The sequence below is a fragment of the Bradyrhizobium sp. B117 genome (assembly GCF_038969555.1).
GTDB lineage: Bacteria > Pseudomonadota > Alphaproteobacteria > Rhizobiales > Xanthobacteraceae > Bradyrhizobium.
Genome location: NZ_CP152414.1, coordinates 2,716,997 through 2,772,515 on the forward strand (window position 1 = coordinate 2,716,997; position 55,519 = coordinate 2,772,515).

Consider the following 55,519-nt stretch of genomic DNA (forward strand, 5'->3'; position numbering starts at 1 on the left):
ACCCGTCGAGGACCTCCAGGCGTTTCTGAATACGTTACCCGGCCTGCCGTTGACGAAAACGGATGTGGAGCAGAGTCTGCGCGCTATTTGGGAAGAACCACATACAAGTTATCCCAAGGACGAACTCAGAAATGGCTGTGTCGCATTGTGTCAGTCAGACAAGGGAAACGGCACCGAGATGCGCGCGATCATTGGAGCGTTGCAGGAGCGCATCGAGCGCGAGGAAGACAGGCTTAGAAACGGAGCAGGAGCAAAGCTATCAGCGCTGGAGAGAGGAAGAGCGAATAAGGCTGGAACAGCGGTTTCTGTTGGGCGCGGATTGTGCGTGGACCAGAATCGAGAGATCCGAAGCATTCTATTGTCGCCGCAACGGTCGTGCGTTCCGCATCGCGCAGGGCAAAGACAAGCGCTGGACCCTGTGTCGGGTTGAAGAAATTGACGACGAGGGCGAGTTGCTCGGCACTTATCAAGGTCGCGGTGATGCGAACAAGGCACTGAAGAAGATTGCTTACGCTCCCCAGCCGCAAAGGTAAGCCCCCCTGAAGAGAGTTCACCAAAGCGGAGTCGGTCGAGATTTGCTAAAGAAAGTATGAAAAGCTTATCGGTTTCTGCCGACGTTGATCGAGGGCGCGTTCTGCAGTCGGATGAACTGGACGAACTCGAACCGCAACAGGAGATTGACGGCATGGCGAAGGGATAGCAACGCGGCAATCGCGAAGCCAAGAAGCCGAAGAAAGAAAGACTAAGGTGGTAGAAGACTAAGCGCATGAGAACGGACCTGCATCAGCGGCTCGATTTCATTTCGGGCTCGATTTCCAAAGCGCATGAGAGCGGCGCAGCGCGTCCCGGGTGATGTCCCGCCAGGGACGTCGCATCGGCACATAGATGGAAGTAACAGATCGTCGTCGCACATGGCTACCGACCGTAGGCTGGGACCCGTCTGTCAACCACCGGCGCCTATGACTGGGCCTTGGCCGGTGGTAGGGCAACCGCAGGAGATGAGGTCGTTTGGCCCCTGAGAACAAAAACGCCGCCCGCTTAAATAAAGCGCAGGCGGCGGCTTACCAGCCCGGGAGGGAGACTGTAAAATCCCGGTATAGGTTGGTCTCTTCGTGGGGTGTAGAAGTTCATCACGCGAACGAGAGCCAAGCTTAAGGTGGCGCCTGTAGTCCGGCGAGGTCAACCACCTGTTGATCTCTCCTGCGACATCGATGTGCCTGGCCTTTCGCAAGAGCTCTGCGCGGCGAATGCCAACGGGCAACTCCTTGACCTGTAGACTAGGCGGAGATTGATCGCCTCCTGTGCGAGGCGATATTCGAGTGTCGATGATTAGTGTGAGGGCCGTCGAGCCGCCATGTTTGATGCTCCGCTGCGGGTCAAGCGGGAGCGGAACTTGCGTTCACATCACCGTAATTGTTAAGGGCCGCGCGATGGCGGACAGTGCGCCTTTCGGTGCTGGATAGCGAGCACTTGTTTCGGCTCCCGCTAGTGAACTATTCGAGTTTCTGCCGCAGGCCGACTGCCGTCATGCGGTAATCGCTTCCGCGCGCGGGCTGGTGTTCGCCACCTATGTCAGGCTCGTAAGGCCAAACGCCGCCAACTGAGGCGGCCTCTCTGCGCTGGTAGGTTTATGTCGGAGCGCGCAGACCTGGTGAATCCAGCCACTTATTGACGATAACCGAGTTATCGATCCGGTTGGCCATCCGTAGAAGCTCGTCGCGTCGAACGCCATGAGGCATACCCTCAGCCTGCTTGCGCAAGTCAATTGCCTCGTCCTCTAAGCGGTATTGAAATATCGATGATGCTTGAACATGGTGCTCGCTGTTCGGTTAGGCGGGAGCGCAATTGGCGTTCTCAGCACCGATAGAAGCCATGAGCCGGACGGTGATGGGCGTTGTTAACACTTGTGGCAGACCAGGTCTGAGCAATTTTGACCATCCGCTTGCGCGCACTCGGCGACCGGCCGGCGCGCCCCATAAGAGCACGAGTCGGTTAGAACGGCCCGCCAGGCGACGAGAATTTAGTGGTGGCTTGCCTTCAATATGCCGAGGCGTCCGACGCCGGCGGCCTTAAGCGGGCCTCCGCAGGAGGAACCACTGCGCAACGCTTTCGTTGTGTGCTCTCCCAACAGCAAAGGACACGATCATGGACCGCGAACATGTGAAGGGCGCTGCCGACAAGGCAAAAGGCGCCATCAAAGAAGGTGCCGGTAAGCTCACTGGCGACAAGGACATGGAAGCCGAAGGCAAGATCGACAAGGCCAAGGGATCTGCCCACAATGCGGCGGGAGATGTGAAGGATGCAGCGCGGGACGCCGCTGACGCCCTCAAAAAATAAGCAGAAGAGAAGACAAAAACTAGCCGCCTCCGGGCGGCCCTCTCTTTCTGGTGGGCAGACGGCTTCTTGGATCTTTGTTCCGAAATGGCGCGAGGCTTGGAAAGGCCCGTCTCGCCCCGACCCTCAATTTTCGTGTGCGCCGGCCATTCGCTGCTCTTCCTTACTGAGGTTTTCAGCCACCAAGCGTGAGGGAGCGTTTGCATCCCATAGGAACAGCTAGTCAATGCTTGCGTTGGCCGCCACGAACTCTGCTCAGGAATATTCGAATGCGGAGAGAGCGTTGGATTGGTGATCGACGCTTTGGCGTCAATTACTTTGATGGCACGTATCTGCACGCAGATCCTTTCAAACGCCTCGATTGACCTGCAAGGTGTGCCGATATCCGATCCGTCTCTGCTTATGGTCTCAGAGAACAGCCCGTATATGTGAGTGCTAGGCCGCTCTAACGCTGCTGGTACGCCCTAAGCGTACGGTGGCACGTTCACTAGCGTACCTATCAGGCGCAGAAGGGCCTGGTGCTCGGGTCCTTTCGGCTCACTTCGCAAGAAATCGCCGAGTTCAATGTGTGTCAGTCGGCCGCCAGAAGGCGCATTTGGCTGATGAATGATGAAAGCATGTCCATTGGCCGGCTCGCGTCCCAGAAACCAAGCGTCGCCGTTGGTATCACGATATAGCTCACGTCGTTCGCTCATCTGACGCTCCTTGTGGGCTAAACCTTCAAAATTCATCTGGTCAGTTTCCCCGATCGCAGATCGCGGCGGCGGAGAAGTGCCTGCGTATCAGCTAAGCCCGATTCCTCTGCTTACCTCGCGGGCTTCTCCTGGCGCGAGCCCAACAGTCAGGCCGAGCGCTGAAGCTTGCTCCCGGGCGGTGCCCCCCGCGATCGATTAGTTTGGCGGTCCATCCCTCAGGGATGGCATCCAAGACGAGCTGAACGCCTCTTCTTCCGTACCGGCTGCTAACCAAAACCGGCACTCGCCATCGTCAGTAGTGACCTGCAGAAGATGCGCTTCCATGCATGTGAACAGCCAAAGCCATACTTTGTTGCTATCCCCCTACTCGCGCCGCACGTCCTAGGGCGGCTCTGCCTACGTGAGCCACGGTGGCGGCTTCCAGGGATCGAGCCCAGGAAGCACCGTGGCGGCATTAACGAGACGTTCGACAAGGTCCCGCGCCGGCTTCGAGGCGGCATGGCAGAGGTGGCTGGCAACGCGGTCCGAGATCGATTACGAGGCTTGGCGCAGCTAGCGCGACTGGACCGCCTGGAAGAACTGCATGCACAGGCTGGCTCTGCCGTTGCCGACTCAACCGCCGGACGGGAACGCCCGCTGCTCTTGCGGTGAGATGGTCACCATCCGCACTCTGGATGGCCTGCTGAGGCCGCGCTGAGGAACCGGCAAAAGAGGTTTGTGATCGATGGCGAGGCCGTGATCCTGAGTTTGCCGCCCTTGGCTCCGGAATGACGCCTAGTTGGTTCTCCAACCGTACAGGTCGGCCCAGAGCGGTTCGGACTTGTCGAGGAAATCGGTGAAAGCGGCGCTCTCGAGAACTTCAATCTCGCGGGGCTCGTTGTTGTGAAGTTGTGCTGGTAGCTGAGCCGGCCACTGACCACTGCGAAGCGGACAGCGAGCTCGCCGAGAAACGCTTGTTGCCCTGGCGTAAGGCGGGGCCCACGCTGATGCAGCATCAAAGCCGGTCACTTCAGCGAACGTGGGCAGCCGGCCATCCGGCGACACGGGAAGCGGAAGGTGAGCGACATTGAGCATGTCACTCAGAAGGTTAAGGGTGCTTTCTATTTTGGTTTGCCCGCGACGTGGGAGCACGACGAACCTGTTTCTGTTTTTTTAACGAACTGGGCCATCGGGCTTGCGAAGACAGGGGAGGCGAGTTTCGCCAGAATTTGTCTGACGCTCCACGAGACGGCCCGCCTGCGCGAGCTCCTGGTTTATTGGATGGCTCCACCCCTTGAAAGGCGCCCGGGAGCATCTATTTACATCCACACACCATCCAGACGGATGGTGCAGGGATGTTTCACTATGGCCGGAAATACACACGAGCTGCGACCCAAGGCCCCCGACACCGAGAAGATCACGATCAACCTTGGCTATGTCGACCTCGGTCATGTCGATCTCATGGTGCAGGAAGGGTTCTATTCGAACAGGACCGATTTCATCCGGACAGCAATCCGGAACCAGCTCGAGCGACACGTAGAGGTCGTCAGACAATCCACGGCCCGGAAGAACTTGGACCTCGGGCTGCGCAACTACACACGCGAGGATCTCGAAGCGGCGCGGCGCGCCGGCGAAATGCTGCAGATCAATGTTTTGGGCTTAGCCACCATCGCCCAGGACGTCACTCCCGAGTTGGCGCGCGCCACGATCGCGTCGGTTTCGGTGCTGGGGGCCCTACACGCCACTCCCGCGGTCAAGGCCGCTCTCGCCGACAGAACGAGGTGAACGATGCTGAATCAAGACATAGTCCGCGAAGCAACCCGCCTCACGCGTACCGGCCAACTGGTCGAGGCCACCGCGCTGCTGCAGCGCATGCTCCAGGGCGATAGCGCTCCAAGACCGGCGTCGCGCAGCGCCTCTCAGGCTCCGCTCTCGCGGCTCGATCCGCTTACCATCGACGCCACGGCCGACGTCGTCGAGGAGCGGGAAGCTCCGCAGGCCTCGCCGGCCCGCTCTGGTCAGGGACGCAGACGCTCCTTACCGCTCGACGGAATGCGGGATTTTTCCGGGCTTGGCCTGCGAAGTCCGATTACGCGCGCTCCTCTGTCGCCATCGGACATCGTGCCCGAGGGCACACGGTTTATCGCCGGTACCTTCAGTAACGCCGCGGGAAGCCGGACCTACAAGCTGTTCATCCCGAGCCGCTGCCAGGGACAACGGCTTCCCCTGATCGTCATGCTTCATGGCTGCACCCAGTCGCCCGACGATTTCGCGGCCGGCACCCGGATGAACTTCCTGGCGGAAGAGCAGAATTGCTTCGTGGTCTATCCTGAGCAGCCGAGCGGAGCCAACCAGTCGAAGTGCTGGAACTGGTTTCGCACCGGTGACCAGCGCCGCGGTGAGGGCGAGCCTTCGATGATCGCCGGCATTACCCGCCAGATCATGCGCGACCATCCGATCGATCCGAAGCGCGTATACGTCGCGGGTCTCTCTGCCGGTGGGGCCGCCGCTGCCATCATGGGCGCCACGTATAGCGACCTATACGCGGCCGTCGGCATTCATTCAGGCCTGGCGTGTGGGGCCGCCAGCGACCTTCCCTCCGCGTTCGTCGCCATGCGGCAGGGAGGCGGCTCCAAGGCAATTGCGGACGGCAAAACTTCTGTGCCGACCATCGTTTTCCATGGCGATCGCGACACAACGGTGCATCCAAAGAATGGCGATCAGATTATCGAGCAGGCCGCCAGGGCAACGAGGCCGACGATGAAGGTGCTGCGCGGACGCGTACCCCACGGCCATGCCTATACTCGCACCGTCCTGATCGACGGGGCCGGTCGGGCGACTTCCGAACACTGGAACATCGATGGCGCCGGACACGCGTGGTCAGGCGGCAGCCCCGCCGGGTCCTACACTGACCCGCAAGGGCCGGATGCCACGAGGGAAATGCTGCGCTTCTTCCTCGAGCATTCGCTCGGTGGGTAGTCTGGCTTCTCGGGGCGGCTCAGAGAACGTGCGATTTATCTTAGTTCATGCGACCAACAGTGCACGGGCTTGGAACGCCACGTCACAGAGCCTGTTGTCCTTTCAGAAATGACCGTTGTGGTCGCACCCCCATTTTCTTGGAGCGTCAGATGAGCAAACGCAAAGCGGCGACAGCGGCAAAGCGCGCCCGCAACCCGAAAATGGCCGCGCGGGCCCAACGGAACAAGCAGGCCATTGTTAGAAGCCCGAAAGACAATTCACTTCACTCTGCTGCGGCAGACTCGGTCGAACCGCCTCCTGAGCTTCATGATGATCCTAAACACCAGGTTCCCATCATTGAGCCTGAGGCGGATGCCTTAGTAGGTGACCGCAGCCAGGGAATGACGGATAGCGATCCAACGAAAGGCTTTGCTCTACCGACAGCAAACATGCAGGCGTATCAAGCGAAGCTTCTTGAGATAGCCGGGGCCAACGCGCAATTCGCTTTTGAATTCAGCCTGAGACTTGCGACGATCAGGTCACCAACTGAATTTTTCGGCGTCATTACGGAGTTTACGAGCAGACGGGTCGATATGTTCGCGCGGCATTCGAAAGAACTGGCGGCATATCCGTTCTTGCGGATCAAGCCGCCCCGAGAAGTCACGGCTCTGCCGGGACGATAACTGCAAGCCTTACCCCGCTGCGGCAAAGGATGGACGCAAACGCGGATCAAGCACGCGGGTCACGGTTGCTGCTTTCGGCTAGGGAGCGCGACTCACAACGAGGGAGCGGAATCAGCGCCGGCCATTTTGGTGCCGATCTTTGTCTTGACCGCAGTTTCTGCGTGAGGGGCCATCAAACCGCAGTCAGGGGCAAGTGCCTTGCCTTGCGACGCCGCTCTTCAGATGGGCCCATCAAATTGGAACACGCCAAGGATGTCGGGCTCGATTTGCTTCCCTGGCAACGGCAACCCGCGATTTCTGCGCTGTACCCCAAGAGTTAGCGGACCGAGGCTGCTGGCGCGAGTTGAGGACCCTGCCATCTCCGGGACGCGGGTTCGGAATCAGGTTTGTTCGGAAGATCGGCGGAAGCTGGTGCAAGACGGCGCCTGCGGGTTTTTGCCAATACTTAGCAGGCGGTGCACGCCTACATCTGATCGCGTCGGCGCTCTCGCAGCCTCTGAAAAACCTTCCCGACATGGCGACGAACGTGTCAATGGCGTCGGCGACGCATCGCGGCGGCCGTCCGATATTCCGGATAACTCCGCCGGTGTGTTTTCTCGCTGAGCCGCCCCTCGAGAAAGGCGCGCGCATAGATGCCGGGCGAACTGTGGCCCTGAACCAGGATCAGATCGCCGCCATGGTTCTCCGAAGCTGCCAGGCGGTTCGAGCGCGACGCGCCCATCCTTGACGAGCAGACGACGTCTGTTCTGCTGGCTTATGCATGGCCGGGAAATGTGCGCGAGCTTCGCAATGCCGCCGACCGTTTCGTGTTGGGTGTGCTCGACGGCAAGACGATCAACAAATCCGGCCTTGGCGGCGCGGACGTCTCGTTGCCTCGCCAGCTCGAGAACATCGAACGATTGATCATCGAGGATGCATTGCGCCGCAAGCAGGGCGACGTCCAGGCAACAGCTGCGCTGCTCGGCCTCCCCAAGCAGACCTTGTACGACAAGATCAAGCGTCTTGGGGTGAACGTCGACGGCATCAAGGAAGGTTCGAGTCTCCGCCGGGGATTGTGTTCGAGTACGGACGCCGGGATGACGTGCCGCCGACGTTACCCGCCATCTTGAAGGCCGCGGGACAGACGCGGCGCCGGACCAGGAAACGCACTCCCTGAGATCCCCACGAACTGCCTCAGGCGACAGATCGAATAAGATAAGACGTAGCCGAGTTCCGGGCACCCCTGACCGAGGTCGCACAGTCCGAAGAGGCGATCGGGCTCGTTTGGGTCGACTTCAGTGATGAGCCACGCGGCTTGAGCCGGTGTGAAAAATTTCGCAACTGGTACGTGGCACCGCCGTTGATTGCGTTCACCAAGAGTTGGACGCGGTCTGCCACCGTGAGGAGATCGACGTTGGACATCAAGCCGCTCCCAGTCAGAGCGTTTGAGTAAATCGACGATTGGATATGTCGCACAATTCATTGGTACAAAGGGCAAATTGGTCGGTCTGGTAAGTGACTTTTGCTACTCTCGATCGGTCGCTCCCTCGGGGGCACCCCGTCGTCTGATCTCGTCCTCGATTTCTTCAAGAAAATCGAGGATCTCGGGAAAGTCCATGTCCTCAAGCGCGTCGAGCTTATAACGCTCCACGATCGTCAGCTCAGCCTCTGAAAAAGGTCCGGCCCCATTTTGCATCACCGTCTCCCGGTTTATAGGACGAGCAGGCAGGCGAGAGCGACTGATGGCGTTCTCATCACCGATAAATGCCTAGGGCCTCGCGGTGACAGGTTTTGTTAACATCTACGGCGGTACCGAATCTGAGCAAATTTGACCATCTCGCCACAAGGCGATGGGGAGAGCCTAGCACTCGTCCTTGGCTCTGTGATGAAGATTAAAAGCGTGTCGTACTTGTCGCGGGCTTCGGTACCAGCGCCGTATCGGCCAGGTCGCCATAGTGTGGTGGATTGTAAATTGTCGTTGTCAGCGTCTGCCTTGGCTTGTTCGCTCAGTCTTCTCGGGCGTCCAAACGGACATTGCCTCAATAATGACTTTGCTGCGGCTTATGGCGCCGACGGCAATTTGAACAAGGTGCCAATCGTCCAACAGCTTCCCGCCAGAATGCAGAATCCATCCCGCATGGTGTGGTCAAAGACGATCGCCCGATCGAGGGCGACTGGCCCTATCTGTTGTCCTCCCGAATGGGAATCAGGTCTTGGCCGCTGTCTTGGCAATCTCCGTCTCGATGCCGGTGGCGCAAGCCTTGGCGAATGAGTAGTCCATGCTCGTGGACGCCACACTCTTCACGAATTCGCTGACGACGTTTTCTCTGGAATAAAGGCCGGTCGCCTTGAACTTCGCGAGAGCGCCGTCCGCGGCTGTAAACTGAGCGACACACAGCGGTACCAGAACGGACATCCGGCCACTGGTCTCCGCCGAGACCCGCATGACCCTGGCGGACTCCCCGGTGACCCAACCGCCCCAGGCAAATCCAATCGCCATGGTCGCCACCGCGCCGAAAGCAATTCCTTGAAGGAAACGGCTCCGCGCCTCGCCTTGTAATATTGCAGGAAGCTTCATGATGGTTGCCTTTCGTGAGCGCATGAGGACGTGCACCGGCGCTGCTGACGCACGTTGGTAAAATCCAGTTTTATGATTGCGCCTTCCGATGGCACGTGAGCTGCTACTACGACGACGCGCGGCGACCTCGGAGGTCGCTGCTTCCTGGGCAGCTTCAAGGTGAGCATCTGCCAACCTCTAGCCATACCCTATATCTTCGGATTGACCGTGTAAATGACGTTGCGCTCTGCTTCGACCGCACGTTCAGGCCGCGCGACGAGCCTTCTTGGCTTTGCGCTAGCCAGACAAACTACTTTGCCAGAGCGTCACGGCTACGACCAGTTGAGTGTAATTGGCGTGTCTGAACTCCTCATCCCAACGAATAAGATCGTACGCGATCTTGTCCGGCGTATAGGCACGAAAGTTGAAGCCAGCAGAGAGATGCCGCGCGGCGGCACCATCCAGGGCTTCCTTGGTGACATCCGTCATACGGCGCCCTTCTGCAAAACCGGTTTCGCTGCTGAACGTGCTTCCGTTCAAGGCCAGCCTCTTCGTTCGGATGACGCTGCGCTTCGTAGCAGGGAATAGCCAGTGAAATCGGGGCTCGCGAGCATCAAATCGAAGGTCTGTCCGCTCCCTGCCAGGTCGAGATAGTTGTGGCTATTGCAGCTCCGGAGGTGCACGCTGTCCTTCAGGCAGAGATGATATCAATCGGTCGATCTGTCAGACGCGCTGCCGTCGCAATGGTCCGGAAGGCAATTGCACTTCGTCGCTCCCTGGTCGTGTTTGAGAACAGCGCAAGGAGCTGTGCGATGAGCGGGCCGTCGTGGCAGGAGTTCACTGGAACCCTAAGCGACCGCGGTCATTAGCTGGAGGCGGGAGCGAAAATGGTCGGATTCCCGCCTCTCCTCCCGCGGCATCGCCGTTATCGCCCTCCAATCAATGATGTCAGAGATGTCCAGGTCAAAAGCAGTTCCGCGGAAGACGTCAGCGGGGACAGCTGAGCAAGGACGGGCGGTTCGGCTGACGCCCGAGCTTCTCGACCAGGTTGACGCATGGGCGCTCAGCCAGAAGCAGAGGCCTAACCGATCAGAAGCGGTACAACTGCTGGTGAAGACGGCGCTCGAAGGGCTGCGTGATCGGCCCATGCGCGAATCTCCAGAGTCGAATCGTGAGAGCCCTCGGATCCGCGCAAAGGAGCTTGCCTCTGACGCGCTCGACCGGCTGGCCGATACGGGTGCGACATCCGAAGACAGGGCAAGCCGGAAGAGCAGGCTGATGAAAGGTCCCGAAGAATTTCGCAAGGTCCGGCGGGACAGATCGAACAGTTGAGGCTGATCGTGTGACAGGACGACAGCCGCATCGATGTCCGAGTCTTCAGGCAAGCGACGCACCGATTGGCGGGACTAATATGTGTTCAATTTCTGGAGCGCTCCATGAATCGGTATTTCTTTGACATCCAAAGTGGTCGCGATTTCTTTGCAGACGAGGAAGGTCTACCCCTTCCCAATCTGAAAGCCGCCGAAGTCAAAGCAATGCAAACCTTGACTGGAATCGCCCAGGAATCCGTCTTCCCAAGCAAGCGGGCGGATTTGGCAGTGGAAGTGCGCTCGAGCACCGAACAGCTGTTCTGCGTTTCGATAGTCCATCGGAACTCGAGCACCAAGCATTGAAGCCGGTTCCCCCAAGGCCAATATGGTGGTGCTAGCTTGCATCCGCACAGATCGACGCAGAGGTGCGCCGGGTCCTGCCCGCGACGTGAGTGGAACGATCGCTTTCCGATATCCCCGCGTCCTGTAGGGCAAGTGCAAAACGACCGTTGTACCGCAGGTTCCGGCCGCAAAGTCGCGCGGTTCTCCCCGCTGGCGGAGCCAGTTGTGACAGCTCGGGAGCCAGTGGCTATACTCTAGGCTCGGCGCTTCGGAAGGGCACGGCATTCGCGAGCAGCGGGCTTGTGCCTGCTCGATCTAGGGCTCGCGTCATCTACTTGGGGGCGGCTTTGAGTACTTGGGGGCGGCTTTGAGCAATTCCACTGAGCGGCCAAAGTACGAACGCCTGGCTGACTTCATTCGACAGAACCAGGCTCCGATCGTGAAGGAATGGACGGAGTTCGCTCGAACTCTGTCACCGGCCAGCGATCGGATGACGAAGTTGGCTCTGGAAGATCATATCTTCGATCTTCTTAGGTTTGTGGCGGACGACCTCGAAACCGCACAAACCCCGCGGGAGCGATTTGATAAATCGCGAGGCGACGGCCCGAAAGATAGCCCCTTTTCTCAAAGCGCGGCTGAGCTCCATGCCGCTCTGCGTCTGGCCGACGGCTTTAACATCGACCAGATGATCTCGGAATACCGGGCGCTTCGCGCAAGCGTCGTCAAGCAGTGGGTTGCTCATCATCGAAGCCTTGCGGACACCGATATTGAGGACTTGACGCGGTTCAATGAAGCGATCGATCAGGCCGTGACGGAGTCGGTGGCCCACTATACCAAGACGATAAATGACTCGCGCAACCTGTTTCTGGGCGTCCTCGGCCACGACCTGCGCAATCCTCTCGGCGCCGTTTCAATGGGCGCTCAGTGGATGGAGCGATCGGGGACAACCGACGCGAAGCAGGCCAAGGTTGTTTCGGAGATCAAGCTGGCCGCAGGGCGGGCGACGCGAATTCTGAACGATCTGCTCGATCTCACACGCTCGTCCTTCGGCACTCAAATCCCCGTTACAAAGACCGAGAACGACGTTGCGGCTCTGTGCCAGGAAATCGCGGATGAGTTTCGCGCCGTCAACGCAGATAGGAAACTTTAAGTCGCAACGAAGGGCGATCCGTTGGTTTCCTGCGACCGCGCCCGCCTGGGACAGGTGCTGTCCAACCTGATGGGCAACGCGGTCCATTATGGCGACGTAGCGACGCCCATCACAGTGACCGTCGCAGGTAACGATCCCGATGCTGTGACCATCAACGTGCACAATCTCGGCTCCTCAATCCCGCTTGAAGCGCAAAAATCAATCTTCCAATCCTGGACGCGAGGCCACGATGACGGAAGTCCGCCAGAGCACAGTACCCACCTCGGCCTTGGCCTCTACATCGCAAAATTGATCGTCGAAGCCCATGGCGGCGAGATCTCTGTGGCATCCAACGAAGAAACAGGCACGTGCTTTTCGATCCGACTGCCTCGCAGGTGACGGTCATGCTCTGAGGGGAAGGGGTGGTGGCGTTCGACGCGCTCACCCTGCGGCGATGGGCGGGCAGGGTCGCCAGACGCACATTGCCGACGGGGCGACTTCCACGCTCATTCGGCGGAAGTGGCGGCGCCTCATGGTGAACCCTTGGAACCGTCAGCCGCATTGTCGATGCAAAGACTGCTCAGAAACAATCGGCCATTCGGAACGTCGGCTGCTGCCATCGCTTGATGTCCGACCGGGTGGCGTCTCCTGCATTAGAAAGAGCTGATATGCCAGAGCAAAGCTCTCCTCGCGGCAGTTGCATCTTGATCGTCGAGGACGAACCGATGCTCCTCTTGATGGCGAACGACATCGTCCAGGATGCGGGGCTGCATCCGCTCCTTGCCGGCAATGCCGATGAGGCCATCAAGATTCTTGAAACCCGACAGGATGTCTGCGTGGTCTTTACGGATGTCAGGATGCCTGGCTCGATGGACGGGATTGGGCTCGTGGAAGCCGTTCGCGAAAGATGGCCACCGATCCAGCTCCTTGTGGTCTCCGCCCATCTGGTCGAAGGCTCTGAGCTACCCGATGGGGCAAGATTCTTCCGCAAGCCATACCCGTCAGAGGCGATCATCTCGACGCTCCGAGAGCTTGCTGCCTGATCGTGAGGAGCGTTTGTCCGCACAACGGGTTGCTGAACGCCTTTGGCGCCGGCGTCGCTCCGATGCCCATCTGTGCTCGCGCGCTTCGCATTTCCTGTGGGGGCGTTGATCCTGCGGGCGCCGAGCGCGGGTCTCACCAGCTTCTACCACCTGATCAATATTGACCAGCGCGTCGCACCTTAAATTGCTACGCTTGATGCATCGCCGCGCGGCCCTCGGTATCTGTCGGTGATGAGAACGCTGTCGCGCTCCGGCCTTCCCTGGGAAAAGGAGCACGCTATGCAGCGACGCCGAATCAACCAAACCACCTCCTTTGAAGAACGCCTAGCCGAGCATGGGCGAGCCCTTCGTCAAAAGGCAAAATCGCTTCCGCCAGGTGTTGAGCGGGAACAAACCATCCGCAAAGCTCGGCAGGCGGAGACCGGGGCTCAAATCAGCGAATGGCTGTCCACACCCGGATTACCGGCTCCCGAATGAAGGAACGGGAGGTCGCTGCGTTCGAGCAGCATCAGAAAGCAGCATGATGTTGCGCGCGGATCCTGCTGGCAGGCCCCGCGCGCCGGCTCACGATCATTGCGTTCAGTCCCGGTCGTTCGCCTCTTCCTTGATCACGGGCGGTGTATGGCCGAGCTCAATCTTTTGAGCCAGTTGCGCCCGCTCCTTGTCTGCCGGCTGATCTTCTCCGCGGACGCGCATGATGCCGTGGTCTGATGTCTTGGTCATGATGACCTCCTGCCGGACCAAGCCCGGCTTAACCACAACGTTCCAAATACGGAGAGCCGCGGGCGGAGCGGTCGCGTCATTCCGGTTGCTTCGCCACAATTGGCCGCGGCCTCGTTCTGAAACGTCGCCTGAGCCGCTTCCATTTCATCTCGATCCAACGCAACACGGCAAGGAGAGGTTTTTGCAGGATCGGCATGTCCTGCGCGATAAGAAGAAGTCCAAGGGGGAGCATCCAGAGGCCGAAGAGGGGCAAGAAGCTGAAGATGCCCCCGAGAATTAATATCCCCGCGACAATGACACGGATCCAGAATTTGGATGGCTCTCGCAGCCAGCGAATGAAAGTCCCCACTTTCGTGGGCACTCGACGCTCGATCAATGCGAAGTATCTGTTCAGCCCCAATATGACGGAAGCCATGCCAATTCCGATTCGCGCGAGTGTTAAAGCACCGCATCACAACAATGCTGCTTGGGGAGCCAAACCGACTGCGGGCGGAGTGTTCCTCCGTCCTGGTTGCGCACAGAGGAAAAGTGCGGCGAGGTCGCTTGGACATGCAGAACCCAGTGAGGTGCTCTCAACTCGGTGCCCTTGCTTGCGGCGGGGGACGACACGTCACAGGCATCGAGAGATGCCCATCAAACAAAAGCCGCCGGGCGTTACACCGAACGGCTTTTCTTCGCGGCTCCCAGTCTCCTGGTTCTGCCGCCAGATTCAAACCGCCTTCTCACCCTTTGTTCCCTTCGAGAGTCCGGCTGTCAGCAGATCGGCGGACGGCGCGTGTGCTTGACCCGTAAGGGGCCACTGCCAGCTCTCCTTGTGTTTGCAGTAACACGGGCTTTCCCTCACCACGGCCACTTGCGGAACGAACAAGCAATAGCCATTTGGTAATTATCGAGTTTCGGCCGAACGACTTGGCCTTGCCGCTTAAAGCGCGCCTGACTGACGACCTCCCTCCAGATCTCGCTTAGCTTGCTGCGCGCTCGAGCGCGGCTCCGAACATCTATCCCAAAGGAAGATCACCCATGAATACGGGAACTGTGAAGTGGTTTAACGGCCAAAAAGGCTTCGGCTTCATTCAACCAGACCAAGGAAGCCAAGACGTCTTCGTTCATATCAGCGCGGTTGAACGCGCCGGCATGAGCGGTCTCGATGAAGGACAAAAGGTGTCCTTCGACGTCGTTGCTGACCGCCGGACCGGCAAGTCCGCAGCAGAGAATCTGCGCGTCGCGTAAGCGTGCATAGGATGCCATGCTGCTTTGACCACGGATGTACTGGCAGGGCCTCTGGCTTCGCAACCCGCGACCGGTTTAACGGCTGCGGGTTTGTTTTTTAGAACGCAAGGAAGATGGCGCTTCGCAATGTGCGCGCAGCCGGTTTCCCTACGCCGCTCGTCGCCGTCGGAATCCAGCTTGAACGAAAAAGTGGCATCTTTTGCCGGCGTCCCCATATGAGATGAATGACCAAATGGCAAAAATCCAGCGCGCGGCAACCGCACAAGACGAAGGCTGAACTCCGTCAAATGCTGACAGATGCGGTTCGTAATACGTCCGTAACTGACTTGGGACAAAGGCCCGTCGTAAGACGTGAGGGCCACGGGCAGCGGCTTGCGTCGATTAGGCTTGGACAGTCATCGTAACGTGGCGTTCAGTCCATGCGAGCGAAGTCTTTCGACAACCAGTGAAGGAGCAAGATGCGCAAGTTTCCCGAGCCCACCGAGCGAGAGGTTCAGGAAGGACCCCAACAAGTATCCTTCCAGATCGCGAATGGAAACGCGCGTCAGACCTGCGTTTTGCAAACCGCTTACCCAACGAAAGCGCAGGCGCAGAAGTACCTTCTCTCAAATTGGCCGGCCATCGAAAAGATGGCGCGCGACGCTCTCGCGGCGGGGGCCGTTGAGGGCGGGCAGATCAAGCTCGTATTGAGCTGATCAACCGGAGAGGGCGCCGGACAATGGCTCCAGTTCCAGTTGGCGCGGCCAACTGTTTTGTCTGAACCGTGATGCCGGGCAACGGCTCGTTGCGCGGCGTTTGGCGGTCAGATCGTCCGAAAGATGCAGCGGCTGTTTGAGCCGACTGTACCTCCTCCTGCATGTCTCTAACCGCCGAGCTCGCGCGCAGCGAAGACACTTATCGGGGAGAGTTGATTCTCAGCCCAATAAGGTTCGGGCCTTTGTCACGGCGTCATAGATTTCGATCTTGAGCATCGGGTAAGTCGACTTAAGTGCGCGACCCGACGACTCGGCAGCTTCCGCAGTATCAAGCATCGGCTTGAAATGCCCGTCGACGATGATCACGAATCCCTCCGTCGGCAGTCTGTCAGCACGTGGTGCTCTCGGCTCGGGCTCTTCAATTGAGTGAACAGGCATTTTCATATGAAGAGCTCCTTAAAAGCGACAGCACACCAGCCATAGATCCTATCGCGGCATCAGGCCCAGCAGCTGAGTTCTTCCCTAACCGAGGCAGAGGCGGACAATCTGACAGGAACGACTCTCTCATCGTGAGATTGTCATATTGGTCTGTGGCGCGATACTGACCCCTCAGCTTGCGCCATCCACCCGGGATGGCTCATCGTCGGACGCGCGTCTTGCGATGAGCCGATTCTCGGAAGGCTGACTCAATTGGTCTTTCAGATTCCTTCCGCGTCCGACGAAGGCAAAGTCGCGAGCGGTGCCGGGCCTATCCGGCGGGCTTTTCTTTGTGCCGAGCCGGGGTGTCCCGGTTTTCGTCAGTCTGCTCCGCGTCTCCGGGCTTTTTTCCAGCCATGTTTCCCGGATTGTAATGGTACTTACCTTCCGGATTTTCGCCGGGCTGCTTCTCATTGGGGATTTTGTTGTTTGCCATTGATCCAGTCGCTTTCTCGGCAAGAGTAACAATGTTGAACAAGACCAACGTCGACATGTTCCACGCCATCATTATTGCCTTCAGCTGGGCTGATCAGTAAGAGTAATCTTGAACCGGCGAGAGCGACAACGATGCGCTCCAAGTAACGTTTGGAACGAAGACTCGGCGGCGATGGTTGAGGATGAGCTGCAACATTTCTCAATTTGCCTGAGTCATCGTGCAGACCATCTGAGGTACTGCACATGGCACTCCCGCGAACACGCTCCCTCTCGCTCCAGTCCGACTACACCGCTGCCTTGCGGCGACATCCTGCGCTTATGGCATTTGCCGGGGCGGCTTCCCTCCTCGGGGCCATGGCGATCGTAAATGGGCGAGTCGCCAAGAAAGCGGAACGCGATAACCCGCCTCGCGGGCAGTTCTTGGAGATCGATGGCGTCCGACTGCACTACGTGGAACGCGGCAACGGCCGTCCGCTTGTGCTCCTGCACGGCAACGGCAGCATGATCCAGGATTTTGAATCCAGCGGCTTGATCGACCTGGCGGCCAACCGGTTTCGGGTGATCGTATTCGACCGCCCCGGATTCGGACACAGCTCGCGGCCGCGGAACGTGATATGGACCCCGGAAGCCCAGGCCGATCTGTTCAGAAAGGCGCTTGATCGGCTGAGCGTTCAGCGGGCGATCGTGCTTGGACATTCATGGGGTGCGGCGGTCGCTCTTGCGCTGGCGACAAGACATCCGTCATTTGTCGAAGCTTTGGTGCTCGCATCAGGCTACTATTTTCCAACCGTTCGTGCTGACTCGGCGGCATCTTCGATGTCTTCGATACCCGGAATGGGCGATGCGATCAGTCACACGATCTCGCCGATCGTCAGCCGCCTCTTGTGGCCTTCCATGTTGCGAAAGATGTTCGGTCCGCGGCCAGTCTCTGACAAGTTCGTCGGCTTCCCCAAGGAGCTGGCGTTGCGACCGTCACAGATGCGTGCCAGCGCGGCGGAGGCAACGTTGATGATCCCCGCTGCATTCGAGTCGTCGAAGAGCTACGATCAACTCAAGATGCCCACCATCATCATCGCCGGCGATGAGGATCGCCTCATCGATATCAACAAGCAATCGGTCAGACTTCACGGCGAAATCGCTCACAGCAAGCTGCACCGCGTCGCTGGGGCAGGGCACATGATCCAGCAGTCTGCCACGGCTCGGTTGATGGCGGCCATCGATGAAGCCGCTGCTGCGACCGACATTGGCGGGAATGCACCGCACCGGTTCGCGAGCGCCTAGGAACGCTCCGGCGGGGCCACGTGTTCTCATTCTTCAGTTGGCGAAGAGGCCCGCCGCGGCCGAACCGTCCAGCCGGACCGACTGCTTATCCGGCTAGAGGCTCCTGCAGCCGCATCGCGCCCTTCCGACCGGTGCGAAGCTGACTCAGCGGGTTGGGGCAGGCCCCTTGATCGGGATGGAGAAAAGCGTCGTGGTCTCGCTGTCAAAGTTGCCGCATGAGCCCCCCTGGTCCCCGGGGCAGAATGTCGGCGTACCGGAACCGGCTGCCTCGCCACCGCAGGCGGCCGACGATATCGAAATGCCGCTGCCGTCCAGCCCGCAGACGTTCTTTCTCGGTAGTCTGCTAACACTGGCCGTGCTGGCAGCCATGCATGTGGCAAGCTCGATCATATTGCCCGTGGTGCTCGCCTTCGTGCTGCAGCTCATTCTGCACCCCGTCGTGCATCTGCTCGAGCGTATAGGTCTCCCCCGTGCCATCGGAGCGCTCTTGGCGATCCTGGTGGTGGTGGGAGCGCTCGTGGGGTTTGTGGCAGCCTTGTCGCTACCTGCCGCGACCTGGGCGGAGAAATTGCCGGAGGGCCTGCCTCGCCTCGAAACTCACTTGGTCGTTCTAAAGCGCCCGATCGAAGCGCTGCAGAAAGTCATCCAGCAGGCCGAGCACGTCGCCGACGCTCCCGAGAAGAAAGGAGCCATCGTTTCGGTCCGCAGCGATCTCGGCCTGACCGGCGCGCTCTTCGCTGGAACGCGGGCTGTCATCGACGGCCTTTTTACCACGGTTCTGGTGCTCTACTTTCTCCTGGTCGCAGGCGACGTTTTTCTGCGACGTATCGTCGAGGTCCTCCCAAGTTTTCGCGACAAGAGGCAGGCTGTGGACATCTCCCAGCAGATCGAAGCGGACATATCTGCCTATCTGCTTACAATCACCGCCATGAATGCTGCAGTGGGAATTGCAACGGCGGTTGCGATGTATTTCTGCGGGCTTGGAGACCCGCTGTTGTGGGGAGCCGCGACCTTCCTGCTCAACTACGTTCCAATTCTGGGCCCACTGTTAGGCACCGTCATCTTCCTGCTGGCCGGAATGTTGAGCTTCGACAGCTTGTGGTGGGCCTTGCTGCCGCCGGCCCTCTACTTCTGCATCCACCTCGCCGAAGGCGAAACCCTGACGCCCATGTTGCTTGCACGACGCTTCACGCTGAACCCGGTGCTGGTCATCCTGTCGCTGGTGTTCTGGTTCTGGATGTGGGGCGTGCCTGGCGCGATCCTGGCTGTTCCGATGCTGGCCATCCTCAAGATCGTCAGCGATCGCGTGCGTCCGCTAAGAGCTTTGGGCCACGTCCTCGAAGGCTAGTCCGGTGTCGCTCTTGGGAGAAGATTGAGGACCGCGCCGTCGAAAGGCGGCCATTGCAGCATGCATGTTACGCCAGCGGCATTGAGAAACTAAAGCGGGTCTCCGCGGGTGTCGATGCGACGGTCAATGCGCCCCCATGCGCCTTTGCGATCTGCGAGGCGATGTATAGCCCAAGTCCAAGCCCTTGCTTGCTCGCACGGGCCTTGCCGCGGAAGAACGGTTCGAACAGCTTGTCCATCACCGTTTGCGGAATAGCCTCACCGGCATTGGCGACCCAGAGCTCGAACAATCCATTCCGCGTCTCGGCGTGAACGGTGATGGGCTTGTTGGCCGTGCCATGCGTCACGGCGTTGCCGAGCAGGTTGGAAAGGAGCTGGCCGATGCGGATGCGATCGCAGTTTACCGGCCCGTCGACGGCAAACTCGAATTCGATGACGCGACCGGGCGAAGCCAGCCTCAGTTCGTCGATCACCTGGGCAAGGACGGGCTCCAGCGGTCCTTTCGCATCGTATTCCAGGGTAATGCCGCCGCCCAGACGACCGCGTGCAAAGTCGAGGACGTTGTCGATCATCGAGGCCATGCGCATGACCGTCGTCTGCATCATGGCGACGATCTGCTGCTCCTTCTCATTCTGCACGGTACGGCCGAGAAGTCTCGCGCCGGCGCTGATGGAGGCGAGAGGATTGCGAAGATCGTGACCAAGTACGGCGATGAACTGTTCCCGCAGTTCGGAGGTTTCGTGCTCGAGCAGCAGCACTTCTTGCGTCGCCCTTTCGGCAGCAATGGCCAATTCTCGGCCGGCGAGGAGCTCCTGTTCGTAGCGCCGTCGGTCGGTCGCCTTGATCAACGCAAGACGGATCAGCAGCAGCTTTCCATCCGCATCGCGGCGCTCGTTCGCGTTGGCGATCATGTGGAGCGGCTCACCGGCAGCGGTCACCATGTCGATAGCGAATTCGTTGAAGAAGCCCTGCATCCGCAGCAGCGGCGCGATATGAGTTTCGTAGTAGATGCGGCCTGGCATGGTCAGGAAATCGGTGAAACGCTTGCCGACCATCTGGTCTGCCGGGTGCCCGCTCCACGCCAGCAAGGTCGGGTTGACATGCTCAATGCGGCCGTTCGGGTGCAGGGTGACGTACCCGCACGGGGCGTTGTTGACCATGTCCTCGAAGTCTGGACCGGAGACGCTCACGAGACGAAGGCTCGAATCGCCGCGATGACCTCGTCGGGCGCACTGAGGTTCGGGCAATGCCCGGTCGCGTTCAGGACGATCATTCGACCGCCGGGGATACTACGGGCAACGAAATCGCCGACCTCCTGGGAGGCGATGATGTCCTCCTTGCATTGGAGGACGAGGACTGGAACGGAAACTTCCGCGAGATCCTTGCGGTTGTCGGAGGTGAAAGTCACACGGGCGAACGCTTTGGCAATATCGGGGTCCGTGCGGCAGAAGCTGTTCGTGAGCTCCTGACCGAGTTCCGGGCGGTCGGGATTGCCCATGATCATCGGCGCAATCTGTGTTGACCAACCCATGTGGTTGGATTCGAGAAGCGCGAGCAATTCACCGATCTGCTCGGCACTGAACCCGCCAACATATCCTTCGTCGTCGATGTAGCGGGCTGAAGGGCCGATGAGCACGAGCTTGCCGAACATGCCTGGCGCTTGTCGCGCCGCCAGCACGCCGATCATGCTGCTGACGGAATGCCCGACGAAGACGCAATCCTTCAAACCTAGCTCGGCGCCGATTTCGACCACGTCGTCGGCGTAACCGGATAAGGTTGAATACTTGGCCCAGTCATAGGCCGACAGATCGGATCCGCCGGCGCCGACGTGGTCGAATAGAACCGTCCTGAAGTCCCTTTCAAACGCCGGAGCCACGAACCGCCACATGTTCTGATCGCACCCGAAGCCGTGGGCGAAGACCATCGCCCGGTCGCCCGCGCCACGAACGTGAACGTTATTCCGTTCGGTTACATTTGCCATAAAGCCTCCCTTACGCATCATCGTGCAGTTTTCTATCTTTGCTAAGCGCAATGCGGCCCTGGCCAGGAGCACTCGTCGAGCTTTGGCTCCAGGGCAGCGTCTCGGTTCTGCGTCGCCCAGATCAGAACCATCAGGAACATCATGATTTCCTACCCGTGTAGATGACCAGCTGCCGGATATCGCTCGAGCCATCTGATGCAATCTCGAACGGCCCCAACGCCGGGACAGTTCCAGCGGGAAGCTGGCCGCGCTTCAATGGAATGATCTGGCGAGATCAGAGCCCGCGACTGGCGACGCGCGTCCTGCGAACTGTCGATCCACTCCGCGTCCGAAAGTCACATCTTCGATCTCGAGGCGGTGCATCTGGGATGCTGTAGTTGACTGCTGTTCACACTGATGACGTCTCAGCCATTGTCATGGCGCGCCCAATGTCGCTTGACCGACGAGACCCCACGCCATCTCGAAATCATCTCCTGGGCGGAAATGTGCCACGAGTGACGGCTCCACTTGCATCCGCTTCATCGTCGCGCCGAACCAGATAGACCAAAGGCGAGTCGTCCGCAGCTCTCTCCGTCTTCGCGTCGACGTAATACACTTCTTCTGCTGGATCGGCGCGACGCACCCTAATCGGAGACGTCCCATCCCAAAGCGGTCTGTGTCCGAGCGTCATTCGCTTCAAGTCCTCTAGGAGCCATTGCTCCTGGCCGAGTTCTCTGGCCTGGAAAAGCGTGGCAGCCATGAGCGCTAAGATCGGCTGGCCATCGATCTCCAGCACGAACACGCCCGCAGGTAACTCCTCGGTTTTCACTGGCACCATCATCTGAACCACTCCTTTTCCTCGGCCGGTCGGACCGGTCGAGCCCCCCGGGGCGAGATTCGGGCCTCTTGTCCGTCGACGCTTGCGCTCCGTACGTTCCTCGTCCGATGTAAGGCGCATCGCCCGCTTGTCGAACCGCGCCTGGCACGGCTGGCAACGAGCCGGCGGCCCCCAACTTTATCTTGTCTTGCAATGCTTGACTTCGTCATCAGGGACAGCCGGTTCACCGCTTGCGTCTGGCAAGGCTTCGCAAGGAAGGCGCGATTTGCCGCCGCTGATTTCGGTCAGGTCCTGGGGGGAGCGACCGAGCAAACCGGAGCATCTGATGGCGCAGTTGAACGAGCTGCGAGACGCTGTAGCCGATTTGTTTGTCTGTTCGCTTGCGCAGAAGTGACGACATGACATCGACCATGGCCAGGCGGCGCGCTGACTTTCCTTCACCGAGAGCTACGGAAGTCACATTGAAACCTGGCTTGGCGCCTTGCTGGTCAATATTGCTCACTCGCAAGTAAATGTGCCGAATCCGGCGAGCCGGAAGCATACGCTTCGGTCGCTGCCTACCTTCAGGATACTAGGTCAGCCTATGAAATGCCGGGGGCAATGCTTCTCGAACCAGTTCACTTAGATCCAAGGTCTCGCCACTTTCGGAAATGTCAGAGAACAGGACCTCCACGAAGGGATGTTGGCGGTTGAACGCGGCACCTCGCTCGTATTTCGCGCGCACAATCCGTTGGAGTGCGGGGAGGTTCAGTCTGCCAAGCGCATTGTATTGATCTCGGAAAAGACTTTGACGTCCTCCAAGATGCTCGACGGATTCCGCCCAGACGTCCATCACCTTCCGGCTCATGAATGCCTCGACCTGCTTGTTGCCATCCCGTGCAATGAGTCGGAGCCCGTCCATCGTGTGCGGTCCTTCATCGATTCGAAAGCGCGCAAGTGGCATGGAATCCTCCTGTTGTCGGCGACCTATTCAGGCCGGCAGCCTGTCGCGGGGCGTTGCACTCAATTGGCCCGATGGTCCGATCAGACACACAGGATATGGGTATGGAAGCGTCGAATAGCGAGGGGGTGCAAAGCAGGGCCCGCAAGGAGTTCGGGCGCTGCCTAACTCCATGGTGAGCTATATTGACCAGCGCGTCGTGCCGCCGGGTCGGCATACTTCCATGCTCCATCGTAAAGTCGTGCCACGCGCAGGGCGACCGTCGCTTCGCCCGAGAATGCCTGCTGATGGGCGCGCAATGAGCCGCGCCCTTTGGAAAGTGGCTCTTCCCTAGAATTGCGAACAATCAGGGAGTAAATTCTGCCCAATAGGGCCGCTGCCGCAAGGTCTGGCCGGCAAGGAGCAACCGTTCGTCGCTTGGTCAAGAAAGCCGTTCCCTGGCAGCCGATCGAAGCGAACAAGTTTGGTCGATTCAAAGGAGTCCACGCGTGGCGAAGCCGTCCAAGGACACGTTCGATCCCCAACATTTTCTCGGCAAGGTGGGCGCCGGCAAAGCCATTCTGACGTTTCGCAAGAACCAGCATGTGTTTCAGCAGGGCGACGCTGCTGACTCGGTGTTCTACATTCAAAGCGGCAAGGTCAAGCTGACGGTCGTTTCGGAGCAGGGCAAGGAGGCAGTCGTCGCCATTCTCGAGCCCGGTCAGTTCTTCGGCGAGGGATGCATGAATGGTCATCCTCTGCGGATCGCGACGACAACGGCGATGGAAGATTGCGTCATCACGTCGATAACCAAAGAAGCGATGATGTCGGCTATCCGTGAAGAGCCGAAATTCTCCCAGCTGTTCATTTCGTATCTGTTGACCCGAAACAGCCGGATCGAGGAGGACCTGATCGACCAGCTATTCAATTCCAGCGAACGGAGGCTGGCTCGCCTGCTGTTGCTGCTCGCGAATTTCGGCAAGGAAGGCAGTCCGCAGCCGATCAGTGCGAGCATCAATCAGGAGACACTGGCTGAGATGATCGGGACCACGCGATCGCGGGTCAGCTATTTCATGAACAAATTTCGAAAGTTGGGGCTCATCAGCTATAATGGCCACATCGAGGTCCACAACTCGTTGTTGAGTGCGGTGTTGCACGAGAAGCCCGTGCTCAGAGAGCGCGACTAGAGAGACTCCCAAGCGACGGCCCCAGAGCGTGGGGGCGCAATGAGGCCGTCATTTCCTCGGATGCTGTGGGGGGCGTTTGCATCCGGTCGTCCTTACCAAGTTGCGCCACCGACATTCGTTCCGGCAGAAGCTCAACTCGCTTTCGTACGGTCAAGTCGAGTCGCAAGTCCGGGATCATTTCTCTGGAGCGATTCAGGGCTCAGCCTCACTTCATCCTGTGCTCACGAATGGATCTCGTCGGTCCACACCTTGAAGCTGACCAAGGTGTTAGGGCCAAACGTCTGGGTAATCGGCACGTCGGCCGCGTCACGTCCTTGAGCGATCAGAACACGTCCAATCCGGGGGACGTTGTTGCGTGGATCGAATGTGTACCAACGTCCGCCGATGTAGGCTTCGAACCATCCCGCGAAGTCTCCTGGGGCGTAGGGGGGAGGCATGCCGATGTCGCCGAGATAGCCAGTGCAGTATCTGGCGGGAATGTTCATGCAGCGACAGAACGTGATGGCCAGATGCGCGAAGTCTCGGCAAACGCCCTTGCCTTCGTTGAAGACGTCCCGGGCCGTCTTGGTTGCGCGCGCGTGTTCGTAGCCGAATTGAATGTGATTGTGAACGAAATCGCAGATCGCCTGAACACGGGCCCATCCGGGCGAGACCTTCCCGAAAAGTTTCCACGCGACATCGGACAGATGATCGGTTTCGCAATAGCGGCTGCCGAGCAAATATACGATCGTCTCTGCCGGCAAGTCCTCGACCGCGTGTTGAGTAGCCGAGGGCACAACGACGTCCGGCAAGCCGGTGTCGCGAACGATCCCGTCAGCCGCCAGGCGCATTCGACCGGCTGGAGCAACGATGCGGCTGCACCAATTACCGAAGCCGTCACGATAGGGGACGATCGCAACGGAGGGCGTGGTGGTCAGATAATCGGGCACGACGACGTCCGATGCCCGAGAGAAATGAACGCCCAGGACCATGATCATGGGTGTGTGCTGCGGAAAGTCGTAGATCATCTCATAGCCGACCCGGATCTTCACTCGGCGTCCTCCAAAGTCGACAAATTGCCGCGGCTGCTTCGATCTCGATCGTGCCTATCGAGCGTGGCGTTCGGAAGTTCCAACGCGCTGGCGGGGGGCGTGTTCCTGCCTCTTCATTGAGCGACATTACGACAGAGCCGCCGCTGTTTTGACGTTCACGTCCACATCCATCCCAAGCTCGTCCTCACGAGCTCCCCAATAAGTGCCGAACAGGGGAATGGCCTGGCTTGGGACTCTGGCCACCGCCACGCGGATCAGATCGCGGTTTCCGACGATTCCATTGGTCGGATCGAACTCGACCCAGCCGGAGCCGGGGACGTAGATCTGGCACCAGGCATGGGTGGCTCCCCCGCCCAGCCAGACAGGACCATCGCGATCCGGTACGTAGATATAGCCGGTGATAAAGCGTGCGGCGAAGCCGAGGCTTCGTGCAGCTTCAATCATCAAGACGGCAAAATCCCGGCAGGTGCCCTTCCTGCGTTCGAGTGTCGTAGAAGGACTTTGCGTTCCTGGCGCCGTGCGGCGGTCGTAGGCGAAGCCATCCGAGATTGCTTCATTGAGGGTCATCAGGACCTGTCCGGTAGGACGTCTGGTCCCGCGCACGAGAAACGTGTCCAGCCACCGGCCGAGATGGTCTTCGGGGTCTGAGAACCACCTCTGAACATAGGGTGCCAGGTCGGGCGCCTCCTCCGCCTGATATGCAAACGGATGGTCCTTCGCGTGGTCCTCAATTCTGAAGTCGGGCGCATTCTCCGGCGTGTGATCGACCTTGATGACGCACTCGAATCGCAAATTGTCGCTGTCACAGCCAAACTCGACCTGCGCAACACAATTCCCGAAGACATCGTGCAGCCACCTCACTTCCGAGGGCTCGGGCGTCACATCGAGCGAGAAATCAATCAGTCGCTGGTCGAAACTATCGCGCGGGCGCGCCATCAATTGATGTCGGCCGAGCCGGACCGCACGCCGGTACCGATATGTCGTGATATGCCGGACGAGGAAGATCGCCATGGTACCGCCGATCGACGAGAGGTGAGAGCTTGCTCGATGGCCGCTTGACGTCGAGAGTCGGACGATGTTGGGCCCTATAACGCGCCTCGGGCGTGGCCAATCATCCTACGAATCCCAGCTTTGATCTGCCAAGCCTGGAGCGGCTTACCATAGAACTCGCTGCAAGGGGGAAGATCGATGCTCGGCGGGTTCAATTGCTCGGACATCAGGATGACGTCGATCGCCGGCCACCGACTACGCACGGTGTGCGCAAGGCCTATGCCGTCCATGCTGCCCGGCAGCTGGATGTCGGCGCAAACGAGCGCGATGTCGGATCTGGAGCTCAGGATTGCGAGGGCTTCGTCGGTATCCAGCGCTTCCAACGGCGTGTAGCCGGCGTCTTCCACCATGCCAACTGCGCGCCTGCGGAGCACCATCTCGTCTTCTACGACGAGAACGAAGACTGGAATGCGTGATGGACCGAACGTCATTGAGACTCCCCGGCATACGGCTGCTGTGGGTGCGCACCGATGATGGGCACGCCCCTCTATGTTCCCGTCTCGCTGCCGCATCCCTTTATCCGTTGAGATGTAATTTCATGATTTCAGAGAGTTGCGCCGCTGCGGCCCGCGGGCGGCTACCATTGAATGAGTACCGCACCAGCGATCACAAACGCGAAGAAGATCGGCAGCAGGACCGGCGGCACCAGCCACGCGCGCAGTCCGAATTTGGAGATGTTTGACATATTGACCGCCTCTTGGTCGCGGCGGGAGCACGATGCTCTCAGTCACCGATAACAGCCGGGAAGCACGCGGTGATATTCAAGATATGGTGCCCGTCCGCGGAATAGCGAGGTCAGGCAGAAACTATTTGCTGTGACCGGGGCGAACGGGATTGTAGTTCGCTTTCCACGTAGCCATCTAAGAGTTTGCGGGACCTCAACGCTCATCCAGCGCCAGGTTTGGCACCGTCGCTCGTAAGGGCGGTCGCAGATCGGCCGTCCAAAAGGCAAATAGCGTCGAGCTGGCAAGGCAAGGAAGTCCCCTTTCCACAACGGATCTGCCCCGGCCACATGATCGAGTTTCCAAACCATAGCCGTTCATACGACCGCACGCGGCGTGCCGTGCGATTCTGGGGACACGATAGCGCCATTGAGGCATCGTTTTTTATCGAAGAAGAAGCGCTGAAGCGAATTCAACCCGATACCTGCTACGACGAGTCGAGCCTTCTCCACGCGTTCGATTCCAATCGGGACTTGATATGCGCCGCCGCAGCCAAGGTGTACGTTCGCGGTACCAGGGGCTCTTACGATCTCGTCGCCGGCAATTTTTGAGCCGATCGGCGCCTTTTAAGGGTTTCGCACCCGAACCAAATGAACCCCTCTGCCTGTGCCTATAGGCAGATGGAGTCTCTTTCTGTTTCAAGGCAGGAGCGTAGCCTTTTCTAGCCCGGCAATGGTCTGCCCCAGAGAGTTGCAAACGCCCTCGAGCAGTGATTTGCACTCGACGCCGGCCGCATCTGGACCGATGGACTGCGGTCCTAGATGTCAAGGAGTGACTGCTAACGCATTTGCTGCAGGCACATGGGTGTCCGCCCCGCTTCAGCAGGTCGGATATGTCCCTCGACCGATCGACGGTGGTACAAGAGCAAATCAATAGTGCGATAAGCCGTCGTTTTTGTTGAATGGGTGAGCGCGGCGGATCCACTATCATATCTGACCTGCCACCGAACTTTCATCCGGCCGCGGTTAGTCGCTTCGGAGACCCCGTGCTTGCGAGCTAGGTCGGCCGTCTTCGCCCCGGCCTCATGCTCAGTCCATATCCGCCCGTTGTTCAGGCGGGCTCCAACAGTCGGTTGATGCACTCGACCACCGTTTGACCACCGAAACCCCATGTACAAATAGCGATAATGGTGGTCAGTCCCGCACGAGATTCAATGTTTTCGTTGATCTTTTCTATTGCTGCTTACGTTCGGACGCAGTGGGCGCCTCGATCAGATCGCAGCCTGGATCAGGCTGCTTGCCGAATTCTTTCCTCCTCCTCGCTGAGGGGCGCTGGCTTCAATTGGAAAAGGCTGACGACTCGTCGGCTTGCCGCGTGACCGAGCCAATCTGACAACGGCCCTTGTCCTACGAGCGACTTACCGAGACCAGAAAACGCAGCCGTACTAATAGCTTGCTGCTGGCTGCGCAGGTGGTCTTCAACCAGCTTGTGTCGAGTGACATAGCCTGCATTCACACCAGGGATCGAATGGTTCATAAGGAGCTTGGCGTCGAATTCGGAAACGCCAGCAGCGGCGGCAATTGTCCGAAATGTCTGACGAAGGTCATTGCCCCATTTCGACAAGATATCCCGATCTTCCTTTGTTTCCGCCAGGTGTCCAGAGGCGCTCTCAGCTGGGAACAACCATTCTTGCGCCTGAGACGGATGTATTTGCCTGCCGAAACGAAGCACTCGAATGAGGCTCAGGATCATCTCCCGAGACAGCGGAATGTCGAACGCTCGCTTGCTGCCTCCCTTGGGCGTCGGGATGTGGAGCGTTCGCCGCCGAAAATTGATGTGTTCGGGCTTAGCCTGCTGCAATGCGGTGGGCCTAGACCCACACAGCAATGTGAAAAGATGGAATTCGCGCCGGATTGGGTTGTCTAGATTGGCTAGCTCGAGAAACCATCCTTTCAAATCGCCGGTCCCCATACCGGTGTTCCTGCGCTCTTCCTGATTCCAATCGACTGCATCTGCGGGGTTGTCGCGCGGCAGCGATCGATTGGTCTTCCGAGCATGATTGTAAATGGCCCGCAGCGTCCGCATGCTGCCATTCGCCATGTAGGGACCGTTCTCCTTGGAAAGCTCATCATGCTTTTCGGCGACGCGACCGGGATCGTTCGCGAGGTCGAGCAGAGGGGTGTCAAGCCATTCGGAAAAGAGACGCTCGACGTGATCCCGATAGCCGCTTATCGTTTTTTTGCTACGGCCTTTTCGAATCAAGTGGGCTTCCAGATAGCGTTGCCAAGCCTGCTTCAGGGTAACGCTCGCTACAGCTTCATCCCGGTTGGTATTGCCCTGTTCGGCGTTTCCGTCTTGCCTCGCTTTCGGGTGCTTTCCCTTGCTGATTTGAGCAAGATATTCCTTGGCAAGCGAGCGGGCCGCTCGGGTCGTTAACTCGCTGGCATCTCCAATAGACACTCTAATGGATGAGGCCCGCTTTCCTCGTTGCCTAAGATCACCTTGAACGGTGAAGGTCCTTTTCCGCTTCCCCACGACCACGAAGAAGCCTTTCAGCTCGGTGTCGCGAGCCAGATACCAGCCATCTTCAGGAGACGGTAGCTGAGCGATAGCCTTGTCGCTGAGAGCAATGCGAATATCGGTCATGGGGGGACGTGAACTGTTAAAACGGTTTTCAAACTGTTTTGGCGAGCCGAGGTGTTTGAAGGTCTGCGTTCGCCGGACTGCGAAGCTATGCGACAAGTCCCTATAAATAAAAGGTCTTCTTCGACCTCACCGTAGTGTAGCGCAGATTCAGAAATCGTAGAGAGGCGCCGGTTTTGAACTCTTAATCAGCGGGTCCCAGGTTCGAGCCCTGGTGCGCCCACCATCCTTAAGAGATTGGCCCGCAAGGGCTTTTTTTATTCCTTCGACAGAACAAACCGAGTGTTGTGCGACGCTTTTGGTGGTCGCACGTCGCACGCTGTGCGACGTCTCAGATATTTGGGGCGTCATTCATCGCACCGGGCGCAGACGGTTTGTTTGCGGACAGCGCGGGCAGAGATGGAGCGTACGCCTCGCCGTAGGAAGGCGGAAAGCGTGGCGGGATTGATTGCGCGACACACCGCCTCTTGGCGACCTGCGAGCTTAAGGCGCAACCGGGCAAACGAAGTTCTGCCGCTGTCCGTTCAGCCCTTCATTCCTTCCTTTCGAACCTGCAGTTCGAGCCTGTCGATGCCGGAGCCAGCGCGAGCCGCATTTCGGGCCCGGTAGTGCTTCACGATGGTCTGCGCACTTCGATATGAATGCCCAGTGATGTCGCAGATCGTCAGTAAGTCGCAGCCAGCCCGATCGAGCAGCATGACGCAGTATCCCGCAGGTCTTGGTCGTGCTTCTGGTCGAGGTCGCCGGCGCCGTTGACGAACATCAGAGCGGGGCAAGGCTTTAGTCGCCATGCGGTCTCATCGCCATTGCTGTCGTGTGCGGCCTGCGCATCCAGCCATTCTGACAGGACGCGCTTACGCTGATCAACCGCCCGAGCGCGCTGCGCCTTGTTCTCTTCATCGAGAGGAAATGGAGCGAATAGCTTGTCGGAGATCTTGGTCAGTTCGGCATTCAGTCGCTCTGCGCGGACAATCGCTTGGCGCGCGCTATCGCGCGCGAGAAAGCCGAAGACTGCGACGGCCCGGGCGGTCGACACCCAATGCCGATAAGTGCTCTCGTCATAAGGCTCACCATTGTCCTCGTTGACCACGAGCTCGGGAGGCACCTTATCCAATTGAAGCCGGAGCTTGAGCTCCTTTACGCGTGCACGCGAGGCATTCAGCCGCGCGCTGAGTTGGGACGCCTCTTTGATGTCGACAAGCTCGCCTGTCTTGCTCTGGCGGAACATGTGGCGGCCTTCGATGTCGCTCTCATTCCGCATGATTAGACGGTCAGTCTGGCGCTGCCCAGTGAACAACGCCAGATGAAAGCTGTCGCCGATCGAAGGTCGATCAATTGCATCAGCTGCAGCGACCCAAGCGGAAGATTCGGGCATCGCAACTTGGACGATCCGCCCGTCCGGATGATCGAACTCCATGCCTTCCCGCGGGTTGGGCCCTAGACGCCACAGGATGCTTTCCTGCCCCCAAGTGAACGCCGCCGAGAGTGTCGCTATCATCGAAAGCGCCATATGATGGCCGCGAGCTGATTTCGCATAATTATAGAAGGCTCGGAACTCCGGTTTGCCGATCGATGTCGGCGTAGCAGTCGCTATCGCCTCAAGTTCTCGCGCAGGCTCGGCTACGCCGAGCAGCTTGGCGGCGCGGATTTCGGCACGCAACTTCGCCGCGGATTCGCGCGATTGCGGTCGGTACAGAATGGCAGAAATACATTTACGGTACGAAGCCTGTCAGGCAGAGGTTAACGCCTTGAACTCAACCGACTTGCTCCAATCGTCGAGAAGATCCTCGATTGTAGAACGCTTCCGCATCGTCATTTTCATTGGCAGCTTGCCGGCACGGCGCGCCGCCTCGATTTCCGACTTCCGTTTGTCTGAAAAGTCCGAGGCTTCCTGAAGATTGAACCACGCACCGACCGCCGTTTCTAGGTGCGAAACCGGTGCGGCGCTCCAGCTTTGGTCGCTAGCCAGCGATCGGTCAGCTGTCAAAACGTCTCTGTAATCTTGCTCAGGCGAGGGGGACGATCCGGGTCGAATCCGCGGGCGCATGCCGCCTGCTCGATCATCCGATAGGCCGGAACGAGCATGGTGATAGCGTCGGTGACAGGGTCATCCTCGGCCAACCAGGGCATCGAGCCATGAGGTCCGCCGCAGAGATGCAGCGCGATCTTTTGCTCACGCAACTCCTCTGCAAGCGCGTCCACCGTGGCTGCCGTTTCATCCATGAGGCGCATCATGACGACGGGCGTGCGCGACGATAGCGCGGCTCGTGGCCCGTGCTGCAGCTCGGCGGCGCTCAAGCCGATGGAGGGCAGGCGCAGGATTTCTGAAAGCTTGAGCGCGATCTCCTTCGCCGAGCCCAGGGCCAGGCCCCGAGCCGCCACAAACACAGCTGACGCCTTGGTGAGATCATCAGCGATCTCGGACCAGTCGAGCGCCAGCGCACGGTGCAGGCGCTCGGGCAGCCTGTCGAGGGCTGACCGCAGCGCACGATCTTGCGCCAGCTCGGCAACCAGTCCAGCACTGGCGGCCATCGAGCCGATAACGGTCTTTGTCGCCGCTACGGAGTGTTCTTGGCCGGCTTCGATCGGAACGACGAACTCCGCTTCGTCGGCCACCGGCGACGACGTCGTATTGACGATGGCAACGGTGCGGGCGCCCGAAGCGCGCGCCGACCTTGTCGCTGCGACGAGATCTGGGCTGCGCCCGGATTGCGAGATCACGATGAAAAGCGCATCGCGCAGCATCAAGGGCGTGCGAAATGCCGTGATCACCGAGGGAGCACTTGCTGAAACGGGAAGGCGAAGCCGCGTCTCGACAAGGTATCTCAAGAAAACCCCAGCATGTCCGGAACTTCCCCGACCACACACGACGCACAAGGGGACGGAGCCAATCTCAATTCGCTGCGCGATGTCGCGCGTGGCGGGACGGCTACGAACGATTTTCGCGACGGTATCGGCGCTTTCCCCGATTTCACGCACCATCGCGGAAGTCGTCATGGCTCAGCTGCTCCGCCTCGCTTGCGTGCCGCGGGTGCCTTGGAATGCCGGTCACGATGCGAGTCCCGATCCGTGGCGAGCTCGGCAAACACGCGCCTGAGATTACCGTCGCCGTCCTGCAAAATGGTCTCCGCATCAGTTCTGCTGATACCCAGCGCCAGAAGGGCCGCCGTCTTGACGTCTCCTTCGGCCTGCTCCAGCGAGCGTGCCGCGTGCGACGGATCGCAATGCGCGATTTGCACCACCATGGCCTCGGCGCGCCGCCTCAGCTTGGCATTGGTTGGCTGCATGTTCACCATCATGCCGCGATACACCCGCCCAAGACGCAGCATGATTCCTGAGGAGATCAGGTTGAGCACAACCTTCTGCGCAGTGCCCGCCTTCATCCGTGTGGAGCCGGCGATCAGCTCGCGGCCGGTCTCGATCAGGATCGGAAACTTGGCCGATGCCAGCAGTGCGGTGCCAGGGTTGTTGGCGACACCGACCGTCACTGCACCGCAGGAGCCTGCCTGCTGCAGCGCCGCGACCGTGAACGGCGTCGTCCCGCTGGCGGCTACCGCAATCACCACATCATGCGGTGTGAGCCGCGCGGCATTGATCTGTGCGACCGCATCATCGATGTCATCCTCCGCACCCTCGATGCTGGTGACGAAGGCACTGTCCCCGCCGGCGACGATGAAGCGGACGCGCTCTTTGGGCCAGGCGAAGGTCGGCGTCAGCTCGGCGCCGTCCTGGACCGCCACGCGTCCAGAGGTGCCGGCGCCGACGTAGACAAGGCGACCGTGATCGCCCAGCGCCACTTGTGCCGCTTCGGTCGCCGCGGTGATAGAGGGGAGGGCGTGACCGATCGCAGCGACCGCCGCAAGCTGACCCTCCCACATCGCTTCCATCGCTGACATCAGCGGCCATGCGTCAAGGTCGGCAAATCTCAGATCGACGTCTTCGGTGGCCATACTGTTGATCCAAGCGCCATCAAACGCGGAACTTCGGAGCCTGTTCATGGTCAGTTTCTCTCTCGGGCGGCCAGCGTGGGCAGGTCGAGGCGCCCTCGCGCCGCCAGTAACGCGCCGGCTGTTGCGTTGGCGTCAGGACGCTCAGGCTGGCACGCAGGTCGCGGCGGCGATCCGCAGCCCGCAGCGCCAGTCGGATAACCTGCAGGCCGATGTCGGCGCCGCTGCCTTCGTCCGACGCGGGAAAACCGTAACCGGCGAGACGGATCTCGCGGCCGTCGATCAGGCCGACACCGACCGAGCCTGTGCCGGCCACGACGATAGCCCCGTCCGGGCCGCTATGGGCGCCAAGACAGGCCGCGAGGCCGTCGCTGATGAAGTTAACGGACGCAAAGGGATGCGCGATCTTGCTGAGCGCCGCTTTCGCGCCCCGGCAATCAGTACCAGCCAGGCCAATTCCGGCGTGCATTTGGGCGAAATCCTCGTGGCTCAGTCCGGCCCGTATGGCCGCGGATTCGGTGGCCCCCATGACGGACCGCCAGGCCCCGTCGGTGCCGATCCGTGTCGTGGCCGGTCCCGAGCTCGCTTCTCCTAGCGCCGTGCCATTTTCGTCTTCGATCCGGGCGCAACAGCAGGTTCCGCCCCCATCGATGCCGAGATGCGTGGTACCTTTTGTTCCCATGGAAAGTTAACGCGAAGGTTTCGCTTCGGGTCCGCACAAGGCCCTCGCAGCGTACATATGAACTCTTGTGGCAGACTCGCCTCACGAGTCCGTGACGGCCATTACCGGATCGATACTGATGGACCACGCTGGTTCTGTCTCTCTCACGATTGCCGCACAGCACATCTTTGATGGGACCGACATGCGTGGGCCGGGGTCGGTCAGGATCTCGCAGGGACGGATTGAAAGCATCAGCTTCGATGAGGCAGCCGGGGCCTCAATACGCCTTCCCCGACACGCGATCCTTGCACCCGGATTCATCGACATCCAGGTGAACGGAGGCGGCGGCGTTCTTCTCAACGACCAGCCGACGGAGGCCGGCGTTCGGCGCATCGTCGAGACGCACCGCAAGGCCGGGACCACGGGCTGCTTGCCAACCCTCATCACCGATCGACCCGAGGTCATCGAACGATTGGCCGTAGCAGCTCAGGCGTGCCTCGATATTCCTGGCGTGCTCGGCTTTCATCTGGAAGGTCCGGCCCTCAACAGGTCTCGCAAGGGCATTCATCCGGAAGCCGAGATACGCGTGCCCGATCGGCGCGACCTCGCCGCCATCAAAAGCTTCGGGGATCGCGGCCGTTCCATTGTGACCTTGGCTCCGGAATGCGTGCCCGCGCCCATAATCGATGAATTGGTCGGCGCCGGATTGCGTATCGCAGCTGGCCACAGCGATGCCAGCGCAGCCGAAATCCGCCAGGCGGTCGGTCGCGGTATCTCGGGGGTGACCCATTTGTTCAACGCCATGTCGCAGTTGAGCGCCCGGGAGCCCGGCCTGGTGGGCGCCGCGCTGGAGGATGACCGGCTGTTCGCTGGAATCATCTGCGACGGCATTCACGTTGACGGTACTGCCTTGCGTGTTGCCTTCCGCTGCAAGGGACGCGATCGATTGATGCTGGTCACCGATGCCATGCCATTGGTAGGCACGGACGACCGGCAATTCCTGCTGCAAGGACGGCAGATCATGTTGCACGACAATCGCCTGACTGGTCCAGACGGCACACTCGCGGGCGCTCACCTCACCATGATCGAGGCGGTACGCAACGCTGTTGCCCTCATCGGAATCTCCCTGATCGATGCCCTTATCATGGCGTCCCGGACGCCCGCGGCATTTCTGGGCCTTGGGGCCGAGCTTGGACGGATCGCGCCGGGATACCGCGCGGATCTTGTCGCATTTAATGCGAATTTTGAGGTCGTCGGCACATGGATAGGCGGTGTCGGTTCGATGGGCGAGGCGAGCAAGGCTTCCGAGCGAGGTTAGATGAGCAACCATCCCATCATCGTGCAGAAATATGGTGGTGTCTGCCTCGAAACACCGGCGAAGATTCGCGCGGTTGCGCGCAGTCTCGCCGACCTGCACGGCCGCGGTCATCGTGTCGTGGCGATCGTCTCCGCCATGGGTACGACCACCGACCAGTTGATCCAGATGGCGTATCAGGTCAGCCCAACTCCCAACCGCCGCGAGCTCGATATGCTGCTGACGACTGGTGAGCGCATCAGCATGTCCCTGATGAGCATGGCGCTTTCCGATCTCGGCGTGCCTGCGATCAGCTTCACCGGCAGCCAGGCGGGCGTGATGACCGACGACTCCCATTCCTCCGCACGCATTCTGGATGTTCGGCCCATTCGCGTGCGTGAGGAGCTCGATCGCGGCCGCGTTGTCGTGCTGGCGGGATTTCAGGGCGTGAACGCGGCGACCAAAGAAATCACCACACTCGGCCGGGGCGGCAGCGACACCACGGCCGTCGCGATGGCTGCGGCGCTGAAGGCCGAACGCTGTGAAATCATCAAGGAGGTCGACGGAATATGTTCGGCCGATCCCCGCGTCGTGCCGGATGCAAGGCCCCTGCGGCAGGTGAACTTCGCATCCCTGTCGGAGATGTGCTTCTGGGGCGCAAAGATCCTACATTTTCGCAGCGTCGAGCTGGCGCAAAGTCAGGATGTGCCTCTGGTTCTCAAGCAGTGGGGTGGCGTCGAGCACAGCACGCAAGTGATGAAAGAGGTTTTGGGCATGGAAAACGGGAAGGTTCTGGCCGTCAACTCGATAGCTCGCATCGAGCATGTGGAAATCGATTCCAGCGATCTCAATCACGGTTTCGAGAAACTCGCGCAGCATCTCAAGCAAAACAGCTTGTCCTGGCCGCAGCTCCTTGCATCACACTTCGCCGCAGGAAAAACCAGCATAACCTTGGCCTGCGATATGGAGTGGTTGGATGCTCTGTCGCGCACGCTGGAGCACGCCAAGGACCTGCGCAAGCGGCGCGAGGCGTCGAGCTCGGTGAGCCTCACCTGCTTCGGCGGCGTTTCCTCGGAATTGCCGTTCAGGGCATTGCAGGTTCTCAGGAGTCACGGGATCGTCCCCGATACGTACGTGTTGTCGCCGCATTCGGTGAGTCTGTTTCTCCCTATGGAGAGCCGGGAGGCTGCTGTGAAGGCGCTGCATTCGCTTGTTCAGCAAACATAAACCATTTGATTTCGTGGTGGGCCCGGCGGAAGTCCCACCCTTCAACAAAATCAATCATTTAATTTTGTCTCGGCGCCACAACGGACCGCAGATGGACCAAAGGTTTTTAACGGAGTGTCTAGCCATCCCGGCGACTTTTCATCGGCAACGGACCGTCGCGCCCGTAGCTCAATGGATCGAGCAGCGGATTTAAATCCACAATAATGAGGCGACAGCCGCCAGCCTTACCGTTTAACCCGTGATGTCGGCCGGTTGGCGAAGTCCAAAATGATTTGGTCTAGCGCCTCTCGGGCTATCGGCAATTGCTCACGTAGTGAGCGAGCGACGCAGTCGGCTTCGGAACAAAAACGACTGTGGGGTCCGTCGGTCCGGTCTATCCATATAACCAGCTATCCATATAACCAGACCCGGCGACCATCACGCGGGAAGGCAGCTGCGCTCGTCGAAGGCGACGAAGTCGCGTTCATGTTCAGCCAGCTCGGTACCGCAGGCAACACTGCCGTCGCAAAATATCTTGCTGCCAAGCGCGTGCCGACGATCGCAATCGTTACAGGCGCGAGCAAGTTCACCAGTGTCAAGTACTATGTTGAATTGCGGCCGTTTGGAGAAAGCTGGTGGCATCGCGCCGACTCGAGGCGCTCCTTCGCCTCGTACGCCGGCGCTATGCCGAGAGATCATGGAGGAGGGTTGCGCAAGCGACCGGCTCGGGGGCGGTTTTCCCTCACCGCCGTCGCCGGCCTTTCTTGTCCGGCTTTGCTTCTCGCTGGTTGAAGCCCCACGAGATGCCTTTGTGAACGTTTGCCCTGTCGCGGCGGCATATCACCGCTGTAATCGTTTCGCGCCCTCCGGAACATCTGTTCGTCGCTCGTATCGGTCAGTCGTGCCCAGTGTTGGAGATGGAGATCCTAGCACGCCATCGCCCTTCAAAAGTGTCAAAGCCCTCTTTCAGTGCCAACGCTTGGGCATCTAAGGGATTGCCGGGCTTGTCAGCATTGACAATGCCTGGAGCTTCTCCGCGAGACCCGAATTCGGGAAGCCGCTCTGTGGGCCATTCCAGCAATGCTTTCGATAGCATCGGCTTGCCTGCGTACCAGCATTTTCGTCCGTCGATGAGACGATAGGACCACCATTGTCCTTGCGGATTTGGCGGCATGGTGGCGCTGCATTGTTGCTTAGCGTGCACACTAGTCATTTCGAGCGATGAGAGCGCGGCAATGCCAACTGTTAGAGCAAACGATTGAAGGGGTTTGCTCATGGGCTGCGCTCAATTGCTGCGTTGCTGCAATCGACCGACTGCAACGATCAATGCAGGCCGTTCGAGAACTTCCACCAGCTTTTCAAGGATACGCGCATTATCCTTGGGACAGGGCTGAAGGTATTCTTCCAGTATGAGTTGCGCGTCGTTAATCGCTTCCAAGGCTAATTGCTGATCAGTCATTGCTGCTTACTCATCAATTACTGGCGCCTGACGGAGTCAGCGAAGGAACAGATCAAGTCAGCTTTGAGGAATATCCCCGCTTTTCTCTTCACTTTTTATTTCAAATTATCGACGCGTCGCGGTGTCGTCTCGGCGCTGCAAGATCTGTCTTCTCCATCCCGCGCGTCGGAATTTGAAAGCGTCGGCTGACAGGGCCGGCGGTCAACGCTTTCCCAAACAGCTCGCGCCATGAGCCCCTTTGACCTGGTTTGGGAAGGCTTTTTCGCCCAACAGGGCGTTCAACCGGCCTGCTATCTCCACCGTTACGCCACCCAAGCGTCCTGGATCGCGGAAGACGGTGACCGTGTCGATCAGGTCTCTGATGGCTTCCGCCGCCTCTCCGTCGCCCGCACGGAGGATACCCTTCGTTAGCGCCTCCTCGAGCCGACCTAGCTGTTCCTCGTATCGCTTGAGAATGGTTGGATGCAGCGCGACCTCCTTCGAGGCTGGCGGTTCACGCCGCAACTCGTCAGATATTCGCTCGCGCTCGGCACCGAGGGCGGTCAATCGCAGACCGAGAATGGATGGATCGCCGTGCCCTTTGGCGATCGCATCCACCAGTCGTTCGATTTCCCGATTCAACTGTCCAAGCTCTTGTTCGAGGCGCTGCCTTTTCGCATTCGATGTGATTGCGAGGCGCTTTCGCTCTGCGAGATAAGCACGCACGTACTCCGCAATAACTTTTGGTGCACGCAGTTCGGCTCGCAAACCACTGAGAACCGCGCTCTCAACCGTATCCAAATAGAAGGTTTTTGCATCGGGGGACATGCCGCTCTCCGTCGCCGCGGAACAGCGGATGCGAACACGGCCCGATTTGTCTTTCCCATTGGTCGACATGCCGGCACCGCACGAATCGCAACGGAGCAGAACTCACGGGAAATAGTTCCCGGTGCGCCAGCGTTGGACCCCGGCTGACTGCCGGGAAATCAGCAAAGGCCCGACATCGCTGCCGAGCCTTCTGTTGAGTTCTGAATGTCGGACTTAGAAGTCCATACCACCCATGCCACCCATGCCGCCGCCTCCGGGAGGCATGCCACCCGCGCCGGTGTTCTTCTTTGGCACTTCGGCCACCATGGCCTCGGTGGTGATCAGGAGCGCTGCGACGGACGCCGCGTTCTGGATCGCCACACGAACCACCTTGGTCGGATCGATGATGCCCTTGGAGACCAGATTGCCGTATTCGCCGGTCTGCGAATCGAAGCCGTAGGCGTACTGATCCTTTTCGAGGATCTTGCCGACGATGACCGAGCCATCCTCGCCGGCGTTGATCGCGATCTGGCGGGCCGGGTAAGACAGCGCCTTGCGCACGATCTCGACGCCGGTCTTCTGGTCATCATTTTTGGTGCGAATGCCCTTGAGGTGCTCGGAAGCACGGAGCAGCGCAACGCCGCCGCCCGGCAGGATGCCTTCCTCGACAGCCGCGCGGGTCGCATGCATCGCGTCATCAACGCGGTCCTTGCGCTCCTTCACCTCGACCTCGGTCGCGCCGCCGACGCGGATCACCGCGACGCCGCCCGCGAGCTTGGCGAGACGCTCCTGGAGCTTCTCACGATCGTAGTCCGAGGTGGTCTCCTCGATTTGCGCCTTGATTTGCGCCACGCGCGCCTCGATGTCGGCCTTCTTGCCGGCGCCGCTGACGATCGTGGTGTTCTCCTTGTCGATCATCACCTTCTTGGCGCGACCGAGCATGTTGAGCGTGACGTTCTCGAGCTTGATGCCGAGATCTTCCGAGATCGCCTGGCCGCCGGTCAGGATCGCGATGTCCTGCAGCATGGCCTTGCGGCGATCGCCGAAGCCCGGAGCCTTGACGGCCGCGACCTTCAGGCCGCCACGGAGGCGGTTGACGACCAGGGTCGCGAGCGCTTCACCCTCGACGTCCTCGGCGACGATGACCAGCGGCTTGCCGGTCTGCACCACGGCCTCGAGCAGCGGCAGCAGCTCGTTCAGCGAGGAGAGCTTCTTCTCGTTGATGAGGATGTAGGCGTCGTCCATCTCAACGCGCATCTTGTCGGCGTTGGTGACGAAGTAGGGCGAGATGTAGCCGCGGTCGAACTGCATGCCCTCGACGACGTCGAGTTCGGTCTCGAGCGACTTGGCTTCCTCGACGGTGATGACACCCTCGTTGCCGACCTTCTTCATGGCGTCGGAGAGGAACTTGCCGATCTCCTGGTCGCCGTTGGCCGAGATGGTGCCGACCTGGGCGATCTCCTCGTTGGAGGTGACCTTCTTGGAGTTCTTCTGGAGGTCCGCAACGACGGCTTCGACCGCGAGGTCGATACCGCGCTTGAGGTCCATCGGGTTCATGCCGGCGGCAACGGACTTGGCGCCTTCCTTCACGATCGCCTGGGCGAGCACGGTGGCAGTGGTAGTGCCATCGCCAGCCGCGTCAGCGGACTTGGAGGCGACTTCGCGCACCATCTGGGCGCCCATGTTCTCGAACTTGTCGTCGAGCTCGATCTCCTTGGCGACGGTGACGCCGTCCTTGGTGATGCGGGGAGCGCCGAACGACTTGTCGAGCACGACGTTGCGGCCCTTCGGGCCGAGCGTCACTTTCACCGCATTGTGGAGGATGTCGACACCGCGGAGCATGCGGTCGCGGGCATCGACGCCGAATTTGACTTCTTTGGCTGACATATTGGGTTTCCCTGAGTTTTTACTTGCGTCTCACCCTTTGAGGCGCCGGCAAGCGCTCCTCAGGGGTGAGCGGCGCGAGCGGTGGACTAGGCGGCCTTCTTCTTGGAAGCCACCTCGGTGAGAACGCCCATGATGTCGCTCTCCTTCATGATCAGCAGTTCCTGGCCGTCGATCTTGACCTCGGTGCCTGACCACTTGCCGAACAGCGCGCGATCACCGACCTTCAAGTCGATCGGGATCAGCTTGCCGGCTTCGTCGCGGCCACCCGGGCCAACGGCGACGACTTCGCCCTGGGAGGGCTTTTCCTTGGCAGTGTCGGGAATGATGATGCCGGCAGCGGTCTTCTCTTCTGCGTCGATGCGCTTGACCACGACGCGGTCGTGAAGGGGACGGAATTTCATGGTCTCCTCCTATTTTTTCGAGTTGCGTTATTTTCGATGAAATAGCAATCGAAGCCAGCGAGTGCTAACCACTCCGAAAGTAAGCTGGCTTGGCCGGCATACAAGACAAAACCACGAAGGATTGCACTAAGGACATAGGGGCCGTTAGCACGTGCGGTAAGCCATTGTTAAAGCCTGAAGATCCGCTGAATGCCAGCCGTGGTTGAGAGCGAAGAGTCTGGTCGACTCGTGAAGCGAATTTCGCGTTCCTCTCCCTACCGACTTGCCTGTGTCGAGGGCCGGAGGAGAGAGTTTGTTTCCGGTCTCTATCCCTCCAGCAAAAAAAGCATTTGAAAACATGTGCGGCACTGCCGGGGACGGCTGATCGAGCAAAGGTTATCCGAGACTGATGCTCTGCAAATTGGCGAGCGGACGGTCCCAGTGCCAATTTACTCAGCTAACACGCTGCCTGTGGCTGATCGTACATGCCAGCGGTATCCCATGCGGATACACCAGGTTCATCGCAAAGGCAGAGTCAAGACCGTCCGTCTTGCCTAACTCTTGCAAGCCAATCATTTCAGCAATATGCACGGTTCTTGCGCAGCAATTCCGGCGGAAGCATCCCGTCGCGGTGCAGCGGCGAGCGTCGGATGTCCCATCACGGTGCGGGATAAGCCGCGAACGCGAAGCACCTCGACAAGCCGCAGTTGCATGACTACCGATCTGCCAGACTGTCTCCCGAGGAATGAACGTGACGAAGTCGACCGCGCGCAAGCCAAAATCCGCAACAAACGTTCTGCGCGCGGCTGCGGCGGAGGCACCGAAGCGTCTGCGGTCGGATGGTAACGTCACCGAAACGACCTATCGGAAGCTTCTGGACTTGATTGAAACACGGCAACTTACGCCGGGCGAGGTCATCGAGGAGCGACGGCTTGCGCTTCGCCTCAAGGTGTCGCGCACTCCGCTACGTGCCGGAATCAGCCGTCTGCTCGGCGAGGGCAGGCTGGAGCAGCTTTCGAATGGCTCGGTGATCGTTCGCAACATCGGTATCGCCGAGCTCCTCGAGTTGATTCATCTGCGCCTCATTCTGGAAAGCGAGGCGGCCTCGCTTGCTGCAACGCGTATCGGCCTTGATGTGCTGCAACCGATCAAGGCTAGCCTGGAGAAGATCCTGTCCACCGCCGAGGTCACCAAAGCCAAGCACTGGACGCTGGATGACGAGATTCACGACCAGATTGCGAGCCACTGCGGCAACCGCTCTCTCGCCACGCTGATCGGAGAGACCCGCCGCAAGATCAGGATGTGCAATGTGGAGCGCCGTCCCGAGCGGTTGTTGCCCGCGTGTCGCGAACACCTCGCGATCGTCGATGCCATCATCAAGCGAGACGCAGTAGTGGCGCGCCACGCGATGATCCAGCATCTGACCAACGTCCGCCAGGGGATGTTGGAAACGTTCGGGATTTTCTTGCCCGACAGCCACAGCTGAATGCCGCCGCTGTGAGTTCGCCGACCTGCGCTGGGCTGTTCGGGGTCCGCCGCATTCCGTCCCGGCCCTTACTCACGATTGCTGCCCTGCGAAGAGGTCACGGCTCGCGCCCTTGACACGGCGGTACCTCTAAGCTCCAATGGTATACCACTGGTATTACTAGCCGGTGAGTGTCGTCTGCATCGTTGGCTGTCCCAGAGCTTCAATGAATCACTCTCCTTCGTACACAGTGTCGCTCGAGCCGCTGTCCGCCGAGGCCTTTCGTCCTTTCGGCGACGTGGTTTCGCGCCCGACCGGTGAGCGACGGCGTTACCTTCCGACGATGCTGAACCGTGCCGACGAGGCGCAAACATTCTCGCTGTGGATCAGCGGCGCGGCCGCGGTCGGACAGCTCCCGCTGCGGCTGACCACGCTGGAGCGGCATCCTTATTCGGCGCAGACTTTCGTGCCGCTAGGTTCCACGCGCTATCTGGCCATCGTCTGCGCATCGACGCCGGACGGCGGTCCCGACCTGGCGACGCTGCGCGGATTCATCGCTGGCCCCGACCAGATCGTCACCTACGCACGCAATGTGTGGCATCATCCGATGACCGTGCTTGACGCCCCTATGGAATTCGCGGTGGCGATGGGTGTGACCGGCCAGCAGAACGATGATGTCTTCTTCGGTCTCGATGCCGCCGTCACCATCGTTATGCCGCCGGCAGGTTCGTAGAAGGTAATGGTCATGACCGCGCAAAACGACCAGGATCGCGATTTCGTCGGCTATGGACGCAATCCGCCGGATCCGAGATGGCCCGGCGCCGCTCGCGTCGCGCTCAACATCTGCGTCAATTACGAAGAAGGATCGGAGGCTTCGTTTGCCGATGGCGACGGCGTCACTGAGACGGCGCTGACGGAGGGCGGCGGGGGAGGCTTTGACGGGCGCGATCTCGCTGCGGAATCGATGTTCGAGTATGGTAGCCGCGTCGGTTTCTGGCGGCTGATCCGGTTGCTCTCCGAGCGCGGCATGACGGCCACCGTCATGGGGTGCGCCCTTGCGCTGGAGCGCAATCCGGAAGCGGCAGCGGCCATCCGCGAGCATGGATACGATGTGTGCGCCCATGGCTGGCGCTGGGAGCGGCATCAACATCTTGGCGAGGATGAGGAGCGCGAGCGGATCCGCAGGACAGTGGCAAGTCTGGCCCGGACGATCGGCGAGCGACCACTCGGTTGGTATTGCCGCTACGGCGCGGGAGTGAACACCCGCCGGCTGGTGGCCGAGGAGGGGGGCTTCCTCTACGATTCCGACGCCTACAATGACGAGTTGCCGTACTGGACCACGGTCGTCGGCAAGCCGCACCTGGTCGTCCCCTATGGTCTAGTCAACAACGACGCCAAGTTCATCCGTGGCGCGATGGCGACCGCCGACGATTTCTTCGTCTATCTGAAGGATGCCTTTGACATGCTCTATGCTGAAGGCGCGACCGCGCCGAAGATGATGTCGGTCGGCCTCCACACCCGGATCGTCGGCCATCCGGGCCGGGCCGCGGGCCTCGCGCGCTTTCTTGACCACGTCGCCACGCGTGACGCGGTGTGGGTGTGCCGACGCGCCGACATTGCCCGGCATTGGATTACCACCCATCCCGCACAACCCCGAAAGACTTGATCCATGGAAGGACCCGACCGATGACACTCCGATCGAAGTTTCTTGCAATCGCGCTGATCATGGCCGGGGTCCAGGTCGCGGGCTGGATCGAGGCTCATGCCCAGGAGGCAGATCACCCCTCCGACAAGCCGCTGGTTGTCGCGTCCGATTTCGGTGTCGCACCATGGATGGTGCGAGGCACGAACGGTCCTGAAGGCTTCGGCGTGGATCTGATCAACGAGATCGGCAAGGAACTCGGCCGTCCGAAGGTCGAGATCGTGGATATCAACTTCTCTGGACTCTTTGCGGCATTGTTTGCCAAGAGGGTCGAATTCCTGGTCAACCCGCTGAATCTGACAGCCGAACGCTCCGAGCGGATGCTCTATACGGAGCCGCTATTCACCACCGGAAACGGGTTTCTGGTTCGCACCGCCGACGAGATGAAGAGCTTTGACGATCTCAAGGGCAAGGCGGTGGCAGTGAACCGCGGCACCATCTCGGACACCTGGGCAACCGCGAATGCAGAGAAGTACGGATTCGAGGTGCAGCGCTATGACACCTTTCCGGACAGCGTGCAGGCCGTGCTGACTCGGCGCGCATTCACTGCGCTGAACGAAATCCCCACTACCGTGTATGCCGCCAGTCAGAACAAGACGATCAAGGTTGGCTACAAGGACTTCAATGGGCGCAACTTCGCTTATGCGTTCCGGCTGGAGGACGCCGAGTATCGTAACAAGGTCGAGAACGTGATCGAATGCATGAAACTCGACGGGCGGCTGCGCAAGCTGCACGAGAAGTGGTACGGGGCCGCTCCGGATGCCGGCTCGGCGATCGAGACAGTGTATTTCGGCTACGGGCCTCCCGGCTTCAAGGGCTTCGAACCCGCTGCCCACATTCCGGCCTGCAAGAAATAGAGGGCACCACAGCTGGATCGCAAGAGCGGTCCGGCGGCCACACGGTGACAGCCGATGGACCGTATTCTCGAGTACTATTTCAATCCGAAGGTCATCGCGCTCGCGTTTCCGAACGTACTGGCGGGCTTTCGCGTGACGGTTGCCGTCGCGCTGCTGATTATTCTGTTCGGCATCGCGACGGGGCTGCTGCTGGCGTTGCTGCGTTGTGCCAACCTGCGGCCGTTGAATGCGTTGATCGTTGTTTACGTGGACGTACTGCGGACGCTGCCGCAACTCGTCATCATCGTGTTTATCTATTTCGGCCTGCCTTATGTGGGGCTCACCCTCTCGCCGTTCGTGACCACGGTGCTGTCGCTGGCGATGGTGCTGTCGGCGTTCAGCAGTGAGATATTCTGGTCGGCCATCATGGCGGTGCCCCGCGGACAGTGGGATGCCGCGAGCGCACTCGGGTTTGGGCGGGTGCGCACGTTGCTGCAGATCATCCTGCCTCAGGCCTTCCGGCTGTCGGTGCCGCTTCTGACCAACCGGGCGATCTCGATCAGCAAGGGCACTGCGCTGGGCACCGCCGTGTCGTTGCCGGAGACGCTGGGGCAGGCGCAGAGCGTGACTGCGATGGTCGCAAATCCCTCGCCACTGACGCTCGCCGCGGCCTTCTACGTGCTGTTTTTTCTGCCGCTCGTGGTCGCCAGCCGCTGGATCGAGTGGCGATCAGCGCAGGGACGATGAGGGAAGACCATGCAGGCGCTGCTGGACAATTTTGCCGACATCGACGCGCTGATGCGGGTCTATCCGCTGCTGCTGCAGGGCGTGCTTTACACCGTCACCCTGGCGTTGGTGGCTCTGCCGCTCGGCCTCCTGCTGGGCCTCTCCATCGCCGTGGCCTATAGTTTCCATCATCGCTGGCTGAACGTTGCCCTGCTGGTCTATATTGATGTCTTCCGGGCGTTTCCGGTGGTCGTGCTGCTGATTCTGGTGTTCTACGGCCTGCCGTTCCTCGGGTTGACCCTGGGCGGTTTTGCTGCCGCCGTTCTTGCGATCGTGCTCAACAACTCCGGCTACTATGGCGAGATTTTTCGCGCGGGCATCGAGTCCGTGCCTCGCGGCCAGTACGAGGCGGCGCGCGCGCTGGGCTTCAGGCCTTTGCATGTCGTGCTCTACATCGTCCTGCCGCAGGCCGTACGCAATGTGCTGGCCCCGCTGGCCAGCAATTCACTGGAGCTGGTCAAGACCACCTCGATCGGTGCGCTGGTCGCTTTGCCCGAGTTGCTGCGCTCGGCGCGTGTCGCTCAGGAGCAGACCTATAATCCGACGCCGCTGATGGCGGCTGCGGTGATCTTCTTCGTCTTGCTGTATCCGATTGCGCGTTGGGTCGCGCGTCTGGAGCGGCAGGCCCTGGCGGCACGGTAGTCATGGCCACGCTGATCACGGGTGGTGCCGGATTCATCGGACTTGCGCTGGCAGAGCATTTGCTCGCGGCAGGCCAGCGCGTCGTACTGTTCGACTTACCGGCGGCTCCGACGGAGCTGATGGCGCGCCGCGAGCTTGCGGGCGCGGTCTATGTCAGCGGCGATGTTACTGACGAGGCCGATCTCGACGCTGCGCTCGCGACCGCGCCCATCGACTGCGTGATTCACGCGGCCGCCGTGACGCCGAATGAGCAGCGTGAACGCACGGATGCTCGCCGGGTTGTCGATGTCAATGTCGGCGGTACCGTCAACCTGATGGAGCGCGCGATCGCGCGTGGCGGAATCCGGCGTATCGTTGTGGTGAGTTCTGTTGCCGTCTACGGTTTTTCTGCTCCGACCGTGTCCGGCTGTTTTGAGGAGGCGATCAGCCATCCGGCGCCCTCCGCACTCTACGGTATCAGCAAGCTTGCGGCGGAACAGGCGGCGATCAGGATCGCGCATCTCCACGGCTGCGACACACGAATCGTCCGACTCGGTCCGGTCTATGGTCCTTGGGAATTGCCAACCCCAGTGCGAGATGCGCTCAGCCCGCACCACCAGGTCCTGCAGGCACTACAGTCTGGTCACGAGGCGGTGCTACCGCGTGCGATGCGCGCCGACTGGATCTACTCGCGTGATGCCGCCGCCGGTATCGCTGCAGTCGCCATGGGTATGGCCCTCGGCCATGCGGTCTATCACGTCGGTGGCGGCTGCATGTCAGACCTGCAGGACTGGTGCCGCGCGCTCTCAAGCCGCTTTCCGGATTTCCGTTGGCGCTGCGCCGAGCCGGGCGAGACTGCAGGCATCCGCTACAACCTTCCCGTTGACCGCGCGCCGCTGAGCGTTGCGCGTCTCCTGCGCGACACCGGGTTCAACCCTGCCTATCCCGTGGACACGGCGGCAGCGGATTATCTGTCCTGGATGGGTCTCGACGGCCCTGCATCGGGAGGCGCGTCATGACGGGCCGGTTATTCGGCAAGTCCATCGTGATCACCGGCGCCTCGTCTGGAATCGGGCGCGCCATCGCATGCCGGTTTGCAGCCGAAGGCGCGCGGCTGGTTCTCGCCGATGTCACCACCGATGTTCGCGAGGGGGGCGTGCCGACCATCGATCGGCTGCGGGCGGACGGCTACGAGGTAGAGTTCATTCGAACTGATGTGTCCTGCGAAACCGATGCGGAGCAGGCGATTGCGTTCGCCGTGGAGAAGTTTGGCCGGCTCGACGGTCTCATTAACAATGCGGCCATCGGCATCGGCAAGCCGTTACTCGAGATCAGCCTTGCGGAGTGGAGCCGGGCATTTGCTGTCAATCTCACTGGCGTCTTTCTGATGAGCAAGGCAGCGGTTGCGACGATGCTGAGGCAGGAGGTGCGCAACGGCGCACGCGGACGTATCGTCAATATCTCGTCCCAGCACGGCATGATCGCCTGTCCAGAGGATATCGCTTATGGCACTTCGAAGGCCGGCGTAGTCTACATCACCCGGCAAATCGCCGCCGATTATGCGCGGGAGCACGTCATCTGCAATGCGGTGGCACCCGGCAAGATCGTGACGGGCAAGCCGGGGCGCGCCGCAGAAACGCGCTGGATGGACTATTCACGCAGCCGCACGCCGATGCCGCGGCTGGGCGTGCCCGACGACGTCGCTGCGGCCGCGCTTTTTCTGGCCTCCGAGGATGCAACCTTCATCACCGGTGAGAACCTTCTCGTCGATGGCGGCTGGATGGCCGCGTGAGCCCTGGAGATCTCGATGATGAGCAAGCCTGATTTGACAGTTGCCGCCATAGCCGCGCCAATCATCGAGATGACTGGTGTGAGCAAGTGGTACGGTAGTAGTCAGGTGCTGAAGGGTATCAACTTCCGTGTCGCGCGCGGCGAGCGCGTCGTGGTCTGCGGTCCGTCTGGGTCCGGAAAATCGACCATGATTCGTTGCATCAATCGGCTCGAAGAGCACCGCGATGGCAAAATCATCGTCAACGGCGTTGAGCTAGATCACACCACGAAAAATGTGGACGTGGTGCGCCGCGATGTCGGAATGGTGTTCCAGCAGTTCAACCTGTTTCCGCATCTCACCGTGCTGCAGAATTTGATGATCGCGCCAGTCAAGATCCGCAAGGTGCCAAAGCCGGAAGCCGAAGCGACGGCACGGCAGTATCTGGCGCGGGTCCGGATCGCCGAGCAAGCGGACAAGTACCCAAGCCAGCTCTCGGGCGGGCAGCAGCAACGCGTTGCGATTGCGCGGGCGCTCTGCATGAAGCCGAAGGTCATGCTGTTCGACGAGCCAACGTCGGCTCTGGATCCAGAGATGGTCCAGGAGGTGCTCGACGTGATGGTCTCACTCGCGCGCGAAGGGATGACGATGGTGTGTGTTACCCACGAGATGGGCTTTGCGCGAAGCGTTGCGGATAGGGTGGTGTTCATGGACGCTGGCGCGATTATTGAAGAGGGCCTGCCTCATCAGTTTTTTTCGGACCCTAGGCACGAGCGCACCCGTGCGTTCCTGAAGCAAATCATGCACTAGGGTTGAGTCCACAGTCGAAGGGACCGACGCGGAAAATGGTTGGGTTCGCTGCCAGAGCGGAGTAGTAGGCTAACCATGCGTTGGTTCTTAAATCCATCCTTCCGTCCTGCATAGCGGTAATGATTGAAGAACTAAATCTCGAAGATTGGGCCTGGCAACTTTCGACCGAAGTGTACCGTCTCAATCTGTATAGCCATCTTACGGGACAAGCAGAGCTAAATCGTTTATCGGTCACCGAAGAAGAGTTGGCTGGCGCAATCCGCGACAGTTTCACTCAAGTGAACGAGGCCGCCTACCGCGAAATCGTCAAGTTGGCGACGGAGGCGGCGCTCGAGACCTACGATCGGGTCGTATCGTCCACCATCAAACGGTTGCGCGTCCGGCTACGCGGCTGAACTTACCTCTTTGCGCGCTCGGAAAATCCCGGGCTCAACTCGATAGCGCACGTTACGATTGCTGCGTGTCGCGGCCGGTTTACGGCTCGGACTGCGGCGGCTTCACTTGATTTTGTTCGACGAGACTTCGTTTTCATAGTTTTGATAGGAACCGCCAGCAGATCCTTTATCCAGTCCATTGGTCGAGAACGGTTGGCGGTCGTCAGACGAACCAACTGAGCAAGATTGCTGGTCGTGCATTCGCGCGCCAAAGGCGGCATCCATGCGCTGCGGGGAAGCCGGCCGGCTGCCTCGAAAGCACAGACATCCAGCTGCCGGGTCGGCGTCAAGCGTACGAGTTAACCATCAACTTCGATCCAACTTTAATAGGACAACAGGACTCTTGTTAATATGAGCCGAGCAAATCAACGTTGCAGATGTTGCCGTTTTCCGGACGTCGGCGGGACCGGGAAGCTGACTCATGGAGCGCGATCGCAGTCGCTGCGGTCGTTCAACCGGGCCGCGCGGCTGTCATTTGATGGAATTCGTGGGTCGCATCCTTGCGTGGTGCGCGACATAAACGGCCTGGGGGCCCCGTGTCTCCACGCCGTACTACATATTTGCGAATGAGTTTGTGCTGTCGTTCGAAGGCCATTCCGGAATCTTCATCTGCCGCGTCGTGTGGAGAAAGGCGACGCTTTGCGGCGTTTCCTTTCCACTGCGTCGTCGCTCGCCGAAATTGGCGAACGATTCTGGTGACCCCGCAAAAGTGGTGCGACTTGTTCGCCAGATCGTGTGCCGTTAGGACGGGCCTGGCTTGGAAGTGTCGGCGCCCCTCCTTGCGTGCTGACGAGCCTTCGATTGGACCGGCCCCTTCCGCTGTTGGCACTACGGCGAGGAAAGAAGACTTCCGGAAACAAGCAGACGCTCGGTAACCTCTTCTCTGTGGATTGCGCGCGCAAACTTATAGATTTGCAGCTTTCAGTCGTGCGCACCCAAATCGAAAGTGCTTCTCTGTATTGGGGAGAGAGGCCGATCGATGACCCAGTTCAATTCTGTTTTGGTCGCGGTTGCTCTGGCGCTTACTGCCTACTTTGGCGTAGCCGCTTGGAAAGCCACTGCAGATGATCGCCGCGATCAGACTTTTATTCATAGGATGGAACTACCTGCGGCGCTAACGCAACAGTAGCCGAGTAACGTGCATCGGCCATCATTTGTGAGCAGTCAGGGTATCTCAGCCCGGCTAGGATCGCAGCGATGGCTAGACGGAAACCGATCTTACCTATCGATGTTTTGCTGATAGTTGCGATCAACGTTGTCGTCGCGGTTGTGGTCTATTACTTGATCGTACTTTGGGGATTTATGGAGGGCTGAGGCAACAATCGGACAGCCGGGTGGGCCTGCCAACCTCAACGAGACTGGCTCGCGTGTAGCGCCTTCGCCTCGTCCCAAGGCGCGCGCATCCAGACATCGCAAGCCTCGACAGCGCGGTGAGAAAGTATTGAGGGTGCCGTTTGTGTTCAAACTGAGTTCGTCCGTACCTTGGCATCCCGCAAGCGCCGAACGTAGTAGCCTTGTCTCTCAACGGCCAATCTAATCTCGTCGCTGACCCTAGAAACTCTTTTTTTGCTCTTCCGCCATTTGATCGATGGATCAAGTGCCGGGATCGGAGAGCCTTTGCTTAAGACGAGAAAATCACGTTTACGATTGAAATAGATTTCAAACATCTTTACCCCCGACCACCAACTCAATGTCTCGGATGCTGCACGGCCGATTGATGTGCAGCGCGGTAAAAATTGCCGTCGAAATTCAAATCCAGAAACGATTTGACGCAAGCCCGCTCCGCTGTGAATAGCGGGGATGATGCTGCGCAATTATTTCTCCAGCAAGATTTTATGCTTGTATGTTGTTCGCATGCCACGCTCACACACCAGTTCTCTTCTTGATGCATACGAACTCGCGATTGACGAGGTCGTCGCCGCTTGTGATGGTGACGTGCGCGGCGCGCTTAGGGCATTGATGCTTGTCAATGAGCAGCTAGAGCAACGATTGGAGCGGATGAGCGCTCAATTGGATGATCAGTCAGAGAACCATCAGCCCCGCGGCTCGCTCCACTGACACAATCTTTCTGGGTCGGCGCGCGTATGCCTTTATAGCATATCACGACGACCACTTCCGGCGTCCGTGTTGCGCTCGATAGGCGTCGGATGGTCAGATGCACGTTGGACCCCGTTCGCTTTCAAGCACGCGGGTATTAAAGCCCTCTATATCGCCTAGGCTTGCCAGGTTGCAAAACGGCGACAAGAAGTAATGGTTCCTCCGCGCGTGTTCTCAGTTGTGTTCGAAAAAAATGGAACGCGGCTGGTGTCGCGAAATTCGTCAATACCCTTCGACTTTCGCATCGACTCCAGCTGGAGTGCGACGACCAGCTTAGTCATGTTGTACCGTAGCGTTGTCGGGCGGGACGCGGTCGAATTGACGGTGGAGGGCTGCTATTCAGCGTAAGGGTGAAGAATGCTGATTGAGGGGGTCCAAAACTTCTCATGACCACCGGCCGCCGAATGGGCTCGCCGCGCCCGCCAATATCGTCCGTTAGCGAAAACGATGTCGACTGGATCGCAAGCGGAATCACGCATCTGGCGGATCACCGCCTCGAGGCCCCGGCTACTTTCCGGCCCCGGTAGTCAAGCCGCTGACGATGTAGCGCTCAAGGAAAATGCCGACCAAGACGAGTGGTGCGATCGCCGCCGTCGACAGAGCCGCCATCGACCACCAATTGATGCCTTGCGAGCCAGTCTGACTCGCCACCATAACGGGGAGTGTTTTCGCGTCGGTGCTCGTCAACAGCGCCGCGAAGAAATATTCGTTCCAGCATAGCACCAGCGAGAGAACGAATGCGGCCATCATTCCGGGAGCCGCGAGCGGCAGAATGATCCGTAGGAAAGCGCCCCAGATCGACAGACCGTCCACGAAGGCAGCTTCGTCGAGCTCGATCGGAATCGCATTGAATTGATCGCGCATGATCCAGATGACGAGTGGCAGCACGGTCAGCGTGTAGAGCAAGACGAGGCCAAGTCGCGTGTCGAGTAGGGCCAATGCCTTGTAGAGGACGAGGAACGGCAACGCAAGCACGACCGGCGGCAGGATCAACTGGGACATGAAGAAGAACAGGATGTCATCGTTGCGCATCCAGGCGAACTTGTAGCGGAAGCGGCTCAAGCCGTAGGCCGCCAGAGACCCGAGGATCAGTGCCAGCAAGGATGCACCGACGGACGTGATGATGCTGTTGACGAAGCGATTGACGAATTCGGAGCGGGCCGTCGAGGTCCCGAACAGTGTATCTGGCGACAGGCCGAGCGAGCGCCACCCCTTCCAGTCCGGCTGAAAATCGACCCAGGGAACCAGGTGGGCTTGCGTCACATCGACTGCCGATTTGAACGACGTCGTAACGGTCCAGTAGATCGGGAACAGGCAGATGAACGTCCAGAACACGAGTGCAGCGTAGATCAGCATGCGGCCTAACATCCGCTTGGCGCGGGGGGGCGCCGGATACCTCCGGATGAGCTTCGATGCCTGGGTCGATCGCGCCAAGTTGAGCAGCTCCGTTTGGAAGTGACTTTCCGCGCCCTAGACGACTTTCTGCGTCCAGCGCTTCGACAGGCGCATCAGGACGGTCAGGATCACGATGATCATCAGCAGGTAAACCATAGCGAGCGCCGTGCCGTATCCGACATTCGATCGGTCGCGGTAGACGCGGTAAATGAAGCTCGACACCGTGTCGGTTGCTCCGCCCGGGCCTCCCGCGGTGACGTTGATCACGATATCGGCGAGCTTGAGCTTGAAAATGATGCGGATGATGAGGACGGTGATGCTAACCGGCAGCATGATCGGAAAGGTGACGTGCCAGAACGACTGCCAGCCGTTCGCACCGTCGACCTTGGCCGCCTCCTGTACCTCCTTCGGCATGGCCTGGAGGCCTGCGAGAAGGATAATCATGATGAAGGGGATCGACACCCATGCATCCATCGCCTGGATGCTGAAGCGCGCCATCCACGGCGAGGCGAAGAACGCTGGATTGTCCCATCCGAGATAGCGCGCCAGCGTCGCCATAGGTCCGAAGCGATACTCCAAAAGCGACTTGCCGATCATCCAGCTGACCGCGACAGGGCTGAGCATCATCGGCAGCAGGAAGACCACGCGGAAGAATTTTCGCGCGCGGATCTCAGCGCTAAGAAGCAGCGCCAGCCCGAACGCGATTGCGTATTCGCCGAGCACCGCGACCGTGTAAAAGACCATGTTACCGAGCGCATTCCAGTAATAGGTGTCGTTCAGCATGCCCCTGACGTTGTCGAAGCCGCTGAAGCGCGGGCCTTCGATCGAGCTCAGATTCCAGTCGAGCGAGGCGATATAGATCCCGAAGATCGTCGGGAAGATCACGACGGCGACGGTGAAGAACACCGCCGGCAGCAGGAACAGCGCGCGCTGGCCACGCTCGCCACGAGTCAGAACTTGTCCGACGCCAAATGCAACGGCCCAGACGAGATAGGCGATGAGGATCGGCCGCCAATCGGAAAATCCGGCAGTCATCGTGCCGGTCGTGTGCAAGACCTGAATGAAGAGAACAAGCAGGAAGCCGAGCGACGCCAGCAGTATAAGCGCGCGGCCGGCGACCTCCCTGCTGCCGGATACGCGCTTCGTCGCTGGCCGGTGGTGCAGGTCGTCGCTAACGGGTACGGAATTCTGCATCGAGATGAGCCGCATTCTGAGTCGGTTATTGTCGCCGGGCAAGTTTTCGGCTGGCGCCGGAGGCGCCAGCCGATGGCTTCGTGCAGGTGCTCGCTACACGCCGAGAGAGGCCTTGTAGAGCCCGATCTGCCGCTCGCGGCCGATCTGGTCGGTCAGTTTTTCCCAAGCGGCCGCGATGTTGTTGGCGCCCGTCTGCGCGTCAACTTTGCCGGCGAAGATTTTGGTGAGCTCGTCTTCCGCGATGCTGTAGTACTGAAAAATGCCGGGAATGCGCGGCTCCACGGCGCGGTTCGGATGATTGTAGGAGGCGAGCTGCGAGTTCAAGTAGGAGGTGATGTATTTGCGGTCGTAGCCCGCCGCCACCCATTCGTCGTACTGGAAATGGCTGGTGCGGTGGGCCTGGAAGCCCGAAGGATACATCACCATCCAGAGCGACAGGTCCTTGCCGCCAAGGTGTGCGGCAGCGCTCCACGCCGCCTTGTGCTTCTTCTCGTCTCCATTGACTCGCGCCATGACGTAAACGCCCCAGCCGAGATAGGCGCAATTTGGCGCATGGTTCGGGCCGCTTGCGAGCTTGTCCCATTGCCCGGTCTTGGAGTTGTAGACATCGTCCGAGCCCGGCAGGATGTCGAAGCCGACAACGTCTCCGACCACAGAGGTGTCGCTCGCCTTCGCCACCTGGCCGATGTCGCCCCACCAGGGGATCATCGAGCCGATGCCAGCCAGGAATTGTTGGAAGCCGGTCGTGTTCGGATCGGCGTTGAGCTGGTCAGCAGGCTCGAACGGCAGTGCGTCGATGACGTCCTGGATCGCGCGGACCCAGGCCGGATTGTTGATGCGCGGCTTCATCGTGTCGATGTCGAACAGCCAGGCCTTGTCGTCGGGATGCTTGGCATAGGCCGAGGCGCGGCTGCCGAGGAAATAGAAGCCGAACCCGCCCCAAGGCTTTGGCGCGTCGAGATAACCGAACGCGTTCTGGTTCTTGATCTTCTTGCCCTTGAGGAACTTCGTCACCGCCTGCACCTGCTGCCAGGTCTTTGGCACTCCCCATTCGGTCGAGTTGCCCGCGTCTTTCCAGGCCTTGGCGAGGGCTGCGTCGGAGAAGACGTCGGTCCGGTAGTTGAAGTTGTGGCAGTCGCCATCGATCGTGACGCGATAAGTCTTGCCGTTCCAGGTTCCGACCGGCGGCTTCAGGTAATCAACGTAGTCGTCGACATCGATCTGCTTCTTGACCCAGTCGGGCATCTCCGACGCCAGTCCCTTGCCGCAGACGTCGCCTTCGAAGGGCGCGCCCATCTCCAGGA

60 protein-coding genes and 2 pseudogenes (2 of these 62 cut by a window edge) are annotated in these 55,519 nt (G+C 59.8%); 31 read left to right on the forward strand and 31 right to left on the reverse strand.

Annotated elements, in window-relative coordinates; all coding sequences use genetic code 11:
* On the forward strand, positions 1-430 hold the 3' portion of the coding sequence (locus AAFG16_RS13290) for a hypothetical protein (protein ID WP_249163003.1). It extends 203 nt beyond the left edge of the window; the window shows 430 of its 633 coding nt (coding positions 204-633); its start codon lies off the left edge, out of view; its stop codon occupies positions 428-430.
* A 1,715-nt stretch (positions 431-2,145) separates the two neighbouring features.
* Positions 2,146-2,337, forward strand: a complete 192-nt coding sequence (locus AAFG16_RS13295; protein WP_028170261.1) for a CsbD family protein — start codon at positions 2,146-2,148, stop codon at positions 2,335-2,337.
* A 461-nt stretch (positions 2,338-2,798) separates the two neighbouring features.
* Here the strand turns inward: AAFG16_RS13295 and AAFG16_RS13300 are convergent, their stop codons facing one another.
* Positions 2,799-3,065, reverse strand: coding sequence for a hypothetical protein (locus tag AAFG16_RS13300; protein WP_248879326.1), 267 nt, complete (start codon positions 3,063-3,065; stop codon positions 2,799-2,801).
* 1,308 nt (positions 3,066-4,373) lie between these two features.
* Here AAFG16_RS13300 and AAFG16_RS13305 point away from each other — a divergent pair.
* The 4 genes from AAFG16_RS13305 to AAFG16_RS13320 all read left to right on the forward strand — a co-directional run bounded on the left by AAFG16_RS13305 (position 4,374) and on the right by AAFG16_RS13320 (position 7,758).
* Entirely contained in the window at positions 4,374-4,793 is a 420-nt protein-coding gene (locus AAFG16_RS13305; RefSeq protein ID WP_036003746.1) for a CopG family transcriptional regulator, read from the forward strand.
* A gap of 3 nt (positions 4,794-4,796) precedes the next feature.
* Positions 4,797-5,987, forward strand: a complete 1,191-nt coding sequence (locus AAFG16_RS13310; protein WP_342739402.1) for a PHB depolymerase family esterase — start codon at positions 4,797-4,799, stop codon at positions 5,985-5,987.
* Positions 5,988-6,136: 149 nt separating this feature from the next.
* Entirely contained in the window at positions 6,137-6,649 is a 513-nt protein-coding gene (locus tag AAFG16_RS13315; protein WP_211434493.1) for a Phasin protein, read from the forward strand.
* A 773-nt stretch (positions 6,650-7,422) separates the two neighbouring features.
* Positions 7,423-7,758, forward strand: a complete 336-nt coding sequence (locus AAFG16_RS13320) for a helix-turn-helix domain-containing protein (protein ID WP_014493172.1) — start codon at positions 7,423-7,425, stop codon at positions 7,756-7,758.
* Positions 7,759-7,847: 89 nt separating this feature from the next.
* On the opposite strand, the pseudogene AAFG16_RS13325 reads toward AAFG16_RS13320, so the two are convergent.
* The 4 genes and pseudogenes from AAFG16_RS13325 to AAFG16_RS13340 form a co-directional block, all read right to left on the reverse strand.
* Positions 7,848-7,973 (reverse strand): annotated as a pseudogene (locus AAFG16_RS13325) (DUF2958 domain-containing protein); the annotation flags it as partial.
* Positions 7,974-8,153: 180 nt separating this feature from the next.
* Positions 8,154-8,324 carry a hypothetical protein gene (locus AAFG16_RS13330; protein WP_157786125.1) on the reverse strand — a complete coding sequence of 57 codons (171 nt, stop codon included), beginning with the start codon at positions 8,322-8,324 and terminating at the stop codon, positions 8,154-8,156.
* 510 nt (positions 8,325-8,834) lie between these two features.
* Positions 8,835-9,206, reverse strand: a complete 372-nt coding sequence (locus tag AAFG16_RS13335; protein ID WP_342739403.1) for a hypothetical protein — start codon at positions 9,204-9,206, stop codon at positions 8,835-8,837.
* Between the two features lie 276 nt (positions 9,207-9,482).
* Complete coding sequence (locus AAFG16_RS13340; protein ID WP_249131485.1) at positions 9,483-9,725, reverse strand: hypothetical protein; 243 nt, start codon at positions 9,723-9,725, stop codon at positions 9,483-9,485.
* 896 nt (positions 9,726-10,621) lie between these two features.
* Here AAFG16_RS13340 and AAFG16_RS13345 point away from each other — a divergent pair.
* The 4 genes from AAFG16_RS13345 (at position 10,622) to AAFG16_RS13360 (ending at position 13,009) form a co-directional block, all read left to right on the forward strand.
* A complete protein-coding gene (locus AAFG16_RS13345) occupies positions 10,622-10,858 on the forward strand; it encodes a hypothetical protein (protein WP_036043705.1) in 237 nt (78 codons plus the stop codon).
* Between the two features lie 346 nt (positions 10,859-11,204).
* Positions 11,205-11,987 (forward strand): histidine kinase dimerization/phospho-acceptor domain-containing protein, encoded by a 783-nt coding sequence (locus AAFG16_RS13350; RefSeq protein ID WP_342739404.1) that lies wholly within the window; start codon positions 11,205-11,207, stop codon positions 11,985-11,987.
* A 21-nt stretch (positions 11,988-12,008) separates the two neighbouring features.
* A complete protein-coding gene (locus tag AAFG16_RS13355; protein ID WP_342739405.1) occupies positions 12,009-12,365 on the forward strand; it encodes an ATP-binding protein in 357 nt (118 codons plus the stop codon).
* 305 nt (positions 12,366-12,670) lie between these two features.
* Complete coding sequence (locus tag AAFG16_RS13360) at positions 12,671-13,009, forward strand: response regulator (RefSeq protein WP_100213765.1); 339 nt, start codon at positions 12,671-12,673, stop codon at positions 13,007-13,009.
* Positions 13,010-13,588: 579 nt separating this feature from the next.
* Here the strand turns inward: AAFG16_RS13360 and AAFG16_RS13365 are convergent.
* A complete protein-coding gene (locus tag AAFG16_RS13365) occupies positions 13,589-13,732 on the reverse strand; it encodes a hypothetical protein (protein ID WP_157785226.1) in 144 nt (47 codons plus the stop codon).
* 76 nt (positions 13,733-13,808) lie between these two features.
* On the reverse strand, positions 13,809-14,147 hold the full coding sequence (locus AAFG16_RS13370) for a hypothetical protein (protein WP_038936668.1): 339 nt from the start codon (positions 14,145-14,147) through the stop codon (positions 13,809-13,811).
* Positions 14,148-14,752: 605 nt separating this feature from the next.
* Here AAFG16_RS13370 and AAFG16_RS13375 point away from each other — a divergent pair.
* Both AAFG16_RS13375 and AAFG16_RS13380 read left to right on the forward strand, forming a co-directional pair.
* The gene (locus tag AAFG16_RS13375) at positions 14,753-14,962 is read left to right on the forward strand and encodes a cold-shock protein (RefSeq protein ID WP_014493181.1); all 210 of its coding nucleotides are present in this window, start codon (positions 14,753-14,755) and stop codon (positions 14,960-14,962) included.
* Positions 14,963-15,420: 458 nt separating this feature from the next.
* A complete protein-coding gene (locus tag AAFG16_RS13380) occupies positions 15,421-15,657 on the forward strand; it encodes a hypothetical protein (protein WP_014493182.1) in 237 nt (78 codons plus the stop codon).
* A 219-nt stretch (positions 15,658-15,876) separates the two neighbouring features.
* Here AAFG16_RS13380 and AAFG16_RS13385 read toward each other — a convergent pair whose 3' ends face one another.
* Both AAFG16_RS13385 and AAFG16_RS13390 read right to left on the reverse strand, forming a co-directional pair.
* Positions 15,877-16,023 (reverse strand): hypothetical protein, encoded by a 147-nt coding sequence (locus AAFG16_RS13385; protein ID WP_225895070.1) that lies wholly within the window; start codon positions 16,021-16,023, stop codon positions 15,877-15,879.
* 382 nt (positions 16,024-16,405) lie between these two features.
* On the reverse strand, positions 16,406-16,627 hold the full coding sequence (locus tag AAFG16_RS13390) for a hypothetical protein (RefSeq protein ID WP_141379027.1): 222 nt from the start codon (positions 16,625-16,627) through the stop codon (positions 16,406-16,408).
* Between the two features lie 185 nt (positions 16,628-16,812).
* Between AAFG16_RS13390 and AAFG16_RS13395 the strand changes: the two genes are divergently transcribed.
* Together AAFG16_RS13395 and AAFG16_RS13400 are read left to right on the forward strand one after the other, a co-directional pair.
* Complete coding sequence (locus AAFG16_RS13395) at positions 16,813-17,850, forward strand: alpha/beta hydrolase (protein WP_342739406.1); 1,038 nt, start codon at positions 16,813-16,815, stop codon at positions 17,848-17,850.
* A gap of 175 nt (positions 17,851-18,025) precedes the next feature.
* A complete protein-coding gene (locus tag AAFG16_RS13400) occupies positions 18,026-19,198 on the forward strand; it encodes an AI-2E family transporter (RefSeq protein WP_342740903.1) in 1,173 nt (390 codons plus the stop codon).
* Positions 19,199-19,265: 67 nt separating this feature from the next.
* Here the strand turns inward: AAFG16_RS13400 and AAFG16_RS13405 are convergent, their stop codons facing one another.
* From AAFG16_RS13405 to AAFG16_RS13420, 4 genes are all read right to left on the reverse strand, one after another.
* Positions 19,266-20,387: a PAS domain-containing sensor histidine kinase gene (locus tag AAFG16_RS13405; protein WP_018642503.1), complete on the reverse strand. Its 1,122-nt coding sequence runs from the start codon at positions 20,385-20,387 to the stop codon at positions 19,266-19,268.
* Positions 20,384-21,178 (reverse strand): alpha/beta hydrolase, encoded by a 795-nt coding sequence (locus tag AAFG16_RS13410; protein ID WP_041953376.1) that lies wholly within the window; start codon positions 21,176-21,178, stop codon positions 20,384-20,386. Before AAFG16_RS13410 ends, AAFG16_RS13405 begins: the two co-directional genes overlap by 4 nt.
* A 466-nt stretch (positions 21,179-21,644) precedes the next feature.
* The gene (locus AAFG16_RS13415; protein WP_018642505.1) at positions 21,645-21,998 is read right to left on the reverse strand and encodes a hypothetical protein; all 354 of its coding nucleotides are present in this window, start codon (positions 21,996-21,998) and stop codon (positions 21,645-21,647) included.
* 568 nt (positions 21,999-22,566) lie between these two features.
* Positions 22,567-22,938 (reverse strand): hypothetical protein, encoded by a 372-nt coding sequence (locus tag AAFG16_RS13420; protein ID WP_014493191.1) that lies wholly within the window; start codon positions 22,936-22,938, stop codon positions 22,567-22,569.
* Positions 22,939-23,423: 485 nt separating this feature from the next.
* On the opposite strand from AAFG16_RS13420, the gene AAFG16_RS13425 reads away from it, so the two are divergent.
* Positions 23,424-24,101 carry a Crp/Fnr family transcriptional regulator gene (locus AAFG16_RS13425; RefSeq protein WP_014493192.1) on the forward strand — a complete coding sequence of 226 codons (678 nt, stop codon included), beginning with the start codon at positions 23,424-23,426 and terminating at the stop codon, positions 24,099-24,101.
* Between the two features lie 221 nt (positions 24,102-24,322).
* On the opposite strand, the gene AAFG16_RS13430 is transcribed toward AAFG16_RS13425, so the two are convergent.
* The 3 genes from AAFG16_RS13430 to AAFG16_RS13440 all read right to left on the reverse strand — a co-directional run bounded on the left by AAFG16_RS13430 (position 24,323) and on the right by AAFG16_RS13440 (position 26,613).
* On the reverse strand, positions 24,323-25,132 hold the full coding sequence (locus AAFG16_RS13430; RefSeq protein WP_041953380.1) for a transglutaminase family protein: 810 nt from the start codon (positions 25,130-25,132) through the stop codon (positions 24,323-24,325).
* 126 nt (positions 25,133-25,258) lie between these two features.
* The gene (locus AAFG16_RS13435) at positions 25,259-26,143 is read right to left on the reverse strand and encodes a transglutaminase family protein (protein WP_028170266.1); all 885 of its coding nucleotides are present in this window, start codon (positions 26,141-26,143) and stop codon (positions 25,259-25,261) included.
* A gap of 74 nt (positions 26,144-26,217) precedes the next feature.
* Positions 26,218-26,613: a response regulator gene (locus tag AAFG16_RS13440; RefSeq protein WP_028170267.1), complete on the reverse strand. Its 396-nt coding sequence runs from the start codon at positions 26,611-26,613 to the stop codon at positions 26,218-26,220.
* 581 nt (positions 26,614-27,194) lie between these two features.
* On the opposite strand from AAFG16_RS13440, the gene AAFG16_RS13445 reads away from it, so the two are divergent.
* Positions 27,195-27,455 (forward strand): DUF1488 domain-containing protein, encoded by a 261-nt coding sequence (locus AAFG16_RS13445; RefSeq protein ID WP_028170268.1) that lies wholly within the window; start codon positions 27,195-27,197, stop codon positions 27,453-27,455.
* A 676-nt stretch (positions 27,456-28,131) separates the two neighbouring features.
* On the opposite strand, the gene AAFG16_RS13450 is transcribed toward AAFG16_RS13445, so the two are convergent.
* From AAFG16_RS13450 to AAFG16_RS13475, 6 genes are all read right to left on the reverse strand, one after another.
* The gene (locus AAFG16_RS13450; protein ID WP_018642513.1) at positions 28,132-29,490 is read right to left on the reverse strand and encodes an integrase family protein; all 1,359 of its coding nucleotides are present in this window, start codon (positions 29,488-29,490) and stop codon (positions 28,132-28,134) included.
* 661 nt (positions 29,491-30,151) lie between these two features.
* A complete protein-coding gene (locus AAFG16_RS13455) occupies positions 30,152-31,147 on the reverse strand; it encodes a hypothetical protein (RefSeq protein ID WP_342739408.1) in 996 nt (331 codons plus the stop codon).
* Between the two features lie 69 nt (positions 31,148-31,216).
* Complete coding sequence (locus tag AAFG16_RS13460; protein WP_342739410.1) at positions 31,217-31,474, reverse strand: hypothetical protein; 258 nt, start codon at positions 31,472-31,474, stop codon at positions 31,217-31,219.
* Positions 31,471-32,484: an SIS domain-containing protein gene (locus AAFG16_RS13465; protein ID WP_342739411.1), complete on the reverse strand. Its 1,014-nt coding sequence runs from the start codon at positions 32,482-32,484 to the stop codon at positions 31,471-31,473. Before AAFG16_RS13465 ends, AAFG16_RS13460 begins: the two co-directional genes overlap by 4 nt.
* Positions 32,481-33,437 carry an N-acetylmuramic acid 6-phosphate etherase gene (locus tag AAFG16_RS13470; RefSeq protein ID WP_342739412.1) on the reverse strand — a complete coding sequence of 319 codons (957 nt, stop codon included), beginning with the start codon at positions 33,435-33,437 and terminating at the stop codon, positions 32,481-32,483. Before AAFG16_RS13470 ends, AAFG16_RS13465 begins: the two co-directional genes overlap by 4 nt.
* Before the next feature lie 19 nt (positions 33,438-33,456).
* Positions 33,457-34,116: a BadF/BadG/BcrA/BcrD ATPase family protein gene (locus AAFG16_RS13475; RefSeq protein WP_342739413.1), complete on the reverse strand. Its 660-nt coding sequence runs from the start codon at positions 34,114-34,116 to the stop codon at positions 33,457-33,459.
* 118 nt (positions 34,117-34,234) lie between these two features.
* On the opposite strand from AAFG16_RS13475, the gene nagA reads away from it, so the two are divergent.
* The 3 genes and pseudogenes from nagA to AAFG16_RS13490 form a co-directional block, all read left to right on the forward strand.
* Positions 34,235-35,413, forward strand: a complete 1,179-nt coding sequence (gene nagA / locus AAFG16_RS13480) for an N-acetylglucosamine-6-phosphate deacetylase (protein ID WP_342739414.1) — start codon at positions 34,235-34,237, stop codon at positions 35,411-35,413.
* Positions 35,414-36,616 carry an aspartate kinase gene (locus AAFG16_RS13485; protein ID WP_342739415.1) on the forward strand — a complete coding sequence of 401 codons (1,203 nt, stop codon included), beginning with the start codon at positions 35,414-35,416 and terminating at the stop codon, positions 36,614-36,616. It begins immediately after the preceding gene.
* A 438-nt stretch (positions 36,617-37,054) separates the two neighbouring features.
* Positions 37,055-37,186, forward strand: a pseudogene (locus tag AAFG16_RS13490) (branched-chain amino acid ABC transporter substrate-binding protein); the annotation flags it as partial.
* 304 nt (positions 37,187-37,490) lie between these two features.
* Here the strand turns inward: AAFG16_RS13490 and AAFG16_RS13495 are convergent.
* The 5 genes from AAFG16_RS13495 to AAFG16_RS13515 form a co-directional block, all read right to left on the reverse strand.
* Complete coding sequence (locus tag AAFG16_RS13495) at positions 37,491-37,871, reverse strand: hypothetical protein (protein ID WP_283084878.1); 381 nt, start codon at positions 37,869-37,871, stop codon at positions 37,491-37,493.
* Between the two features lie 9 nt (positions 37,872-37,880).
* Entirely contained in the window at positions 37,881-38,054 is a 174-nt protein-coding gene (locus AAFG16_RS13500) for a hypothetical protein (RefSeq protein ID WP_342739416.1), read from the reverse strand.
* 201 nt (positions 38,055-38,255) lie between these two features.
* Positions 38,256-38,930, reverse strand: coding sequence for a hypothetical protein (locus AAFG16_RS13505; protein WP_342739417.1), 675 nt, complete (start codon positions 38,928-38,930; stop codon positions 38,256-38,258).
* A gap of 144 nt (positions 38,931-39,074) precedes the next feature.
* Positions 39,075-40,727: a chaperonin GroEL gene (gene groL / locus AAFG16_RS13510; protein WP_342739418.1), complete on the reverse strand. Its 1,653-nt coding sequence runs from the start codon at positions 40,725-40,727 to the stop codon at positions 39,075-39,077.
* An 86-nt stretch (positions 40,728-40,813) separates the two neighbouring features.
* Positions 40,814-41,128, reverse strand: a complete 315-nt coding sequence (locus tag AAFG16_RS13515) for a co-chaperone GroES (protein WP_342739419.1) — start codon at positions 41,126-41,128, stop codon at positions 40,814-40,816.
* 730 nt (positions 41,129-41,858) lie between these two features.
* Between AAFG16_RS13515 and AAFG16_RS13520 the strand changes: the two genes are divergently transcribed.
* From AAFG16_RS13520 to AAFG16_RS13570, 11 genes are all read left to right on the forward strand, one after another.
* Entirely contained in the window at positions 41,859-42,593 is a 735-nt protein-coding gene (locus AAFG16_RS13520; protein ID WP_283084883.1) for a GntR family transcriptional regulator, read from the forward strand.
* Between the two features lie 229 nt (positions 42,594-42,822).
* The gene (locus tag AAFG16_RS13525) at positions 42,823-43,305 is read left to right on the forward strand and encodes an ureidoglycolate lyase (RefSeq protein ID WP_342739420.1); all 483 of its coding nucleotides are present in this window, start codon (positions 42,823-42,825) and stop codon (positions 43,303-43,305) included.
* Positions 43,306-43,311: 6 nt separating this feature from the next.
* The gene (locus tag AAFG16_RS13530; RefSeq protein ID WP_342739421.1) at positions 43,312-44,238 is read left to right on the forward strand and encodes an allantoinase PuuE; all 927 of its coding nucleotides are present in this window, start codon (positions 43,312-43,314) and stop codon (positions 44,236-44,238) included.
* Between the two features lie 20 nt (positions 44,239-44,258).
* Positions 44,259-45,131 (forward strand): transporter substrate-binding domain-containing protein, encoded by an 873-nt coding sequence (locus tag AAFG16_RS13535; RefSeq protein ID WP_342739422.1) that lies wholly within the window; start codon positions 44,259-44,261, stop codon positions 45,129-45,131.
* A 54-nt stretch (positions 45,132-45,185) separates the two neighbouring features.
* The gene (locus AAFG16_RS13540) at positions 45,186-45,857 is read left to right on the forward strand and encodes an amino acid ABC transporter permease (RefSeq protein ID WP_342739423.1); all 672 of its coding nucleotides are present in this window, start codon (positions 45,186-45,188) and stop codon (positions 45,855-45,857) included.
* 9 nt (positions 45,858-45,866) lie between these two features.
* Positions 45,867-46,538 carry an amino acid ABC transporter permease gene (locus AAFG16_RS13545; protein ID WP_342739424.1) on the forward strand — a complete coding sequence of 224 codons (672 nt, stop codon included), beginning with the start codon at positions 45,867-45,869 and terminating at the stop codon, positions 46,536-46,538.
* Positions 46,539-46,540: 2 nt separating this feature from the next.
* Positions 46,541-47,536, forward strand: a complete 996-nt coding sequence (locus tag AAFG16_RS13550) for an NAD(P)-dependent oxidoreductase (RefSeq protein ID WP_342739425.1) — start codon at positions 46,541-46,543, stop codon at positions 47,534-47,536.
* Positions 47,533-48,309: an SDR family oxidoreductase gene (locus AAFG16_RS13555; protein ID WP_342739426.1), complete on the forward strand. Its 777-nt coding sequence runs from the start codon at positions 47,533-47,535 to the stop codon at positions 48,307-48,309. The genes AAFG16_RS13550 and AAFG16_RS13555 overlap by 4 nt, the downstream gene beginning before the upstream one ends.
* Positions 48,310-48,324: 15 nt before the next feature.
* Positions 48,325-49,095, forward strand: a complete 771-nt coding sequence (locus tag AAFG16_RS13560; RefSeq protein WP_283084891.1) for an amino acid ABC transporter ATP-binding protein — start codon at positions 48,325-48,327, stop codon at positions 49,093-49,095.
* A 119-nt stretch (positions 49,096-49,214) separates the two neighbouring features.
* Positions 49,215-49,490 (forward strand): hypothetical protein, encoded by a 276-nt coding sequence (locus AAFG16_RS13565; protein ID WP_283084892.1) that lies wholly within the window; start codon positions 49,215-49,217, stop codon positions 49,488-49,490.
* A gap of 1,018 nt (positions 49,491-50,508) precedes the next feature.
* Complete coding sequence (locus AAFG16_RS13570; RefSeq protein ID WP_235546898.1) at positions 50,509-50,658, forward strand: hypothetical protein; 150 nt, start codon at positions 50,509-50,511, stop codon at positions 50,656-50,658.
* 331 nt (positions 50,659-50,989) lie between these two features.
* Here AAFG16_RS13570 and AAFG16_RS13575 read toward each other — a convergent pair whose 3' ends face one another.
* On the reverse strand, positions 50,990-51,343 hold the full coding sequence (locus AAFG16_RS13575) for a hypothetical protein (RefSeq protein WP_342739427.1): 354 nt from the start codon (positions 51,341-51,343) through the stop codon (positions 50,990-50,992).
* Between the two features lie 40 nt (positions 51,344-51,383).
* Here AAFG16_RS13575 and AAFG16_RS13580 point away from each other — a divergent pair, with 40 nt between their 5' ends.
* Entirely contained in the window at positions 51,384-51,587 is a 204-nt protein-coding gene (locus AAFG16_RS13580; RefSeq protein ID WP_283086862.1) for a hypothetical protein, read from the forward strand.
* Positions 51,588-52,133: 546 nt separating this feature from the next.
* On the opposite strand, the gene AAFG16_RS13585 is transcribed toward AAFG16_RS13580, so the two are convergent.
* The 3 genes from AAFG16_RS13585 to AAFG16_RS13595 all read right to left on the reverse strand — a co-directional run.
* A complete protein-coding gene (locus tag AAFG16_RS13585; protein ID WP_283086863.1) occupies positions 52,134-52,994 on the reverse strand; it encodes a carbohydrate ABC transporter permease in 861 nt (286 codons plus the stop codon).
* 102 nt (positions 52,995-53,096) lie between these two features.
* A complete protein-coding gene (locus tag AAFG16_RS13590) occupies positions 53,097-54,215 on the reverse strand; it encodes a sugar ABC transporter permease (RefSeq protein ID WP_342739428.1) in 1,119 nt (372 codons plus the stop codon).
* Positions 54,216-54,308: 93 nt separating this feature from the next.
* Positions 54,309-55,519 carry the 3' portion of a sugar ABC transporter substrate-binding protein gene (locus AAFG16_RS13595; RefSeq protein WP_283084894.1) on the reverse strand. 448 nt of this gene lie beyond the right edge of the window, so the window shows 1,211 of its 1,659 coding nt (coding positions 449-1,659); its start codon lies beyond the right edge, outside the window; its stop codon occupies positions 54,309-54,311.

Excerpts from the sequence above, each read along its gene's own strand:
- AAFG16_RS13505 (WP_342739417.1), bottom strand. The coding sequence starts at position 38,930 with ATGTCGACCAATGGGAAAGACAAATCGGGCCGTGTTCGCATCCGCTGT.
- AAFG16_RS13540 (WP_342739423.1), top strand. The coding sequence starts at position 45,186 with ATGGACCGTATTCTCGAGTACTATTTCAATCCGAAGGTCATCGCGCTC.
- AAFG16_RS13410 (WP_041953376.1), bottom strand. The coding sequence starts at position 21,178 with ATGGCAAATGTAACCGAACGGAATAACGTTCACGTTCGTGGCGCGGGC.
- AAFG16_RS13515 (WP_342739419.1), bottom strand. The coding sequence starts at position 41,128 with ATGAAATTCCGTCCCCTTCACGACCGCGTCGTGGTCAAGCGCATCGAC.
- AAFG16_RS13330 (WP_157786125.1), bottom strand. The coding sequence starts at position 8,324 with ATGCAAAATGGGGCCGGACCTTTTTCAGAGGCTGAGCTGACGATCGTG.
- AAFG16_RS13390 (WP_141379027.1), bottom strand. The coding sequence starts at position 16,627 with ATGTCGACGTTGGTCTTGTTCAACATTGTTACTCTTGCCGAGAAAGCG.
- AAFG16_RS13560 (WP_283084891.1), top strand. The coding sequence starts at position 48,325 with ATGATGAGCAAGCCTGATTTGACAGTTGCCGCCATAGCCGCGCCAATC.
- AAFG16_RS13475 (WP_342739413.1), bottom strand. The coding sequence starts at position 34,116 with ATGGGAACAAAAGGTACCACGCATCTCGGCATCGATGGGGGCGGAACC.
- AAFG16_RS13530 (WP_342739421.1), top strand. The coding sequence starts at position 43,312 with ATGGTCATGACCGCGCAAAACGACCAGGATCGCGATTTCGTCGGCTAT.
- AAFG16_RS13415 (WP_018642505.1), bottom strand. The coding sequence starts at position 21,998 with ATGATGGTGCCAGTGAAAACCGAGGAGTTACCTGCGGGCGTGTTCGTG.
- groL (WP_342739418.1), bottom strand. The coding sequence starts at position 40,727 with ATGTCAGCCAAAGAAGTCAAATTCGGCGTCGATGCCCGCGACCGCATG.
- nagA (WP_342739414.1), top strand. The coding sequence starts at position 34,235 with ATGGACCACGCTGGTTCTGTCTCTCTCACGATTGCCGCACAGCACATC.
- AAFG16_RS13555 (WP_342739426.1), top strand. The coding sequence starts at position 47,533 with ATGACGGGCCGGTTATTCGGCAAGTCCATCGTGATCACCGGCGCCTCG.
- AAFG16_RS13435 (WP_028170266.1), bottom strand. The coding sequence starts at position 26,143 with ATGGCGATCTTCCTCGTCCGGCATATCACGACATATCGGTACCGGCGT.
- AAFG16_RS13550 (WP_342739425.1), top strand. The coding sequence starts at position 46,541 with ATGGCCACGCTGATCACGGGTGGTGCCGGATTCATCGGACTTGCGCTG.
- AAFG16_RS13565 (WP_283084892.1), top strand. The coding sequence starts at position 49,215 with ATGATTGAAGAACTAAATCTCGAAGATTGGGCCTGGCAACTTTCGACC.
- AAFG16_RS13590 (WP_342739428.1), bottom strand. The coding sequence starts at position 54,215 with ATGCAGAATTCCGTACCCGTTAGCGACGACCTGCACCACCGGCCAGCG.
- AAFG16_RS13375 (WP_014493181.1), top strand. The coding sequence starts at position 14,753 with ATGAATACGGGAACTGTGAAGTGGTTTAACGGCCAAAAAGGCTTCGGC.
- AAFG16_RS13465 (WP_342739411.1), bottom strand. The coding sequence starts at position 32,484 with ATGACGACTTCCGCGATGGTGCGTGAAATCGGGGAAAGCGCCGATACC.
- AAFG16_RS13380 (WP_014493182.1), top strand. The coding sequence starts at position 15,421 with ATGCGCAAGTTTCCCGAGCCCACCGAGCGAGAGGTTCAGGAAGGACCC.
- AAFG16_RS13315 (WP_211434493.1), top strand. The coding sequence starts at position 6,137 with ATGAGCAAACGCAAAGCGGCGACAGCGGCAAAGCGCGCCCGCAACCCG.
- AAFG16_RS13370 (WP_038936668.1), bottom strand. The coding sequence starts at position 14,147 with ATGGCTTCCGTCATATTGGGGCTGAACAGATACTTCGCATTGATCGAG.
- AAFG16_RS13585 (WP_283086863.1), bottom strand. The coding sequence starts at position 52,994 with ATGTTAGGCCGCATGCTGATCTACGCTGCACTCGTGTTCTGGACGTTC.
- AAFG16_RS13295 (WP_028170261.1), top strand. The coding sequence starts at position 2,146 with ATGGACCGCGAACATGTGAAGGGCGCTGCCGACAAGGCAAAAGGCGCC.
- AAFG16_RS13310 (WP_342739402.1), top strand. The coding sequence starts at position 4,797 with ATGCTGAATCAAGACATAGTCCGCGAAGCAACCCGCCTCACGCGTACC.
- AAFG16_RS13545 (WP_342739424.1), top strand. The coding sequence starts at position 45,867 with ATGCAGGCGCTGCTGGACAATTTTGCCGACATCGACGCGCTGATGCGG.
- AAFG16_RS13305 (WP_036003746.1), top strand. The coding sequence starts at position 4,374 with ATGGCCGGAAATACACACGAGCTGCGACCCAAGGCCCCCGACACCGAG.
- AAFG16_RS13420 (WP_014493191.1), bottom strand. The coding sequence starts at position 22,938 with ATGCCACTTGCGCGCTTTCGAATCGATGAAGGACCGCACACGATGGAC.
- AAFG16_RS13535 (WP_342739422.1), top strand. The coding sequence starts at position 44,259 with ATGACACTCCGATCGAAGTTTCTTGCAATCGCGCTGATCATGGCCGGG.
- AAFG16_RS13395 (WP_342739406.1), top strand. The coding sequence starts at position 16,813 with ATGGCACTCCCGCGAACACGCTCCCTCTCGCTCCAGTCCGACTACACC.
- AAFG16_RS13485 (WP_342739415.1), top strand. The coding sequence starts at position 35,414 with ATGAGCAACCATCCCATCATCGTGCAGAAATATGGTGGTGTCTGCCTC.
- AAFG16_RS13570 (WP_235546898.1), top strand. The coding sequence starts at position 50,509 with ATGACCCAGTTCAATTCTGTTTTGGTCGCGGTTGCTCTGGCGCTTACT.
- AAFG16_RS13580 (WP_283086862.1), top strand. The coding sequence starts at position 51,384 with ATGCCACGCTCACACACCAGTTCTCTTCTTGATGCATACGAACTCGCG.
- AAFG16_RS13300 (WP_248879326.1), bottom strand. The coding sequence starts at position 3,065 with ATGAATTTTGAAGGTTTAGCCCACAAGGAGCGTCAGATGAGCGAACGA.
- AAFG16_RS13365 (WP_157785226.1), bottom strand. The coding sequence starts at position 13,732 with ATGACCAAGACATCAGACCACGGCATCATGCGCGTCCGCGGAGAAGAT.
- AAFG16_RS13335 (WP_342739403.1), bottom strand. The coding sequence starts at position 9,206 with ATGAAGCTTCCTGCAATATTACAAGGCGAGGCGCGGAGCCGTTTCCTT.
- AAFG16_RS13470 (WP_342739412.1), bottom strand. The coding sequence starts at position 33,437 with ATGGCCACCGAAGACGTCGATCTGAGATTTGCCGACCTTGACGCATGG.
- AAFG16_RS13495 (WP_283084878.1), bottom strand. The coding sequence starts at position 37,871 with ATGAGCAAACCCCTTCAATCGTTTGCTCTAACAGTTGGCATTGCCGCG.
- AAFG16_RS13345 (WP_036043705.1), top strand. The coding sequence starts at position 10,622 with ATGAATCGGTATTTCTTTGACATCCAAAGTGGTCGCGATTTCTTTGCA.
- AAFG16_RS13400 (WP_342740903.1), top strand. The coding sequence starts at position 18,026 with ATGGAGAAAAGCGTCGTGGTCTCGCTGTCAAAGTTGCCGCATGAGCCC.
- AAFG16_RS13445 (WP_028170268.1), top strand. The coding sequence starts at position 27,195 with ATGATCGAGTTTCCAAACCATAGCCGTTCATACGACCGCACGCGGCGT.
- AAFG16_RS13500 (WP_342739416.1), bottom strand. The coding sequence starts at position 38,054 with ATGACTGATCAGCAATTAGCCTTGGAAGCGATTAACGACGCGCAACTC.
- AAFG16_RS13450 (WP_018642513.1), bottom strand. The coding sequence starts at position 29,490 with ATGACCGATATTCGCATTGCTCTCAGCGACAAGGCTATCGCTCAGCTA.
- AAFG16_RS13440 (WP_028170267.1), bottom strand. The coding sequence starts at position 26,613 with ATGACGTTCGGTCCATCACGCATTCCAGTCTTCGTTCTCGTCGTAGAA.